Origin of the sequence: Paenibacillus sp. A3, assembly GCF_001399685.1 — a bacterium.
Lineage (GTDB): Bacteria > Bacillota > Bacilli > Paenibacillales > NBRC-103111 > Paenibacillus_G.
Map to the genome: position 1 here is coordinate 1 of NZ_JTHN01000138.1, position 54,903 is coordinate 54,903.

48 protein-coding genes and 3 pseudogenes are annotated in these 54,903 nt (G+C 45.0%); 43 read left to right on the top strand and 8 right to left on the bottom strand.

The features are described from left to right. The first annotated feature begins 51 nt into the window (after positions 1 to 51). The 10 genes from QJ48_RS20800 to QJ48_RS20850 all read left to right on the top strand — a co-directional run bounded on the left by QJ48_RS20800 (position 52) and on the right by QJ48_RS20850 (position 10,970). Positions 52 to 1,323 carry an ATP-binding protein gene (locus tag QJ48_RS20800; RefSeq protein WP_054975426.1) on the top strand — a complete coding sequence of 424 codons (1,272 nt, stop codon included), beginning with the start codon at positions 52 to 54 and terminating at the stop codon, positions 1,321 to 1,323. A gap of 136 nt (positions 1,324 to 1,459) precedes the next feature. After that, positions 1,460 to 3,514: a serine hydrolase gene (locus QJ48_RS20805; protein ID WP_054975427.1), complete on the top strand. Its 2,055-nt coding sequence runs from the start codon at positions 1,460 to 1,462 to the stop codon at positions 3,512 to 3,514. Positions 3,515 to 3,824: 310 nt separating this feature from the next. Further along, positions 3,825 to 4,985: an ABC transporter substrate-binding protein gene (locus QJ48_RS20810; protein ID WP_157261702.1), complete on the top strand. Its 1,161-nt coding sequence runs from the start codon at positions 3,825 to 3,827 to the stop codon at positions 4,983 to 4,985. A gap of 38 nt (positions 4,986 to 5,023) precedes the next feature. Next, positions 5,024 to 5,899, top strand: a complete 876-nt coding sequence (locus QJ48_RS20815; protein WP_054975429.1) for a branched-chain amino acid ABC transporter permease — start codon at positions 5,024 to 5,026, stop codon at positions 5,897 to 5,899. A gap of 11 nt (positions 5,900 to 5,910) precedes the next feature. After that, positions 5,911 to 6,861, top strand: a complete 951-nt coding sequence (locus QJ48_RS20820) for a branched-chain amino acid ABC transporter permease (protein WP_054975430.1) — start codon at positions 5,911 to 5,913, stop codon at positions 6,859 to 6,861. Continuing rightward, positions 6,851 to 7,654 carry an ABC transporter ATP-binding protein gene (locus QJ48_RS20825; protein WP_054975431.1) on the top strand — a complete coding sequence of 268 codons (804 nt, stop codon included), beginning with the start codon at positions 6,851 to 6,853 and terminating at the stop codon, positions 7,652 to 7,654. Before QJ48_RS20820 ends, QJ48_RS20825 begins: the two co-directional genes overlap by 11 nt. Further along, positions 7,632 to 8,336, top strand: coding sequence for an ABC transporter ATP-binding protein (locus QJ48_RS20830; RefSeq protein WP_054975432.1), 705 nt, complete (start codon positions 7,632 to 7,634; stop codon positions 8,334 to 8,336). The genes QJ48_RS20825 and QJ48_RS20830 overlap by 23 nt, the downstream gene beginning before the upstream one ends. A gap of 166 nt (positions 8,337 to 8,502) precedes the next feature. Then, positions 8,503 to 9,036 carry a hypothetical protein gene (locus tag QJ48_RS20835; RefSeq protein ID WP_054975469.1) on the top strand — a complete coding sequence of 178 codons (534 nt, stop codon included), beginning with the start codon at positions 8,503 to 8,505 and terminating at the stop codon, positions 9,034 to 9,036. Between the two features lie 328 nt (positions 9,037 to 9,364). Then, positions 9,365 to 10,186 (top strand): SDR family oxidoreductase, encoded by an 822-nt coding sequence (locus QJ48_RS20845; protein ID WP_054975434.1) that lies wholly within the window; start codon positions 9,365 to 9,367, stop codon positions 10,184 to 10,186. A gap of 202 nt (positions 10,187 to 10,388) precedes the next feature. Next, positions 10,389 to 10,970, top strand: coding sequence for a TetR/AcrR family transcriptional regulator (locus QJ48_RS20850; protein WP_054975435.1), 582 nt, complete (start codon positions 10,389 to 10,391; stop codon positions 10,968 to 10,970). 108 nt (positions 10,971 to 11,078) lie between these two features. Here QJ48_RS20850 and QJ48_RS20855 read toward each other — a convergent pair whose 3' ends face one another. After that, positions 11,079 to 11,762, bottom strand: a complete 684-nt coding sequence (locus tag QJ48_RS20855; protein WP_054975436.1) for a DUF4386 domain-containing protein — start codon at positions 11,760 to 11,762, stop codon at positions 11,079 to 11,081. An 829-nt stretch (positions 11,763 to 12,591) separates the two neighbouring features. Here QJ48_RS20855 and QJ48_RS20865 point away from each other — a divergent pair. Beyond that, on the top strand, positions 12,592 to 13,359 hold the full coding sequence (locus QJ48_RS20865; RefSeq protein WP_054975438.1) for a sugar phosphate isomerase/epimerase: 768 nt from the start codon (positions 12,592 to 12,594) through the stop codon (positions 13,357 to 13,359). Positions 13,360 to 13,529: 170 nt separating this feature from the next. Here QJ48_RS20865 and QJ48_RS20870 read toward each other — a convergent pair whose 3' ends face one another. Continuing rightward, on the bottom strand, positions 13,530 to 14,207 hold the full coding sequence (locus QJ48_RS20870) for a Crp/Fnr family transcriptional regulator (RefSeq protein WP_157261703.1): 678 nt from the start codon (positions 14,205 to 14,207) through the stop codon (positions 13,530 to 13,532). 318 nt (positions 14,208 to 14,525) lie between these two features. On the opposite strand from QJ48_RS20870, the gene QJ48_RS20875 reads away from it, so the two are divergent. The 13 genes from QJ48_RS20875 to QJ48_RS20935 all read left to right on the top strand — a co-directional run bounded on the left by QJ48_RS20875 (position 14,526) and on the right by QJ48_RS20935 (position 29,779). Beyond that, entirely contained in the window at positions 14,526 to 14,978 is a 453-nt protein-coding gene (locus tag QJ48_RS20875) for a GAF domain-containing protein (RefSeq protein ID WP_054975440.1), read from the top strand. A gap of 109 nt (positions 14,979 to 15,087) precedes the next feature. Continuing rightward, positions 15,088 to 15,744, top strand: a complete 657-nt coding sequence (locus QJ48_RS20880) for a response regulator transcription factor (protein ID WP_054975441.1) — start codon at positions 15,088 to 15,090, stop codon at positions 15,742 to 15,744. Positions 15,745 to 15,787: 43 nt separating this feature from the next. Further along, a complete protein-coding gene (locus QJ48_RS20885) occupies positions 15,788 to 16,852 on the top strand; it encodes a PAS domain-containing sensor histidine kinase (RefSeq protein WP_193394474.1) in 1,065 nt (354 codons plus the stop codon). A gap of 195 nt (positions 16,853 to 17,047) precedes the next feature. After that, positions 17,048 to 17,275 (top strand): cbb3-type cytochrome c oxidase subunit I, encoded by a 228-nt coding sequence (locus QJ48_RS39220; protein WP_272948142.1) that lies wholly within the window; start codon positions 17,048 to 17,050, stop codon positions 17,273 to 17,275. Between the two features lie 53 nt (positions 17,276 to 17,328). Further along, complete coding sequence (locus tag QJ48_RS39225; protein WP_054975444.1) at positions 17,329 to 17,796, top strand: cbb3-type cytochrome c oxidase subunit I; 468 nt, start codon at positions 17,329 to 17,331, stop codon at positions 17,794 to 17,796. Positions 17,797 to 18,289: 493 nt separating this feature from the next. Further along, entirely contained in the window at positions 18,290 to 19,372 is a 1,083-nt protein-coding gene (locus QJ48_RS20900; RefSeq protein WP_054975445.1) for a SurA N-terminal domain-containing protein, read from the top strand. A gap of 90 nt (positions 19,373 to 19,462) precedes the next feature. Then, complete coding sequence (locus QJ48_RS20905) at positions 19,463 to 21,544, top strand: right-handed parallel beta-helix repeat-containing protein (protein ID WP_054975446.1); 2,082 nt, start codon at positions 19,463 to 19,465, stop codon at positions 21,542 to 21,544. Between the two features lie 122 nt (positions 21,545 to 21,666). Continuing rightward, on the top strand, positions 21,667 to 23,406 hold the full coding sequence (locus tag QJ48_RS20910; RefSeq protein ID WP_054975447.1) for a sensor histidine kinase: 1,740 nt from the start codon (positions 21,667 to 21,669) through the stop codon (positions 23,404 to 23,406). Between the two features lie 12 nt (positions 23,407 to 23,418). Continuing rightward, positions 23,419 to 24,756 carry a response regulator gene (locus tag QJ48_RS20915; protein ID WP_054975448.1) on the top strand — a complete coding sequence of 446 codons (1,338 nt, stop codon included), beginning with the start codon at positions 23,419 to 23,421 and terminating at the stop codon, positions 24,754 to 24,756. Between the two features lie 124 nt (positions 24,757 to 24,880). After that, positions 24,881 to 26,614 carry an extracellular solute-binding protein gene (locus tag QJ48_RS20920; RefSeq protein ID WP_054975449.1) on the top strand — a complete coding sequence of 578 codons (1,734 nt, stop codon included), beginning with the start codon at positions 24,881 to 24,883 and terminating at the stop codon, positions 26,612 to 26,614. A gap of 80 nt (positions 26,615 to 26,694) precedes the next feature. Further along, positions 26,695 to 27,585, top strand: coding sequence for a sugar ABC transporter permease (locus QJ48_RS20925; protein WP_054975450.1), 891 nt, complete (start codon positions 26,695 to 26,697; stop codon positions 27,583 to 27,585). 15 nt (positions 27,586 to 27,600) lie between these two features. Beyond that, entirely contained in the window at positions 27,601 to 28,488 is an 888-nt protein-coding gene (locus QJ48_RS20930; RefSeq protein ID WP_082420610.1) for a carbohydrate ABC transporter permease, read from the top strand. 31 nt (positions 28,489 to 28,519) lie between these two features. Beyond that, the gene (locus QJ48_RS20935; RefSeq protein ID WP_054975471.1) at positions 28,520 to 29,779 is read left to right on the top strand and encodes a Gfo/Idh/MocA family protein; all 1,260 of its coding nucleotides are present in this window, start codon (positions 28,520 to 28,522) and stop codon (positions 29,777 to 29,779) included. Between the two features lie 330 nt (positions 29,780 to 30,109). Here QJ48_RS20935 and QJ48_RS20940 read toward each other — a convergent pair whose 3' ends face one another. From QJ48_RS20940 to QJ48_RS38855, 3 genes and pseudogenes are all read right to left on the bottom strand, one after another. After that, positions 30,110 to 30,667, bottom strand: a complete 558-nt coding sequence (locus QJ48_RS20940; protein ID WP_054975451.1) for a GNAT family N-acetyltransferase — start codon at positions 30,665 to 30,667, stop codon at positions 30,110 to 30,112. Positions 30,668 to 31,069: 402 nt separating this feature from the next. Continuing rightward, positions 31,070 to 31,648: a hypothetical protein gene (locus QJ48_RS20945; protein ID WP_237762993.1), complete on the bottom strand. Its 579-nt coding sequence runs from the start codon at positions 31,646 to 31,648 to the stop codon at positions 31,070 to 31,072. Positions 31,649 to 31,789: 141 nt separating this feature from the next. Next, a pseudogene (locus QJ48_RS38855) lies at positions 31,790 to 31,936 on the bottom strand (recombinase family protein); the annotation flags it as partial. Between the two features lie 343 nt (positions 31,937 to 32,279). Between QJ48_RS38855 and QJ48_RS20950 the strand changes: the two are divergent. The 10 genes and pseudogenes from QJ48_RS20950 to QJ48_RS20995 all read left to right on the top strand — a co-directional run bounded on the left by QJ48_RS20950 (position 32,280) and on the right by QJ48_RS20995 (position 43,550). Then, on the top strand, positions 32,280 to 34,289 hold the full coding sequence (locus tag QJ48_RS20950) for a M6 family metalloprotease domain-containing protein (protein ID WP_054975452.1): 2,010 nt from the start codon (positions 32,280 to 32,282) through the stop codon (positions 34,287 to 34,289). A gap of 554 nt (positions 34,290 to 34,843) precedes the next feature. Then, positions 34,844 to 34,909, top strand: a pseudogene (locus tag QJ48_RS38860) (AraC family transcriptional regulator); the annotation flags it as partial. Between the two features lie 239 nt (positions 34,910 to 35,148). Continuing rightward, positions 35,149 to 36,393, top strand: coding sequence for an MFS transporter (locus QJ48_RS20960; RefSeq protein ID WP_054975454.1), 1,245 nt, complete (start codon positions 35,149 to 35,151; stop codon positions 36,391 to 36,393). Positions 36,394 to 36,407: 14 nt separating this feature from the next. Continuing rightward, positions 36,408 to 37,676 (top strand): ATP-grasp domain-containing protein, encoded by a 1,269-nt coding sequence (locus tag QJ48_RS20965; protein ID WP_054975455.1) that lies wholly within the window; start codon positions 36,408 to 36,410, stop codon positions 37,674 to 37,676. A 360-nt stretch (positions 37,677 to 38,036) separates the two neighbouring features. Beyond that, the gene (locus QJ48_RS20970; RefSeq protein ID WP_054975456.1) at positions 38,037 to 38,693 is read left to right on the top strand and encodes a response regulator transcription factor; all 657 of its coding nucleotides are present in this window, start codon (positions 38,037 to 38,039) and stop codon (positions 38,691 to 38,693) included. 4 nt (positions 38,694 to 38,697) lie between these two features. Further along, complete coding sequence (locus tag QJ48_RS20975; RefSeq protein ID WP_054975457.1) at positions 38,698 to 40,137, top strand: cell wall metabolism sensor histidine kinase WalK; 1,440 nt, start codon at positions 38,698 to 38,700, stop codon at positions 40,135 to 40,137. Beyond that, positions 40,134 to 40,907: a hypothetical protein gene (locus QJ48_RS20980; RefSeq protein ID WP_054975458.1), complete on the top strand. Its 774-nt coding sequence runs from the start codon at positions 40,134 to 40,136 to the stop codon at positions 40,905 to 40,907. The genes QJ48_RS20975 and QJ48_RS20980 overlap by 4 nt, the downstream gene beginning before the upstream one ends. A 186-nt stretch (positions 40,908 to 41,093) precedes the next feature. Then, entirely contained in the window at positions 41,094 to 42,572 is a 1,479-nt protein-coding gene (locus tag QJ48_RS20985; protein WP_237762994.1) for an ABC transporter substrate-binding protein, read from the top strand. Further along, positions 42,565 to 43,020: pseudogene (locus tag QJ48_RS20990) on the top strand (carbohydrate ABC transporter permease); the annotation flags it as partial. The gene QJ48_RS20985 and the pseudogene QJ48_RS20990, both read left to right, overlap by 8 nt. Next, positions 43,011 to 43,550 carry a hypothetical protein gene (locus QJ48_RS20995; protein WP_237762996.1) on the top strand — a complete coding sequence of 180 codons (540 nt, stop codon included), beginning with the start codon at positions 43,011 to 43,013 and terminating at the stop codon, positions 43,548 to 43,550. The pseudogene QJ48_RS20990 and the gene QJ48_RS20995, both read left to right, overlap by 10 nt. Positions 43,551 to 43,657: 107 nt before the next feature. On the opposite strand, the gene QJ48_RS21000 is transcribed toward QJ48_RS20995, so the two are convergent. Then, on the bottom strand, positions 43,658 to 45,070 hold the full coding sequence (locus QJ48_RS21000; RefSeq protein ID WP_054975460.1) for a stalk domain-containing protein: 1,413 nt from the start codon (positions 45,068 to 45,070) through the stop codon (positions 43,658 to 43,660). Positions 45,071 to 45,174: 104 nt separating this feature from the next. On the opposite strand from QJ48_RS21000, the gene QJ48_RS21005 reads away from it, so the two are divergent. The 8 genes from QJ48_RS21005 (at position 45,175) to QJ48_RS21035 (ending at position 52,390) form a co-directional block, all read left to right on the top strand. After that, positions 45,175 to 45,924 (top strand): response regulator transcription factor, encoded by a 750-nt coding sequence (locus QJ48_RS21005; RefSeq protein ID WP_054975461.1) that lies wholly within the window; start codon positions 45,175 to 45,177, stop codon positions 45,922 to 45,924. Between the two features lie 3 nt (positions 45,925 to 45,927). Then, positions 45,928 to 46,989, top strand: coding sequence for a cell wall metabolism sensor histidine kinase WalK (locus QJ48_RS21010; protein WP_054975462.1), 1,062 nt, complete (start codon positions 45,928 to 45,930; stop codon positions 46,987 to 46,989). Between the two features lie 833 nt (positions 46,990 to 47,822). Next, positions 47,823 to 48,650, top strand: coding sequence for an AraC family transcriptional regulator (locus QJ48_RS21015; RefSeq protein ID WP_054975463.1), 828 nt, complete (start codon positions 47,823 to 47,825; stop codon positions 48,648 to 48,650). A gap of 86 nt (positions 48,651 to 48,736) precedes the next feature. After that, a complete protein-coding gene (locus tag QJ48_RS21020) occupies positions 48,737 to 49,720 on the top strand; it encodes an ABC transporter substrate-binding protein (protein WP_054975464.1) in 984 nt (327 codons plus the stop codon). Between the two features lie 12 nt (positions 49,721 to 49,732). Continuing rightward, on the top strand, positions 49,733 to 50,080 hold the full coding sequence (locus tag QJ48_RS21025; RefSeq protein WP_054975465.1) for a cupin domain-containing protein: 348 nt from the start codon (positions 49,733 to 49,735) through the stop codon (positions 50,078 to 50,080). Between the two features lie 705 nt (positions 50,081 to 50,785). Continuing rightward, positions 50,786 to 50,920, top strand: a complete 135-nt coding sequence (locus QJ48_RS39230; protein ID WP_272948141.1) for a hypothetical protein — start codon at positions 50,786 to 50,788, stop codon at positions 50,918 to 50,920. Positions 50,921 to 50,931: 11 nt separating this feature from the next. Next, the gene (locus tag QJ48_RS21030) at positions 50,932 to 51,888 is read left to right on the top strand and encodes a sigma-70 family RNA polymerase sigma factor (RefSeq protein ID WP_054975466.1); all 957 of its coding nucleotides are present in this window, start codon (positions 50,932 to 50,934) and stop codon (positions 51,886 to 51,888) included. 76 nt (positions 51,889 to 51,964) lie between these two features. Next, positions 51,965 to 52,390 carry an SRPBCC family protein gene (locus QJ48_RS21035; protein ID WP_054975467.1) on the top strand — a complete coding sequence of 142 codons (426 nt, stop codon included), beginning with the start codon at positions 51,965 to 51,967 and terminating at the stop codon, positions 52,388 to 52,390. A gap of 79 nt (positions 52,391 to 52,469) precedes the next feature. Here the strand turns inward: QJ48_RS21035 and QJ48_RS21040 are convergent, their stop codons facing one another. Both QJ48_RS21040 and QJ48_RS21045 read right to left on the bottom strand, forming a co-directional pair. After that, complete coding sequence (locus QJ48_RS21040) at positions 52,470 to 52,886, bottom strand: VOC family protein (RefSeq protein WP_007729208.1); 417 nt, start codon at positions 52,884 to 52,886, stop codon at positions 52,470 to 52,472. 593 nt (positions 52,887 to 53,479) lie between these two features. After that, positions 53,480 to 53,953 (bottom strand): transposase, encoded by a 474-nt coding sequence (locus QJ48_RS21045; protein WP_237762995.1) that lies wholly within the window; start codon positions 53,951 to 53,953, stop codon positions 53,480 to 53,482. Between the two features lie 785 nt (positions 53,954 to 54,738). Here QJ48_RS21045 and QJ48_RS36095 point away from each other — a divergent pair. Next, positions 54,739 to 54,903 (top strand): helix-turn-helix domain-containing protein (locus tag QJ48_RS36095; protein ID WP_082420611.1); only part of this gene is annotated, 165 nt, incomplete at its 3' end.

Below are 54,903 nucleotides of genomic sequence, written 5' to 3' on the forward strand. Positions count from 1 at the left end.
AAGAGGTTAAAGATGTTTACACCAAATTTATGATTAGGAAGTTCGATTAATATGTTTCTAAATCATTTACCTATTATCCTTAGCATTGTTCTTCTGATGGGTGCTCAAGTTAATTTTTTCTTCAATTCGGTTTTTGATAAATCAGCTAAAAAACATAACCGATTCCTTTACTTTATTATCTTTGGGTTGCTCGATTACCTATACCTGGTTATTCCCGTCTCTCCTATTATATCTTTGATTCTACCCTTGCTTTTTGTATTTAGTATTGCGCAATCTTATACTGTAGATTATAAAACCAAGTTCACTTTTTCTATACTTTACTGTGTTTTAATGTCTCTCGCTAATTTTTCATCCCTTTATATTTTTTATGCCCTAGATTCAGTTGACTTTAACTTTGCCCCTGTAAATGAACAAGATCAAATCGCCAACACCAAAGCTCTTTTACTGGGTTGCATGATCATGTTTGCTATCATTCAGATCGTACGACTAGTTACAAAACGTAGAAGTTTCTCTTTGCATTCTCGTTACTACTTATTATTTTTGGTTATTCCTATCGTAAGTTTCTACCAACTGAGCATTCTAACTTATAAGGACGTCTATTCTTTCATTACCGTCATTGGATTTCTTCTCTTAAACGTTACGATCGTCTATATTTTTGATAATATCATTGATAAATTTCAATTCATGCATGAGAATGCTCAGCTGCAACATCAGATGGACTATCAGGATGCGAATTACGAAAAAGTCGTTCACAGCTTCAAATCCATTAAAAGAATCATTCACGATACGAATCAACAGTTTTTGTATATTGAAGAGTGTATTAAGCGAAATGAGTTAGCAGCAGCCATGGAACATATTAAGACTACATTAAATAAAGTCGAAGGAGCCTATCATCGGGTGAATACGGGGAATCTGGTTATAGATGCCCTTGTCACAAATACGCTTAATATCGGACAAGCCAACGGGATAAGAATAGATACTAAGCTCAACTTATGTTCACAAGAAGTCCAGATTGACCGTTATGACTTATGTGTTGTCATTGGAAATATGCTAGATAACGCAATAGAAGCTTCTAAAAAGTTGAAAATCGCAGAAGATAGGTACATTCTTATCAAAATACATTCTACCGAGTCTACCCTACTCATTCACATCTTGAATCATATGGAAAATGAAGCTGCTTACTTACACAGTCAAAAACCAAACCCGGAATTTCATGGTATTGGATTAACAAACATAGCTAGAATCTGCGACAAGTACGGTGGTCATATGACCATTGAAACCAAAAATAAAGTATTTAATAATATGGTCCTACTGCCATTCTAAACGAACAATCCTTAGACAACATGTTGTTTAGGGATTGTTTTTTTCGTTTCAGGGCGATTTTTAATATAACAGCCTTCTTCCTTGTATGATGAATTCAGTAAGTAACATCTAGAATGAATACGAGGAGGAAGTAATAATGAAGAGAATGGTTTCTGCATTAATGACCGCTACACTTATTGCAATACCGATCACCCCAGCTTTTGCTCTAACGAATCATGATACTGTAAAAGAAAAGGCACAGGAGTTGGCTTCGAAGATCGTGTCCGATTATGATGTAAGTGGATTGCAGTATGCAATTATGGATCATGGATCCATTGTTTTATCCGATAGCGCTGGTGTATACGATAAAGCGACCAAGAGTCCGATAACCAAAGACACGATGTTTGGAATAGGCTCGGTAAGTAAAACGTATGTGTCTGCTGCAACGATGATGCTAGCTGATGCTAATAAAATTGATATTGATAAACCGCTAACTACGTATATCAAGGACTTTAAAATGGCAGATGAACGATACAAAAAGATTACGCCACGCATGTTAATGAATCATTCTTCAGGCCTTTACGGTAGTCACTATCCGAATAGTTTTTTGTTTAATGATAATGATACGAGAAATAAAGATGAATTATTGGTAAAATTGCAATCAGAAAAATTAAAGTCAAACCCCGGCGAATCTTCGGTCTATTGTAATGATGGTTTTCAGCTGCTTGAAATCTTGATTGAACGAGTGAGCGGTTTAAGTTATAGCGAATTTCTTGAAACCTATTTTAGCAAGCCTCTTCATTTAACCTCTACCAAAACACCACGTGATTCATTTGATAGAGACAGGCTCATAAAAACTTATTTTCCTGGGATAGATCAGGCTTTGCCCGTTGAGAATGCCAATCTCATTGGGTCAGGAGGCCTCTACTCCACGGCCGAAGAAGTAGTTAAGTTCGCTGAAGTATTAATTGGGAATCGAACGGATATTTTATCTGAGAAGTCAGCAAAGGCTATGCAAAGTCATGAGTATAGAAAGGGAGCATGGGTTACTGAAGAGACAAACACCATTAATTATGGTCTTAGTTGGGATGCCGTCCGTTTAGCTCCGTTTAGTGATTACGGAATAACCGCATTATTTAAAGGTGGAGATACGTTTATGTATCACGCTGCTTTGACTACCCTACCCGAACATGATATTTCTATAGCTGTGCTCTCGTCGGGAGGTAATGGTGTTTACACTAGTACGTTTGCATCTAATATTTTATTGGAATATACAAGAGCCAAAGGCATCATTAAAGAGATCCTGCCTGAAAAAACATTTGAAGCTCCAGTGAAAGTGGACATGCCATCCGATTTGCTTGCTTACTCTGGATTATACGGTACCGTAGGTAACACGGTAAATCTGGAGATAAAGAACGGAGAGATTGATTTACCCACTCTAGCATTTGGATCGCTCCCGCCTCAAAAATATGTATATACAGGCAATGGACAATTTAAAAATAACGATGGGAGTGCAACCATAAGCTTTGAACAACCGAAGAATGGAAAAACCTACTTAAAACTTGACGCGTATACAAATACTCCAGGATTAGGTCAAACGGTTTTGGTAAATTATGAATATCAAAAGTTAGATTCCAATCCTCTAAATCAGTCAACTAAAACGGTATGGGAACATAGGAATGGAAAAAACTACTACCCTTTGGATGAAAAGATAACTTCAATGAGGTATCTGCTCAAAGCACTTGAGGTTAAAAATATATCCGTTGACATCAACCATGGATACGCATCCGGCACTAAAATTGTTGATATGAATAAAGCAGTAAATGTAGTTGATATTCCTATTACGAACGGAAGAGATGCTTTTGATCTGAATTTCTATAACGTGGACGGTACAGAGCATTTAATGATCGATGGACAATCCTATATTAGTGAAGATGCTATTCAACCCATTTACGAAGGGAACTCCTCGATTTGCATCATACCATCCACTGGTCGGGCTGTATGGTATAAGATTAATGAGAAATCAGCCAATCGAGTCATGACCGTTGAGACTCCGGCAAGCGGGGGATTTGCCGTTTATGACGCGAAGGGAATGGCTGTGAACTTTTCAAAGGCAAGCAACAATCATTCGGTAGTACTACCTGAAGGCGGTATGATCGTTTTTGGTGGTAATAAGGGGGATGTCTTTAAAATTAATTTGAAGAATAAATAGATTTGTAGCATAAAAGTCCGCTAACCAGCGGGCTTTTTGATTTGTGGAAGTTCTTATCCAATGTTTGAGCCAATTAGCGCTTAGATGGAGGAAGGGGATATTGTGAGCGGGAGAACGAGGGCGGCTTAGGGACGTGAAATAAATCATTGGATGTAGTACTAGTTGTTCGCGCTGAATAATAGTATTAAGAACAACTGCATGTTTTTACACATGCGCTTGCACCAATAGGGAATGGAACGCCAAGAGGAGGGCATTTATGAAACAGCAACGTATGGGAAAAGGAACTAGGAAAAAAACGTTGCATCTGCTAATGGGGTTCGCGTTAACGGGACTCGTAGCGGGATGCGGAGGGACGCAAGGAGAGACGGGAAAGCCGGGTGATGCGGTAGTCGGGGACGTTATTAAAATCGGAGCCAACCTAGAGCTTTCCGGTCCGGTAGCTTCATACGGTCAGTCGATTGCCGAGGGTATCGATCTGGCTGTCGAAAACTTGAACAAAAGCGGCGGCATTAACGGTAAAAAATTGGCAGTCATCAAAGTGGACAATAAGTCGGATGCGGCTGAAGCAACCAATGCGGCGATCAAATTGACCAGCCAAGATAAGGTGGCAGCTATTATCGGCGCAGCCACTAGCGGCAATACGGTCGCGCAGACGCAAGTCGCAACCAATAACAAAACCGTGCTTCTGACGCCTACAGGCACTAGTCTGAATATCACTGCGAAAGCGGACGGGAGCGTCAACGATTATATGTTCCGGACCTGCTTTATCGATCCGTTTCAAGGTCGCGTTGCCGCTAACTTTGCGGCCGGCGAACTGAAGGTGAAGTCGGCGGCGATCTTTGCAGACAGCGCCAGTGAGTATGCGAAGGGGCTGGCGGCTTCTTTCAAAGAAACGTTCACGAAGGCCGGAGGGACGATCGTTGCCCAAGAAGCGTATGTCGCAAAGGACACCGATTTCCGCGCGACATTGACTCGCATTAAATCGCTGAACCCGGATTCGATCTTTATCCCCGGCTATTATGAAGAAGTAGGCTTGATCGTGAAGCAAGCGCGCGAATTGGGAATTACCATACCGCTTATCGGAGCTGACGGATGGGATTCTCCCAAATTAGTGGATTTGGCTGGCGCCGCTGCTTTGAATAATACGTATATCGCCAATCATTATTCGTCCGAAGACCCGGATAAGACGATTCAGGATTTTGTCCAAGCGTTCAAAGGCAAGTACAGCGGCAAATCTCCGGACGGGTTTAGCGCCTTGGGCTACGATTCGGTCTATTTGTTGGCGGACGGCATCAAGCGCGCGGGTTCGACCGACGGAAGCAAAATTAAGGACGCTTTAGCGCAAACGAAAGATTTGCTGTTGGTTACCGGCAAAATTACGGTCGATAAGCAGCACAATCCGATCAAGACGGCAACTGTGTTGGAATATAAAGATGGGAAGCAAACGTTTAGAACTAAAGTGAATCCATAAAACAAATTCGAGTCTGAGCGGTTCGGAGGTTGAGTGTGATGGACTGGGCACAGCAAATTGTCAACGGCATTTCGCTCGGGAGTATTTATGCGTTAATTGCGCTGGGCTACACGATGGTTTATGGCATTATCAAACTGATTAATTTCGCGCATGGCGATGTCTTCATGATTGGTGCGTTTGTTGGCTTCTATGCAATTAAGGGATGGGGCGTGGGCATCGTCCCCGCTTTGCTGCTCTCGATGGTGGTGTGCGCAATTCTTGGCGTGGTGATTGAAATGGTCGCCTACAAGCGGCTGCGGAACGCAACGAGAATCGCTGCGTTGATTACGGCAATCGGCGTATCGCTTTTTATTGAATACGGCACGCTTTATCTTCGTGGCGCCCAGCCTGAAGCTTACCCGAGCGCATTCCCGAATCAGTTTTTTACTATTTTTGGCGCTTCGATCAGCAGCCAATCGCTGTATATTTTGCTGATTTCTATCGTCTTAATGATCGTCTTGCAATGGGTGGTGTATCGGACCCGAATTGGCAAGGCGATGCGCGCCGTATCTCATGACGCGGAAGCAGCACGTTTGATGGGCGTCCATGTAGACCGGACGATATCGGCTACTTTCGCCATCGGTTCTGCACTGGCAGGAGCAGCAGGCGTTATCTTCGGGATGTACTATACGAAAATAGAACCGTTGATGGGCGTCGTCCCCGGACTCAAAGCTTTCGTTGCCGCTGTTCTGGGCGGCATCGGCATTATTCCCGGTGCCGTCATCGGCGGCCTCGTGCTGGGAACGGTAGAAACTTTTGTAAGCGCTTTGGGCTATTCTCCGTGGAGGGATGCCGCAGCCTTTATCATTCTTATTTTAATCCTGATTTTCAGACCGTCTGGCGTGCTGGGGAAAAATATGCGAGAGAAAGTTTAGGTGACGCAGAGATGAAAAATAAGGCAGCATTTTGGTTATTTCTCATTCTATCTGCAGTCACTTATGGCAGCGTTCAATTGCTGATCAGCATGGAATGGTTAACCTCTTTTTATACGAATGCCTTGATTTTTATTGCAATCAATATGATCTTAGCCGTCAGCCTGCATCTGGTCATTGGGATAACGGGGCAGTTTTCTATCGGCCATGCCGGGTTTTTAGCTGTTGGCGCCTATGTCGCTGCTATGGCGACCATGAAATTTCATCTTCCGTTTCCTATCGCATTGCTAGCCGGAGGAGCCGTGGCTGCATGTTCAGGCTTGCTGGTCGGCATACCGAGCTTGCGCCTGAAGGGCGATTATTTGGCGATTGCCACGCTGGGCTTCGGCGAGATTATTCGGGTCGTATTTATTAACATGGAATATGTCGGGGGCGCGGCCGGCATGCAGGTGGCGCATTTGACAACCTGGACAACGACGTTTTTATGTCTCTTTATTACGGTGCTGGTCATTATGAACTTTACGAATTCAACACATGGACGGGCATGCATATCGATCCGTGAAAATGAAATTGCCGCCGATGCTATGGGGATCAACACCACGTACTACAAAGTGGTCGCCTTTACGATCGGTTCTTTTTTCGCGGGAATTGCCGGCGGGCTGTATGCCCATAACTTTTATATGATTCAACCGACAAATTTCGGGTTTTTGAAGTCGTTTGACATCTTAATCTTTGTCGTTCTGGGGGGGCTGGGCAGTTTGTCGGGCGCCGTCTTGGCGGCGATATTGCTGACCATTGTGTCTACCTTCCTGCAAGGCTATCCGGAAACGCGAATGATGATTTACAGCGTCATCCTGATCGTTGTCATGCTGTATCGGCCGCAAGGATTGATGGGGACCACGGAAATAACCTCATACTTGCGCAAGTGGACGGCGATGAAACGGAGGGATGCGTATGGAAAATAACCCATTGCTCCACGTTCGCGGTGTCGGTATGCAATTTGGCGGGTTAAAAGCCGTTTCCGGTCTTCATATGGAAATCCGCAAAGGCGAGTTGGTAGGGCTTATCGGACCGAATGGGGCCGGAAAAACGACCAGTTTTAATTTGTTGACCGGTGTGTACGTACCGACAGAAGGAGAAATCTTACTTGAAGGAAAGCGACTGAACGGTCTTGCTCCTTATCAAATTACCCGCATGGGCATTAGCCGGACTTTCCAAAATATTCGCCTTTTTAATGAGATTTCCGTATTGGACAACGTGAAAATCGCCTACCATTCCTTGGCCAAGCATTCGATGGTGAGCTCTATTTTGCGGCTTCCGTCCCATTTTGCCGGTGAGAAAGAAATGGAAGAGAAGGCGATTCAGTTTCTGCGGATGTTCCAATTGGAAACTTGCATGCATGAAACGGCCAAGAACTTGCCTTACGGACAACAGCGCCGTCTGGAAATCGTCAGGGCGTTGGCCACCGGGCCCAAGTTGCTCTTGCTGGACGAACCTGCGGCAGGCATGAATCAACAAGAGACGCGCCAGCTCATGGAATTGATCGCGTTTATCCGCCATGAACTGGATTTGACGATTTTGTTGATTGAGCACGATATGAAGCTGGTCATGGGCATCTGCGAGCGGATTTACGTACTGGATCACGGACAGCTTATTGCGCAAGGAACGCCGGAGGACATCCGCAACCATGTCAAGGTGATCGAGGCCTACTTGGGAGAGGAGGTAGCAAGTAACCATGTTGAACGTGGAGCAAATTGATGTGTACTACGGGCATATTCAAGCTCTGAAAGGGGTCACGCTGGATGTTCGTCATGGAGAAATTGTTACCTTGATTGGAGCCAACGGGGCAGGCAAAAGTACGCTTCTGAAAACGATTTCCGGTCTGCTAAAGCCTAACCGGGGTTCCATCCATTATACCGGCCTTTCGATGAACGGGAAAACGGCGCAAGATATTGTCAAAGCGGGAATTTCCCATGTACCGGAAGGCCGCCGTGTGTTTGCGAATATGTCCGTGCTGGAAAATTTGGAATTGGGCGCCTACGTCAGAAGAGATACCATTGGTATTCGGCATGATTTGCAAAAAGTATTCGAACTCTTCCCGCGTCTGCATGAGCGTCGCAAGCAGCTAGCCGGGACGCTGTCCGGCGGTGAACAGCAAATGTTAGCTATGGGACGGGCGCTGATGGCGCGCCCCAAGCTCCTGCTGCTTGACGAGCCATCCATGGGGCTTGCGCCGCTGCTTGTGAAAACGATTTTTGCCATAATCGAAGAAATCAATCGCAACGGCACGACTGTTCTGCTGGTGGAACAAAACGCCAATCTGGCGTTATCCATCGCCACCCGCGTTTATGTCATTGAAACAGGCAGCGTCGTCCATTCCGGCACGCCGGAGGAGTTAGCCGCCAGCGAGCAGGTGAAGATGGCTTATCTTGGCAGTTAGCTGTTGCTGTCGTTGGAGGATAGCCCGTATGCCCCAAGCCGCATGAACATACGCTGAACAATACCGCAAGTAACGGCAAGTTTTTTTTGTGGCGTGTATTATGATACAGTAATTGTAGGGCTCGTAAGGGCGTTCATTTCATAGTTTTTGGTGAAATGTGGACTTCATAAAGGGTGAAAAGAGGGTTAGAAACTATATTGTAAATTTTAAAAATGTGTCCACGGTTGGTTTAGAGACTTCACCTGTAGCAGAAGCGCTTGCTGGTTTACGTGCCAATGAAGCCCGTTACTTTATGAACAAGTACAAGCACGAATTTACGGTTGTACCAGCTAATGAAAGTCAGGAAACCCTTGATTATGTGAACCGAATTTTGAAAGAGCGTGATATTGAGTTTGCGGCCAAACCTTTAGAAACATCGCGTTTTCAAGTTGAAAATATTGAATTTGCTTACGTCTTTTATAGGGATGGTCTTGGGGTCAATGTCATGTATACGATTGATGACCCTAAGAAGCGGGCCGTTGGTTTTAAGCTTTCTGAGGGGATGGAGGTACCACAGGAATTAGAAGGGAAGTTTAAGTTTGCTAGGCAGAAGTCTGCATTAGCTGGAACAATTCGGGGCTCGTTTTTTGTATCAAAGGAGAATATTAAGGTAAGGAAAATCGCAATTGGAGGAATCGCGCTGCGAGGGACGGTAGCCTAGTTGCGCTAACGGGCACGCTAATTAAACAAAGCGAGATCAAAAGAAAGGGCCATCCCGCAAAAGGATGGCCCTAAAACTTGCCGTTACAGACAGCGCGGTGAACCGTATCATAATTAACGGCAAGTTTTTTTATGGCAAGTACAGAAGCCAATACAAAATGCTTAACCAGGCGACTTGGGCAGAAATGCCTGAAAATGTCGCATTTTTGCCCGGTTTGAAGTTCCGTTTGACAGATAGATTGCACATCAATATAATTAGAATGAACGTTCGATCTAGTCATGTTTTTTTAAAATAGATTGAACGTTCAATATAAACTGGAGGTTTTAGCATGAGTAAATCAGTCTTTATTACAGGAACAAGTTCAGGATTGGGAAAACGAACGGCGATACGTTTTGCTCAAATGGGCTGGAACGTAGCGGCCACCATGCGTACGCCCGAGAAAGAAACGGAACTTACGGCTTATGACAATATTAAAATTTTCAAACTGGACGTCACAAAAGTGGAGCAGGTTCAAACTGCCGTTGATCAAGCCATTGCCGCTTTCGGGAAGATTGACGTCGTCGTCAATAATGCCGGTATGGGCACTTACGGTGCGTTGGAATTAGCCAAGGAGGAAGCAATTGATTGGCAGTTCGCTGTTAATACTCGGGGGCCGATCAATGTCATTCGAAAATTTTTACCGCATTACAGAGCCAATGGCGGAGGCATGTTTATCAATGTCAGCTCCTTCATGGGGATCACGACAGCGGTGCCGCTCGGATCGCTTTACAACATGTCCAAGTTTGCTTTGGAAGGGTTGACGGAAGGACTTTATTATGAACTGAAGCCGTTGAATATCGAGCTTAGATTGATCGAGCAGGGCGGCTCTTCAGGGAATAATTTTAGGGAAAGTATTATTTGGAACAGAGATGAAAACATTAAAGATTACGATGATCTGATGACGAAAGTGCAAAATTTAATGAATACCTCTGATAGCAGCGGACTCTTGGATGAGCCTCAGATAATCGTTGATGCCATTACCGCTTTGGCAACGGGTGAAAGCAAGAAATTCCGTACCGTCATCGGAGCAGCTGGCAACAATCTGATGGCTCTTAGAAACTCCGTGCCGATCGAAGAATATTTGGAGACAATCGCAAAGAATTATATGTAACGATATTTAAATGAAGGCAGATATCGATTCATTAACCGTTCCTGCCGCTTGTACTCATTCAGTTCGCGCTCTGAAACGGATCTTATTGACGTACGAACGACCCGGCCCTCTTTAGTTGACAAATTCAATATCAATGCCTAAAATTACGAATGAACATTCGTTTTATGGGACGAAGTATCATTTTTATTGGAGGCAAGCAACGGTGTTCGACAAATATCATAAAGTCCAGAAGGCGGTTCTGGAGACTACATTGTCCCTCATTATCGAGAAGGAGCTTCAGGCGACTTCCATGTCATTGATTGCCAAAGAAGCAGGTGTTTCAACAGGAAACATCTATCACTATTTCGATAGCAAAGAATCGATTATTAATGAACTTTACAAAGCGATCGTCCAGTTTAATGGAGAAAAAGTGCTTGATGGCTTTTACTCCGACGAACCTATACGAGTCCGCATAGAGCGCGCGTGGGAGAATTTGATTCGATTATCCCTTGAATATCCGCAAGGATTTCGGTTTATTGAACAATATTCTTTCTCACCGTACATTTACGACGACATTAAAAAAGAGGCGTATGATGGCGGATGGTGCGGCCCTTTGGAAAAGCTGTATGCGCAGGCGATTCAGGAGAAGTTGTTTATTGAAATGGATCCGTCGCTCATGGCTCAAATGCATTACGGCTCTTTCGTATACGTAATAAAAGGATATCTGCATCACAAATTTACGATATCGGACGAAGAAATCAAACGTATTATCGAAGCCACATGGAATAGCGTCAGTGCTCGCTAGAGAAGGTATTTGATCCGTAAAGAGATTGATGAAGAAGACAATTAAACACGAAGAATGTCGGGTGAGAAGAAGATTATCTCATTTCCCGACTGTGTGCCGAGTGATTATTCATAAATTGTGGTAATGACTAGAATCCTGTCCCGCCCGGTTGATCAGCCATATAGCCAAAACCAATTGTTGAAAGGCTATTAGAATGTTCAACATCATGTAGGTTGCATCCAGACCGATGAAGCGAATCATAAATAAAAAGCTTGCCAATAAGGACAATGTAGACCCAATAAGACCCGAAACTGATAACCAACGTGGAACTAATTTAGTTTGGTAAAATATGCAGTTAAACAAGAACATAGCCAAAACAAATGACAGTGTCGTTGCCACATGGTTCACCAAATCACGTCCTTCCCGTAACAACCCACCCAGGACCTGAAAATACGATACATTCAGAGTTCCAACTTTTGCAAATTCGTGGCTTAATGTCAATAGCAAAAGAAGAATGATTACACCAATAATAATGAATACACCCGCAATGATGCCGAAAGCAACAGATCCAAGAGCTAAACCTTTATTATGCTTACTTAAAATCGGATACATCAAAATAGGAATACCAACATATGCAACAACCATTAACAACTGGAAAAACGCTCCTATTAGTACCTGATTTTCATTTGTAGAAGCATTGACAAGGTAATCTGCTCCATCTATAACAGGAACAACACTAAATATGCCTGTAACCAACCCGGCTAGTAATAATACCCCAGTAATTACTGCAGACCTTCTACTCTTCCTCAACATAATTAACCTCCTTATACTACCTACGCCTTCCTCGGCATTTTTTATCGTGTATAAAGTGTAGAGGGTGAAGATGATTACCTTCCAGCAAAAACTGGCTGCATATCAGGAGCTGGGATTCAAAAATAATTTCAAACAGGAGGGCTCGCGGCTTTAAGTATGAAGCAGACAAAAGAAATGCCGCGATGTTTTTTTAATCATAAAAAACGGAGGAGGGATACTAATAACAAAAATATTGCGAAAGACCAAACAGTGAGAAGCTGCAGCAAACTAATTTATATAAGGTTTTTGATATGTGGCAGCTTGAACGAAACGGAAAAGGAAAAGAGAGCTGCAGAGCATATGTTCAACTTAGGGAAACATTATAAAATGTATGCATCGATTTGTGAAAAGATCACTTATAAACACACTTTTTTTGTCGACAAGAATATGTACTGATTCCAACCCGCGTAAATCGCGGGTTTTTCATTTTATCGGCACAAATTCTTGCCAAAAGCCAATACCTATTAACCGATTAACACTCTTATTCATTAAGAACGCCCGCTTCACTATAGGCTGGGCAATTTGATTATATTTGACGTGCTCTTATTTTTATGAGTTTTCGAGAGATCGTTTTAATCGCCCAACATCAACATATAGTATATGTTGTCGAAGTATGTTGTCAAACGTTGAAATTCGCCCTAAAATAGGGTACAGTAGGAACGGGAACATATATTCGCTATTGTAGAAAGGGGGACTTCAATGAAAATAGAGTTTTTTGTGTATTTATTTGGGATGAAATCTACGAATTATATAAAAACTATGACGGAAAAAGCAAGAAAGGAAGAGGCTTATGATTACCATTTATGATTGGTTTGGCTATGAATTGCCGATTAAAGAACGTTATCAATTAATAAAAGAAGCCGGTTTTGATGGCGTTTTATTATGGTGGAGTGAAGACTTTAATCGGAACGATTACCGCAACGGGCCACAAATTGCGCGAGAAGCGGGTCTTTTTATAGAAAATATCCACGCGCCTATCAAAAACCAAAACAGCCTCTGGCTTGACAATCTGGACGGTGAAGCCTTAACCGATTGTTATTTGCAATGTGTTGCAGATTGCGCTGATTTTGAGATTCCAACAATGGTGGTGCACCTGCCCGACGAAGACAATCCATATAACGCATTGGGACTGGATAGAATCAAGCGAATCACTGAAAGAGCTGAACAGCTTGGTGTAAATGTTTCACTGGAAAATTTATGGAATCTCACCAACTTGGCACATGTGCTTGAGCAAGTCGATTCCCTGCGTATCGGATTCTGTTATGACTGCGGACATCACTACAACTACTATCCAGGCGATGATTTATTATCCATGTACGGTTCCCGGCTGATGGCACTACATTTACATGATAATAACGGAAGTTATGCCCAACACGGGTTACCCTTTGACGGCACGATTGATTGGTCTACAACCATGAAAAAAATTGCGGAAACGAATTATTCAGGAGCGATTGCAATAGAGGCCATGAATTGGGATTATGAGGATTTATCGGCTAAAGCGTTTTTACATAAAGCGTTTGAGCGAGCAAAAAAGCTGGAACCATTAAAATCTCCATAAGTGAGAATTTTCGGTTGACAAGAACATAGTCCCATAACAAGTCGAGAGTAAATCGCGGCTTTCGTATAAATAGGTCAGCCAGAAAGTTCTGGTTGGCCTATTTATTTGGGCAATTTACCGGTGGTTTCCGACCTGTGATTATAATTTCGCAAATGGCCCTGAGTTTGGCGTTAAACCCGGCAGATTTCCTTCGGACAATTTTCGCAGCTGCATACATTCTTCAAATAGTCCAAATCCTTGATAACAACATAACCGTTGTCGATTGCTACGGCGTTCTCCTTGCGCATATCGCTTAACATACGGTTGACGCTTTCTCTTGTTGCACCGATCATTTCCGCCATTTCCGTATTATTGAGCTTCTTCGAAATTTTGATTTGCCGGTCTCCGCAAGGCTTTCCGTAGGAATTGCTGAGCCGGATCAGCAAGGAACACAGCGCGCCGGGTTTGCCGAATAACATCAGATCGCGGAATTTCGTTTGCGTCATCCGTTGCGTTGCGGCCATCCATTTCATAAAGTCGATCGCCAGATCCCCGTGCTGCCACAGCAGCACCTCGAGGTCCTTCCGTTGGATGACGCCGAACTCGCTGTCCTCCAGCACTTCCGCATCAAAGCTTTGTACTGCATTATAAAACGGATCGATCTGGCCGAACAAGTCTCCGGTATGATGCATATATAATGTTATTTTGCTTCCGCTATTCGAAGTTTTGGTGAGTTTTACGCAGCCTTTTTTCACAAAATAAAGCTTATCGGCGGTATCACCTTCCCAATATAAATAAGATCCGGCTTCCGCGCGTTTCGGGTACATGATGCCCTCTAACAACTCGAGATTTTCTTTCGAAAAGAACATTTCCGTCCATCCGGTTGTATCGCCTTCCGTTTGGCATTCCGTTTTGTATTCTAATTTGTTAATAGCCATTTTAGCCAGCCCCTCTCAACCATCTTATGAGAATATTCTACCCCTAACAATGTAAGAAAGGGATCGGGGAACTTCCTGAATATTCGACTCTAAAACCCTGATTATCGAGTGACCTAAATCACAGGATCGGGCGATTTCTCCCTGATGAACAATTCAGGGATTTCCCTGACTTACATATTGAATAAAAACCGTTACAATGGAGCATAGACGATACCGATAAGCGTTGGCGATAGGAAGGGGGGCTGTAGGATGCCCGAAATCATTGGAATCGCCGCCGAACAATTACACAGGCTTCGATTGGATACGCATAGCGATTTTGTCGCAGTGGCTTTGCCAGACTCAGATCAGAGAATTCGCTTTCATTATGCAGACGGCAATGATAATGATCGGTATCGACATATGATAGTGAGATCCGGACGCGGAGTTGCCGGCGTAGCTATCCTTCTGGACCGAATGTCCCGGTTGGAGAAGGGGCATCCGCAGTTCGAAAAGCTTCGATTGGAATGTCCGGTCATGTTAGCCGAGAAACTGTACGCCGCCGTCGCCATTCCAGTTATTTTACCGTTAAATGGCAGAGGCGTGCTCCTCACCGGAAGCCGTTCGTTTCGAACTTACACCGATCACGAGACAGAGCTGATGTTGATGACGACGGAAGCCATTTCCGAATGGTTCCGAATCAACGAAATTACCGAAAAAAAATGAATTCCATTGATGGAATTTATTTTTTTTTGTTATGATAAAGATAAGCGTGAAAACGTCATTGTGAGTTCATTGCGGATCGTTTCGATTCGCTTAAAGGTAGGGGGACGGGATGATCAAGCTTCTAATCGTTGATGACCACGCGGTAGTTCGATCCGGGCTGCTGCTACTGCTGGATGGAAAACAAGGCATCGAAGTCGTTGGGGAAGCCGCCGATGGGGACGAAGGAATTTGCAAGGCAGTGGAGATAAAGCCGAATGTCGTACTGATGGACCTGAGTATGCCGAATGGAAAAGACGGTCTTACCGCGACGACGGAATTAAAGAAAGTATTGCCGGAAACGGCGATTTTGATTCTCACCATGCACGATGACGAAGAATATTTATTCCGTTCTATTCATGCGGGAGCTTCCGGATATATCCTGAAAAGTGCTCCTCACGAAGAACTGCTATGGGCAATCAAGTCGGTCGCTTCCGGCAATGCGTATTTATATCCTACTGCAACGAAGAAGCTGATGGGCGAATATTTGGAGCGGATTAAAAATGGTGAAAACGGGGATACTTACGAAACGCTATCCGAACGTGAAAAAGAAATTTTATCCCTGGTGGCTAAAGGGTATAGCAATAAGGAAATTGCCGAGCAGTTAATCCTCAGCGTCAAAACCGTAGAGACCCATAAAGCCAAAGTCATGGAGAAGCTCGGGCTCAAAACAAGACCGGAGCTGGTCAAGTATGCTATGAAAAAGGGGCTGCTTAACTTTGAATCCTAAGGATGGCAGAAAAACTGCGGAAGTGATCGGTCAGCATGTAAGCATGCTTCTTTCACAACTTGAGGAGCATATCCATGACCCAGAGGTTCTCAACGGGCTGCAGCAATCGCTTAAGCAATTAGCAGATCTTAAATTCGCTTTAGACGAATCGTCGATCGTAGCCGTAACGAATCACAAAGGGGCGATCCAGTATGTGAACGACAAATTTTGTGAAATATCCAAATACGATAGAGACGAATTGATCGGCAAAGACCATCGGATTATTAACTCCGGCTATCACGATAAAGCATTCATGCGCAATCTATGGAATACGATTATGGCCGGAAAGGTATGGCACGGTGAAATCAAAAATAAAGCCAGTGACGGTACTTATTATTGGGTGAATACAACCATTGTACCGCTTGTAAACGAGAATGGAAAACCATATCAATATTTGGCAATCCGTAACGAGGTCACTCGATTGAAAAAAGTCGAGGAAGAGCTGCAGCTCATGATGAAGAAGGTTATGAACATTCAAGAGGAAGAACGCAAAAGGTTCTCGCGCGAATTGCACGACGGCATCGGTCAAAGCTTATTCTCTCTGCTGATACAACTGGACCGATTGATTGGAGAGAATCCACCCCCGGGCTTAGCAGACGTTCGCAGAAGCGTTGCGGGGATTATTGAGGATGTAAGGGGATTGGCATGGGAAATGCGTCCTTCCGTGTTGGACGATTTAGGCGTTGCACCTGCTATCCGTACGTATATTGAGAACTATACGGAGCATTATGGAATACAGGTTCATCTGCAAAGCAATTTACGCCGACGTCTTCATGCGCAAGTGGAAACGACCATTTATAGGATAATACAAGAGGCATTAACCAATATCGCCAAATATGCGGCTGTTTCTGTGGCAGAGGTAGTAATTAATGATCAGGTCGCAACCATTGAACTACGAGTTGAGGATCGGGGAATGGGCTTCATACGGGATCGCAGCGCCAAAGGTGTTGGTCTGTTCAGTATGGAAGAGCGCGCCAAAGCTGTCGGCGGACAACTGACGGTTCATTCCGAAACAGGTAAAGGAACGACAATTGCATGTATTGTGCCAGTGGATAAGATGAACGGCTAAAGGAATAATGAGATTTAAGCGCTGACCGGGAATGCTCGGCAGCGCTTTTTTTAATTGCTTGCCCGAGACGTTTCGTAAAGTGATTTTCCTCTGACCTGAAACTTCCACGTGATCCAGGTATGGAGTACAATCCCATGTACGCGGCCCTTGCCCTTCTCGTTCGATGGCAACCCATTCGCGTTTCTGTTTACCCGTATGGGACTTTTGCAGGCACGAACCGCAACGGCATCCGTTTTGTTCTCCACGATCATCTTCCTTTCGGGTGGCATCATCGGCACGTTCCACCACCTTTACTTTAGCGGGACGCCCGTTGGGGTCATGGCATTTGGTGCTACATTCAGCGCACTAGAAGTCGTACCGCTTGTCCTGATCGGTTTCGAAGCATACGAAAACCTTACGTTAAGTCGATCGAAACCGGGGTAAAAGGGTACAAATGGCCGATTTACTACTTTGTCGCCGTCGCCTTTTGGAATCTGGTGGGGGCCGGTCTGTTCGGCTTCCTCATTAATCCGCCGATCGCTTTGTATTATATGCAAGGACTGAACACAACTCCTGTTCATGGGCACGCGGCATTGTTCGGGGTTTATGGCATGCTCGGTATCAGTTTGATGCTGTTTTGCCTAAAAGGGTTGACCAATTACAGGATATGGAAAACACACCTGCTTTTGTTTTCATTCTGGGCGATAAATATCGGATTGGCCCTGATGCTGCTCATCAGTTTGTTGCCTATCGGATTGATTCAAACTTGGGCGAGCGTCGAACACGGGTATTGGTACGCCAGATCCACCGAGTTTTTACAGCAAAGGCCGATTCAGACTTTCCACTGGCTTCGGATTGTCGGCGATACGATCTTTGCAGTGGGGATCGTCGCACTCGGGTGGTTTATCCTCGGACTGAAAACAGGTTGGTCGTTGGAAAAAGATTATCACCATTATAAGCATTGAAAAGTTAGTCTCAACAAAGGTTGAAGCGGCGGATATAGCATGAGGCGATTGAATTGGTAAAGACGAATCGCCCGGTTATATTCGCCTTGGCAACAAAAAATCGGGGAGGGGAGTGTGTGTGTGCGGGAATAAGAGCAAAACCGCCCAATATGCATCTGTTTTCTTTGACGTTCTATTTTTCGCCGCGGCAATTGTCATGAGACAGAACATAATCCCATTACTGGCCGCGTAAATCGCGGCTTTTTTATGTTATGAGTCAAGTTCTTGTCAAAATCCCAATGCCAAGAACTTGACTCATTCCCGATGGAGTTCTGTGAACTGATTGAAGCCGAAGCACCGCATCGAGAAACCAGAACCTAATTTCATTTCCGGAATCGCAAAAGTAAAAAAATTAGAAGTCAGTGTAAAGGAATCGAAATTGTTAAGTGCACAAGATCAGCTTACAATTTGTATTAAAGGGATGAAAGCGTTTTAACGAGGAGGCCGGGTCTTGATGTTCAAAGAACGCATTTTGCATTCGAATCATAGACGAATCCTTATCATTTTTAGTTTGTTGACCGTCATGGTAACAGCGGCGTTTTCGGGCGGTGCTTGGTGGAAAGGGAACGAGGAGGATGTGATCGCTACGGTCAATGGCAGTCCGATTCACGTGGAAGAATTCCAACGAGCGATTCGTTTGAACAAATCGGCGATCATGAACTATTTTCGCGATCAGCATCATGCGGATCAGTCCGAGACGTTCTGGACAACTTCATTCGATGGCGAGATTCCTATTGAGATGCTGAAGAAGAAGGCATTGGATGATTGTGTGCGTTTGAAGGTTCGACTGCTACAGGCAAAGGATCTAGGGATCCTGCAAGACATTAGTTACCCGGGGTTTCTCCGGCAATTGCAGCAAGAGAATCACCGAAGAGCGGAAGCGATCAAGAACCGTCAGGTCGTATACGGACCTGAACGATATGACGAGGATACGTATCTGGAGTATCTGTTGACGAATTCAACCCTTGCTGTGAAGCAGCACTTGCAGCAAAATGCTTTGAAGCAGGGCGAGTCATCGCTGAGATTGTTCTATGAAGAGCATAAAGATCAGCGATACAGGACGCGGGGCTATGTCACGGTGCAACGAATTTCACGCACGATCCTGGACTCTAATCATCAAATCGATCCCGCACTCGAACAGAAAGTAAAAAGGCTATTTGAAGAGGCGCATGCCAGGCTGTTATCTGGTGCGTCATTTGAAGACGTTGCCGCAGCCTATGCTGCGCCAGGTACGGAACTGGAATTGACCATTGATCTGGGCGACGAACGACGGAATGCAAGAAGCCCGGTAGCCCAGACTGCAGCCAAGCTCTCTGTTCAAGAGATTAGTCAGATTATTGAAGATAACGGCAGTCTCCATCTCTTAAAATGCATCGAGAAGGTAGAACCTGACTCGGCTTATCTGGCCTATGAGCAGGTGAAGAATCAAGTGCTTCAGGATTATGTCAACGGTGAATATGAGACAAAGATTCGTGAGATGACGGCCTCAGCGCAAGTTTTGAGGCACGACAAGCTATATCAGTCCTTTCAAATGTAATTTTGAAGCGCTTCAATTTGTTGTAACCGCTTTAATGTCTTGCTGTTGAGGCGTTGCATACATAATGAAAGGCGAAGGGATGATCATTTTATGTACAGAAGAACTGTGCAACGCGCCATTTGTTTGGCGATTGCGGCCGCTATGCTTCTCAGTCTGGCAATAACCGTTCCTCGGGACGCCAAGGCTGCGGGGGGAGTAACCTATTACGTGGATAACGTAAATGGGAATGACGCTTCGAATGGAACAAGCGCCGGGACAGCTTGGAAGACATTAACGAAAGTGAACGCGACGACGTTTGCCCCGGGTGACAAGATTTTATTCAAGGCAGGAGGAGCTTGGCAAGGACAATTATGGCCAAAAGGTTCGGGGGTGAACGGGAGTCCCATTGTTATCGACCAATACGGGACGGGGAATAAACCGCTCATTGCGGGAGTTACGAGCGAGCTGCAGACGGTTTTTTTGAAAAATCAGGAGTACTGGGAAATCAACAACTTGGAGATTACTAATCCTTCTACACTGCCTTTCTCCAGGGACTGGAAAGGGGCCCGGGGTGAGCGGCGTGGCGTCTATATTTTGAATGAAGAGAGCGGCATCTTAAATCATATTTACATTAAAAATTTGAATATTCATGATGTTGATGGGGTGTATACGACCCGGGCCGGCGGGATCATTTTCGATTCTGTGGGCTCCTATGTGCCAAGTGCGTTTAATGATGTGCTGATCGATGGCAATACATTAACGGATGTGGATGCGTATGGGATTTATATCGGTTCGAACTGTACAATTCGGTATGGCATGGGCGATCTTTGGGAGTGGGTTCCTAAGCCTTACGGGTCTTGGACGCCAACGACGAATTTGAAAATCTCGAATAATACGATTGTTCGGCCTGCGACGGGCGGGATTGCATGGAATGTGACGGATGGCGCGATTGTCGAGCGAAATACGGTTCAAGAAGCCACGTTTTTGGCAACAAATGCTTCGATCTGGTGGGCCTATGCGGATAATAACGTGGTTCAATACAATGAATCTTTTGGAAGCCACAACGGGGAAATGGATGGCGAGGGGTTTGATGTGGATGCGGGAAACATAGGCTCCTTGGTTCAGTATAATTACAGTCATGACAATGCAGGCGGCTTTATGTTATTCGTCAATGATACGTATTATACGACGAATACGATCGTTCGCTACAATATCAGTCAGAACGACAAGAATCATTTGTTCCGGTACAGCGGTTCTATTGATACGGTCTATAATTATAACAACACGGTGTACGTCGGAGCGGCATCGGGTAATCCCGTGATGAGCGATTATTTCACGAAATCTTCAGGCGCACCGAAAAATATTAAGAATTACAACAACGTCTACTATAGCGTGGGAGATCGGGGATGGAATCTGACTGGGCAAACTTTCGACTCGAATGCGTATTACGGCGGCAGAACGTTAGTGAACTCGGATGCGCATCGCATAACTGCGGAACCGAAATTCATGAATCCGGGCAGTGGCGGCGTCGGTATGAATACGTTGGACGGCTACAAACTCCAGCCCAACTCACCGCTTATTGGGGCAGGCGTTCCTCTGGCGGACAACGGCGGAAGGGACTATTTCGGTAATGCCTTATATAACGGAGACCCGGATATCGGCGCCTACGAGTATCAAGGTGCGGTACCGCCGGCTACGGGCAAAACGCCAATTGTATTCACACCCGCGCCCATTACCCCAATGCCGGAACAACCGAAGCCGGCACCGGGAAATTTGGCGCCGCTTGCAACTGCGAGTGCATCCATCGCCACTTTGTCCACCAGCTCTATTAAAAGCCTGACGGATAGCTCCTATGACAAGGCTTGGTCGAGTGTGGATAAAGGCGTGACATTCCCGAATTATATTACGCTTGATTTTGGTTCCAGATCGGTAACAGCGAGCAAGCTGAAAGTGGTAACCAGGTTTGGAACGGGGCAAGGCGTTACGAAGTTCGATCTTGAAGCTTATAACGGGACGGCTTGGGTGCCGGTGAAGACAGGTATTCAATGGACATGGGCGTATAGCGATACGACGAATGAGACACAGACCCTTACTTTTGACTCTACAACGGCGAAGCAGTTCCGTTTGAAGATTAATGGGGCAAATTTGAAATGGGGCAATTTCGCGATTAACGAGTTGGAGCTGTACAGGTAAAGAAAAAAGCCGATCATCCTATGGATGGCCGGCTTTTCCAACATTGAACAAAAGATTCGGGGATGATAAATTGTTGTAAACGATGAATGCTATTATGGATAAGAAAGCGGGCCGAAACCATAATGAAACTTCAGTCAACAGGAACGAAGGGTTGGTTTGTATATCAGAAGGTTGTAGTTGTCTTCATTGCATTCATGATCCCACTCGTTGCGATGAACATTTGGGTGAATTACAAAGAGATGTCCTTCACGAAGAAGACGATCACGGATTCGGCTGTAGCCGGAGCTTCTTTTTATGCCAATCAGCTCGATAAGGAACTATATTTTATTCGGAGCCAGCAACTGCAATTTGTCAATGATAAGGATCTTCAGAAGCTTAGCTTTCAAGGGAGCACACTCGATGAGTATGCCTTGTTTGAATTAATTAATCAGACGAAAGACCGGTTGTCCGCGATTCAATACTCGAGTGAACTCATCGTCGATGCCGGCGTTTATGTCAAAGAAATTGGCAAGACTATCTCAAGTATAGGCGGTATCTCGGACACACCGAATTATGAATCAGAATTCATTGTCCCATTAGCCGGGCTGACGCCGAAACCGTCTTTCTATCAAAAAGATGGCCGACTCTTCTTTATTGAGAGCGAGAACAACTCGGGGATCATCTCTTATATCGATATTTCGACGTCTCGCTTGCAGGAGGCCCTTCGCCAGATTACCACGCTCTATCAAGAATCGGAAGTATTTTTGGGGAGCAAAACACTCGGCCATGTATTATCGACGGCGAAGGATCAGAACGTCATCATTCCCTTGCTTGCACAACTGGAGGAAGGAAATAAGGGGAATGCAAATCCTTCCAGAGTGATCGATATCGCTGGAGTAAGTTATTTTGTAATGACGTGTCCAGTCGGTTCTTTGAATCTGTCGCTGGTCATGTATGTGGATCATAACGAAATTACGCGCCCGCTCAGGCAGTACAGCTTTTGGTTCTACGCATTATTCGTGATTGCCATCGTGGTGCTGCTGCTCTATTCTTACTCGCTTAATTTTATGATCCACAGACCTTTGTCCAAGCTCACCAAGGCGTTCCAGATGATGGAGACCGATAATCTGAATCTCGTCATCGAGTCGAAGACGAGGGATGAGTTTCATTATTTATTTCACAGCTTTAATCGCATGGCGTTCCGTTTGAAGCGTTCGATTGAGGAGAATTATGAGCACAAGATTGCGATTCAGCAATCGGAATTGAAACAACTGCAATCGCAGATCAATCCTCATTTTCTATATAACAGCTTTTTTAACATTTATATGATGTGCAAGGTGGGAGATTCAGACGGAGCTGCGGAGCTATCGCAAAAGCTTGGCAGTTATTATCAATATATAACGAGGAATGGGTCCGACGAGATGCCCTTGTACAAAGAGTATCAGCATGCCTTGGATTATTGTGAAATTCAGTGCATCCGCTTCTCGAATCGAATCCGATACGAACATGAGGAGATACCGGATTATGCGAAGACGGTTACGGTGCCGCGATTGATCATACAGCCGATTGTTGAAAATGTCTTCGAACATGCCTTCGAAGACGGCACGATGAACGGCATTCTGTCTATGACGGCCGATTATCAGGAAGGGGTCGTACGGATTAAGGTCGAAGATAACGGCCGCCTCCTGACGGACGAGACGCTGCAAAGTTTGCAAGAGCAGTTGCGTGATGAATCCGGACAACAAGAGAAGACGGGGCTCATGAATGTGAATAATCGATTGCAGTTGAAGTATGGGGCAGGCAGCGGGCTTTTCGTCTCTCGCAGCCAACATGGTGGATTGCGTGCCGAACTGATGATCCGAACCCAAAATGAACGAAAGTGAGGGCCTGTTGCCATGTATCGATTGTTAATTGTAGATGACGAGCCGGTGATCGCGAACGGACTGGTTCAGCTTTTACAGGACCGCCAAGAATTTGAATTGGATATCTGCAAGGCGTATTCTGCGGATGAGGCGCTTGAGATTGCGCAGCGAACGAAGTTGGATATTCTCGTGAGCGATATTCGGATGCCGAAGAAGAATGGGTTACAGTTAGTCGATGAGATCGCCTATTACTGGCCTTCGTGCCGGATGATTTTCTTAACCGGATATAGTGAGTTTAACTACGTGTATGAAGCCATTCGCAAGAATGTCGATAGTTATATCTTGAAGAGCGAAGGGGTCGAACCGATCTTCGAAGCGGTAAGAGGGGCCATTGTCAAACTGGAGGAAGAGCACCGGAGTCGGCTTCAACAGGAAAAGGCGCAATTGCATCTGCGGATCGTTGAATCCTTGTTGAAGAAAGAACTGCTGGAATCGGTGCTGCGAGGTGAAGAATTACCTGCTTTACTGAGAGAAGAGCGCTATGCGGATTTGGATTTCGCCATTGCTTTGGACCGTCCCTCCTTTATTCTCATTGGATATGCCGATCAGCAGGAAGGGATCACGATGAAGCTGCTGGAGGCGGCAGGTTCGATATTTGGCAAGCTGCTGCCCCCTTCGATCGGATGCGAATACACCTTATATGACGGACACCTTATCGTATGGTTCCTGCAACCGAATGCCGAATTAGTAGACCGGCTAAGGGATGAAGCGGATGCTGCAGAGAACGGGCACCGTGTTGTAGCCTATTTGCGAGGGGTGCTGGAACGGGTTCAGAATGAGTGCGAAGAGATACTGGACGTATCGATGTCATTTGGCATTTCGGGGAATATCATGAACCGCTGGGACCAGACCCGCGAGCAAGTAGAAATGATCCGCTCTCTAATCCGTCGAAGAGTTCAGCTTGGTCAGAGAATGGTCATTGTTGATTACGAGCGTACAACGGATAAATCGAGTATACAGATTAAGCTGGCAGGGATTCAGCAGGATGCTTTCAAAAAGGGACTCCTGGATCAGATTCATCGTTATATTGAAGAGCATCTCGCAGGAGACTTGTCGCTGACGGCGATCGCAGAGGAAGTGCATCTTAACCCTTCCTACTTGTCTCGTTACTATAAGCAAATTTCAGGGCACAACCTGATTGAATATATAAAATCCTTTAAGCTTGAATCTGCGATTGCGATGATGTCAGATCCCCATTTGAAGCTAAATGAAATTGCGCTTCGCGTAGGGTTCGACTCTCCGTCTTACTTCGCTACCTTCTTTAAAAAGATGACCGGAAAATCTCCGCAGGAATACCGTAACCTGCAATAGGTCAATAAAGTGAAGGCAATGTAAAGGATTCGAAATTGTAAACGGTTTCTGGCCGGGCTTACAATATAAATAGGCAAAGCGACCTGCATGGATAGTACTTTTTACTAGGGGGAAAGTTTCCAATATGAAGCATTATACATTTAGAAAAACGAGAATGATTTTGCTGCTTGCTGCCAGCGTATCGATGGTGTCGGCGTGCTCTAGCCAAGGGGGAGACAAGTCAGTGAGTTCTGCGACTCCTGTGGCATCCGGAGGTTCCGCCGTCACTGCGGCGCCAGAACCGCTAGGCAAATATGCGGAGCCTGTCGTTGTTACGGAAGTGCTTGGATTCAGCACGCCCGAAGACCCTAGAACCACGAAGGGGATTACGCCTGATCAGAACAGTTATCTCAAAGACCTCAAGGATATGTTGAATATCGATGTGAAATATAAATGGACGGTGCCGAAAGATCAATATGAACAAAAGTTCTCGCTTGCGTTGGCATCGGGAGATTTGCCGGACATTATGGAGCTTAGTCCGAAGGATTATGAGAAGCTTCGGAAGCAAGATATGCTGGCGGATTTAACCGCAGCGTATGATAAATACGCCTCGCCGGATCTGAAGAAATATATGGAGTCCGATGGCGGGTTTGCGATGAAAACGGTAACCAGAGACGGCAAGCTGATGGCCATTCCAGATTTTACGGATCCGGCGCTTGGCACACAGTTGCTGTGGATTCGGAAAGATTGGCTCGATAACTTGAACCTTCAAGTGCCGAAGACGATCGATGAGCTGGAAAAGGTTGCGACCGCTTTTGTGAATGACGATCCGGATCGGAACGGGAAGAAGGATACCTACGGCATCGCGCTGGAGAAGAAGCCTTTCTTCTGGGGATTTGATTTGCGCGGGTTCTTCAATGCCTATGGCGCTTATCCTTCGGTAGGAGACAATATTAACGCATGGATTAAAGACAGCAGCGGCAAGCTTGTTCCCGGGTTGATTCAGCCTGAGATGAAGCCTGCGCTGGCGAAGCTCCAATCCTGGTATAAGAACGGTATTCTGGACAAAGAGTTTGCGCTCAAAGACGAGAATAAAGTGGTAGAGGACATCACGGCCGGTAAAGTAGGGATCTCCTATGGGGAATGGTGGTATCCAAACTGGCCGCTCAATCTCAGTGTGGATAAAGACCCGAAAGCGAATTGGATCGCCGTTCAAATTCCTACGCTGGATGGACAGCCAGGGAAATCCATTGTTCCAAAACTGCGCAGCGAGAAAGTCTACGCCGTCAATAAAAAGTTGAAGAACCCCGAAGCAATCGTGAAAATGTTGAATTTCTACTTGGAAATGGGCAAGCCTCAATATATGGATAAGAATAAACCGGAGAATGGGTACGTCTACAATTGGTTCATGCCAAGAATATCAAATCCGGCTCAAATTGAAACCATTTACACGGAAGTAAACAAAGCGCTGGCGGCCAAACAAACAAAAATTACGGTGAATAGTCCGGATTATAAAACGATACAGGATGTCCTGAAAGCGACATTGGATTTGCAGGCGAATGATACCCAAACGGCATCGCGGGGCGTGAACTGGGGACTGTACTTTAGTCGTGCGGCGGAAGATGGCGGCTGGGGCCTGACGCGCAAGATTCGTGAGAAGGGCCAGTTTGTGGTGAATGAATTCTACGGAACACCGACCCCTACCATGGTTGAGAAAGGCGGTCAGCTTGATAAGCTGATGCTGGAGTCTTTTAACAAAATCATTCTTGGCGCACCTGTTGACGATTTCGATAAATTCGTAGCGAGCTGGAAAACGCTTGGCGGCGATAAAATAACTGAAGAAGTGAATGCATGGTACAACGAGCAAGCTGTGAAATAAATGAACGTATAGTGACGAGGGGAGCGGGAGCCAGCGACTCCTCTCGTTTTGTACCAATGTGTAAGGAGGTTCGTCCAACCATGAGAACTTTTCGCAAAGAGTATCCGCTGCATATCATGCTGATTCCAGGAGTGATTCTGACACTTATTTATTCGTATGGTCCAATGGCCGGACTCGTCATGGCTTTTCAAAATTTTGAGCCGCTGTCAGGCTTTTTTAAATCGGAGTGGGTGGGGTGGGGCAATTTTACGTATGTGTTTCATTTGCCGGATTTCAAACAAGTCTTCTGGAACACGATCCTGATCTCTATCTTCAAAATCGCGCTGTTCCTGCTTGTCCCGCTTATTCTCGCTTTATTGCTCAATGAGGTGACGAAGCGATGGTTCTCGCGGCTTGTGCAATCGACCATTTTCCTGCCATTCTTCTTGTCGTGGACGGTTCTTGGAGGGATTGTGATTGAAATCTTCTCATTGAATGGACCGGTAAATAGCTTATTATCCTTTTTGGGACTTAAGGAAATCATGTTTATGCTGGATAACGGCTGGTTCCGCGGCATCATCATCGGTTCGGATGTCTGGAAAAGCATGGGCTACAATATGATCGTTATGTTGGCCGCAATCACGGGAATTAACGGCACTTTGTATGAAGCTGCGGAAGTGGACGGCGCGGGCCGGTGGAAGCAGATGCTGCATATCACTTTGCCCGGTATGCTGCCGATGCTGATTTTGCTGGGCGTCCTGAGTCTGGGGAATATTCTCAACGCAGGCTTTGAGCAAATCCTGATCATGTACAATCCGACGGTGTATGAAGGCGCGGACATTATCGACACGTTCGTCTACCGGCTCGGCTTGTTCAGTCAGCAATTCGGCCCCGCTGCGGCAGTCGGTCTATTTAAGTCCGTCATTTCCCTGGGTCTGGTCTCTATCGCCTACTATGCTGCGTACAAATATAACAATTATCGAATCTTCTAAGGAGGGAGTGACGTGATCCATAAATCTTCGGCAAGCAGACAGATGTTTGTGTTGTTGAACACGATCTTTTTGACCTTGATTACCGTACTGGCCATTATTCCATTTGTTCATTTGCTGGCCATCTCGCTTAGCTCCAATACAGCCGCAATGGCCGGCGAAGTGAAGCTGTGGCCTGTTGGCTTCTCCCTGGATGCTTATATTTATCTGGGGGAAAAGGTAGAGTTCCTGCGCTCCTTGTGGGTTTCTCTGAAGCGGGTCGTTCTCGGCACAGCCGTCAATATGTTTCTTATCTTTATTACAGCATTCCCTTTAGCCAAGTCTAATGACAAGTTCAAGTACAGAACGGTCTATGTTTGGTTTTTTGCGGTTACCATGTTCTTCAGCGGCGGCTTGATTCCAACCTACATGATTGTGAAAAATACCGGATTAATCGATTCGATCTGGGCGTTGATCTTGCCTGGCGCATTGAATGTGTGGAACATGGTGCTCATGCTCAACTTTTTCCGGGCCATCCCCAAAGAGTTGGACGAGGCGGCCACCATCGATGGGGCGGGTCATTGGCGGGTCCTTTGGCAAGTCTATTTACCCGTATCGCTTCCGTCGATCGCGACAATCGGTTTGTTCACGGTTATCGGTCACTGGAATGTCTGGTTCGACGGCATCTTGTATATGAATTCACCCGAACATTATCCGCTGCAGACGTACTTGTCTACGCTCATAACGGCTATCAACTCACAGATGAGTTCAATGTCGCTTGACCAGTTGAAGGCTTTGGAGAATTTAAGCGAGAAAACGCTCCGGACCGCGCAGATATTCATGGGGGCGCTGCCAATTATGCTCGTCTATCCGTTCCTGCAGAAATATTTCGTCAAAGGGATGACCGTAGGCAGCGTGAAGGAATGAACGATCAGCATACAGGGAGATGGAAATCATGATGAAGCAAGTAACTGTGGTATTGGTTGGGGCGGGACTTCGGGGCGTGAATTATTCGGAATATGCGAAGCAGTATCCGGATGAGATGCAAATCGTCGCCGTAGCAGAGCCGAACAGGGAGCGGAGAGAGCATTTCCAAGCGAGACATGGGCTTCCTGACGACAAGTGCTTTACCCATTGGGACGAACTCTTTGCACAGCCGAAGATGGCGGATGCGGTCTTCATCTGCACCCAGGATCAGCAGCATTTTGAACCGACGATGAAAGCGCTGGATGCGGGGTATCATGTGCTGCTGGAGAAGCCGATGTCCCCTGATGCGAAGGAATGCGTGGCGATGGGAGCGCGAGCTGCGCAGCTTGACTGTGTGTTCTCGATATGCCATGTTCTGAGGTTTACGAATTTCTTCGCTACGATCAAGGAATTGCTGGAAGGAGGGGCCATTGGCCAATTGATGTCGATCACGCACAATGAGAACGTCGGATACTGGCATCAAGCCCACAGCTTCGTTCGGGGCAACTGGCGCAGGAAGGACGAATCGAGCCCGATGATCTTGGCGAAGTCCTGCCATGACCTTGATATCCTGCTCTGGCTGGCCGGATCGGATTGCGTAAGCATTTCGTCATTCGGCTCCTTGTCCCACTTTACTTCTGCACAAGCGCCGGAGGGAGCGCCCCTTCGCTGCCTGGACGGCTGCCCCGTCGCAGAAGAATGCCTTTACTACGCACCGAAACAGTATTTGACCGAAAATACGGACTGGCCAACTTCGGCGATCAGCGATGATTGGAGCTATGAAGGTCGAATCAAGGCGCTGCAGGAAGGACCGTATGGCCGATGCGTCTACCATTGCGACAACGATGTCGTCGACCATCAAGTGGTGAATATGGCATTCGCGAACGGCGTTATTGCAGCTTTCCATATGAGTGCCTTTACGAAGGAAATTAGCCGGACGATCAAGCTGATGGGAACGACGGGCGAGATTCGCGGCGCGATGGAGAAGAACGAGATCGAAATTCTCCGTTTCGGCAGCGACAAGGCGGAGCGAATCGATTTGGCCGATGCGGGCGGACATATCGGACACGGCGGCGGAGATTACGGCTTGGTCCGGGATTTCCTCCGGCTCTTGCGCGAAGGAGGCGGCAGCAAAGGGCTGACATCAGCGCATCGTTCCGTGCAAAGCCATATGATGGCGTTCGCGGCGGAACAAGCCCGAGTGGAACAGAGTGTGGTTCGTATGCAGGATTTTGTTGAGCGCTTGTTATAATCGACTGTAACCCGTAAGATGGATACTTAAAAAAAGTGCCACTTACGGGTTTTTGTGCTTTAATCATACTATCCAGGGGTACCGCCAGCAAAACGCAGATTTACAACGTTAAGGACTTCTGGACAAAAAAAAAACGCCGGTTTTCACCACGTTAAGGGTGTAACCGGCTTTATGCTATCCTTGGTTCAGCGGACGCGATGATTCTAAGGTGGTTACTCCTTTGGAATCGAAGCGACCGTATAGCCAGCGGTATCCACTGGCACAAGCGGCTCGCCAAGGCCGACGGCCGATCGGTGGCCTAGGCGAGCCGTCGCGCTGTCGGGCATGAGCTCATTCGGCCGGCGTGCCCGGATACCATACACCGAGCCACTGTTCGGCGCCGTAGTCCTCGAACCGCTCCACCTCGGTGAACCCCAGCTTCGCCGCGACGCGCATCGAGGCCTCGTTGGCGGTCTGGGTGGAGAGCACCACCGGCTCGCCGGGATGCGCGTCGGCGAACCAGTCGAGCACCGCTGCGCACGCCTCGGTGGCGTACCCGCGTCCCCACGCCTGCGGCAGGAACATGTAGCCGAGTCCGGGCTCCCCGCCCTCTGGACGGATGTGACCCTTACGCTCCGGGTCGCGCCGATCGAGCGTGATCATGCCGATCGTTGTTCCGTTGAGCTCGACCACGAAGAAGCCGAAGCGCTGCCCGGGCACCTCGGGCAGCGCGCGCTCGAGCTCGTCACGCGGTCTGGAGCCGCCGACGTAGGTGCCCACCTCTGGTGAGGCGAACAGGTCGATCAGCGCCGCACGGTCCCGGGCCTCGGACTGGCGGAGCACGAGCCGCTCGGTCATGATCGGGGCAGGTGGCCAGGCGACGGGGCGCACTGTGATTTCATCCGACATAGTGTAATCTCCCTTCTCTATTTAATTCTGTTTGTCAATATTGGGTTACCGCCGACAAAACGTGGAAAACGTACGCTATGCAATTCGTTGCATAAAAAGCGAGCTCTCCCTTTCTCTACAAGGGGATCGCTTTTCGTAAATCACAGCTGAGCAAAGTTCAACTAACGTCCCCGTTAGTTGAACATTCAGTTGTAAAGCATAAGCTCGCAATGTATTCGGGCTAAATCCTTGGATTCGTTTGTCTGCCTCATAATGATTCCAAAGTTCACTTAAAATCATAGTAAAACCTCCTATTAGAGCAATTAATTCTAGTTTGCTACTAATAAGAGGTTTTAGACTGGGTCTATTCAACTAGAGTTTCCCGTTAGTGGACCAAGCTCTTAGACCCTCAGAAAGGGGGAGTTATTTTTGTAAGCTCCATGAATGAATGACTGTATAGTTCTTTTTTAATTGGCTATACCTTATGACATTCTTATTCTTCAGTTCATTAAATAACTGATAGTAATCCTGCTCCAAGGTTTCCCAATCACTATATTTTCCATTTCCGTCCAATTGGCCGGTTAGAGAGCTTGAATTCGTTTCGTTAAATAGGGTTCCATTGGACGTTTGCCAATCGGGAATTTTATCTTTCCACTCCGCATATATAGAACCTCTCCACTTGTCCCCTAAAGCTGACACCAATAAGTTTTTATTAACTTGATTAGCTCCCCTGAACATTTCTAGACTAGGATGATTATTATCAATGAAGAAATTACCGCAATTGGAACACTGATAAACCGTTTTAAAAAGTGTGCTTATTAATGATCGGATTCTCATTGCAGCTTCTTCTTTATCTGTAGATGACGGTCCCGATTTCTCAATAGCATCGTCAATCTCGTCCAGGAGATCAAACTGATCTTGGTCTGACAGTAAATATCCCTTATAGGATAAATAATCAGTCGTATCGTGTATTCTTTGTCCACACTCACATCTAAAATTCATTCGTTCACCTCAGGCCGACTGCCACTTATATTAGGGCTGCTAATTACAACGTATACTTCAATATAAATACTACCACATATTGGGGTTATCCTGCCAGTTAGTTTAATACCTGCCGCCAATCTAAAACTTTATTTTCCGGTCTACAACAATATCTGCATTTAACTCTCGGGTAATATACTTCCATTCCTGAATGATACCGTCGTAATCCCGACCTAATCGGTCTAGTGCATCAAGATATAGTTCTGGATTTTGATCCTTGGCTGAAACGCGAGCGTACCCTAGTTTCAAAAACGTCAACTCCTTCCTGTATTTTTTATGTCAAAAAGTATATCAGTTAATTGAAATATTGCGAAATCAAAAAATATCTTTATGACATACAGAATGCTACCTGTATTCCAACGTTTCAAAAAGCATGCTTTTTGACAGAACTTCACATGTGATCTTCCTCAATTCCGTTTTATTAGTTAATTTTACAAAAAATTCATTTATCAAAAAACTTTGCACGTTGTTAAAAATTTACCGTAATGTAATTAAGAGTATTTCGCATACCATTGAAAAGTGGGGCGATCTTCATGAATCTATAGAGGAAACCATTCCCACATGTTAACAACTTCTAAAAGGAGGAAGGTTTATGCAAAGAAGTTTTAAATTCCTGTTCACGTCCCTTTTTTCTTTGATTTGTGTTTTGTACTTTCAAACGAACGGTTTTGCCGCACCAGCATACGATGGGGTTGTTAAAATGGAGCAACCGTCAGGCGAATCGTTTGAGGCTACGGTGCATGGAGATGAATGGTTCCATTGGGTAAGCACAAAGGATGGCGACGTAATTTTACGAGATCAGGAAGGGTATTGGAATTACGCTGAACTTACAGCAGACGATCTGAAATCGACAGGGAAAAAATACAAAATTGATAAGAAGCCTACGAAAGCGGTAAGTGAAAAAACTTTGATCAAATGGGAAAAGGAATACAACCCTCAAGCAAAGAAAAAACAGGAACTCATACGCAAGTTACAAGAAGAATCTTCATCTGACCGTTCAGAACCGAAAGAATTTACGGGATCACTGGATAATATTGACGGAACTGTTACTCCAGTTTCTGGAACCAAAAAATTACTTGTTTTGTTAATCGGGTTTACAGGTGTAGATATCGCATATAGCGACAACGATTGGAGCAACCGATTCTTTTCTACAAATCAAAAGTCAGTAAGGGATTACTATAATGAAGTGAGTAATGGAAAAGTACAGCTCACTCCAGCATCCGAATCATATGGTACGCAAAATGATGGGGTGGTTAAAGTAAAATTAGATTACGCTCATCCGGATTATTCGGGAAAACATACTTTTACAGTGATAACAGATGCACTGGCTAAAGCTGATCCCGCGGTGAGTTTTGCTAGTTTTGATACCAATAATGATAAAGTCATCGACTCCAAAGATGGTTTCTACCTTGTAACTGTGTTTGCTGGTAATGAAGAAGCTGCTGGTGCTCCACCATCTCCAAACATTTGGGCACATCAGTCGTATGCTCCTAATACAAATCATGATGGTGTTACCGTATCAGGATTGTATACGGCGCAGGGTGAAATACAATATGGACATATGGCAACGATTGGTATGATTTGCCACGAATTTGGCCATTCTTTAGGACTTCCAGATCTATATGGAGCTAATAATCATGTGGATCGTCTAAGTATAATGGGTAATGGAGCTTGGACTAGTCTTCCAGGGGAACATTTTGGAGCTACACCCGTTCATATGGATGCCTGGTCAAAAGTAAAATTAGGGTTTGTAACACCAACTGTCGTAAATGCAACCAACAATTTTACTCTAAATGCCATCCCAAATAACTATAATGTATTAAAGATTCCTTTAAAGGATAATACGTATTTTTTAGTTGAGAATCGACAAAAAGTCGGATATGATGCTAGCTTGCCAACAAATTCTGGTGGCATGGCGGTTTGGCATATTGATGAATCCATGAGTAATAGCACTAATGATCCTCATCCTTTCATGGATATAGAGCAATCCGTCAGTGAATACCAAGACCCGTTTTATTACACGAATAACAATCATGCTGCTTCCTTTGGTCCAAACACCAATCCGAACAGTAATACCTACGCTGGAGTAAATTCGGGAGTAACGATCACGACGACAAGCACAAGTAATTCCGCCATGAATGTGGCAGCTACAGTTACAGCAGGAGAAGCTAGTTGGATCCCGCAAACAAATTGGACGCTAAAATATGTAGACAGCTATCGATTGTACCATGAAGCTACGAAAGCCTTTGATGGAAACATAAACACGTATTGGCACACGGATTGGAATCCGGATGTTCCATTGCCGCACGAGATTCAAATTGACTTGGGTGCAACCTATAGCATTTCCAAATTACGCTACCTGCCAAGACAAGATGGTCAAGTGAATGGAACGATCAAGAACTATGAGTTCTACGTCAGTAATGATGGAGTGAATTGGGGAACAGCTGTAGCTACAGGTGCCTTTACAAATGATACCAATTTGAAAGAGGTCAGCTTTGTAGCCAAGACAGGTCGCTATATTAGACTGCGTGCCTTAAGCGAGGTAAACAATAACCAATGGACCAGCGCGGCTGAACTCAATGTATTTGGAGTGGCGCAGTAATGTATTTGTGAGGGTAGCTATTGAAACCCCAAAAGGTTATCATCTGCTGAGAGTTTCGTTCGGCATTTGATAACCTTTTTATTCTATACCAGCCAAATCGTACCTTAAGCATTATTTGCTTTAAGAATCGCCAGTCCGCACCGGCTATTTTTGTGTTCAATGCGTTGATTCTGTTTGCAAGATTGTTATGCTTCATCTAGAGCGTCCTCCTCATTTAGGGGCAATGAATGTGGCCTACATTCGAGACCCAGCATACAGGAGGCGCTTTTTCATTTCAAACCGCAAAATGGAAAACAATACGTTTTACTAGTTATATCACCTATAAAATATGGAGTATTCCATTCAGTGTTGTTAATATGCTTTGTCATGAAATTCCTCCTGTTTTGCCATGCATAGCTCTAATATATTTTTATCATAATTGCTTTTATTTGATTTTGTAATCTTGCTCTTATATTCCCAAATCCGTACAAATGATGAATTTTGGTTTATACTAGTTTTCCGTGGAGGTGACTACATGAGAAAAACAAAATAAGCCAACAGAAACAGACGAAGTCAATTTTACTGATGAGAGATGGCGGGCTATCGTACAAAATGATGCATCATACAATGACAAATTCTATTAAGCAGTAAAAACAACAAAGATTTCAGAGCATTACACAGATATGTCTGAAAAAAACAAATATAAAATTTACAGTTATTGGATAAAAACCTTAGAATTATATAAAGAATTCAAGTTAGTATATGAAGTTTAATGCTTTCTATTGACGATTATTTTATGGGGACGGCAGTGGTGGTAAACGAACACACAAGATGGGCTAACTTGGTAATTTATTAATCTGAATTAATGGAGAGGGGTATTATGAAAAATAAAAAAAATTTTAATTTTTACAAGCTTTGGCTAGGACAGTCTGTAAGTTTGTTAGGTACCCAGTTTACCGTAGTAGCTTTGCCTCTTTTTGCATTAGAGGTGCTAAAAACAAGTGAGGCGAATGCTGCCTTGCTTCGTGGGATTATATTCATACCCTACCTAATTTTCGGATTAGTAGCCGGTGCTTTGATAGACATCCTTCATAGAAAAAAGGTTTTGCTAATTTGTAGTATATGTCAAGGCGTTTTATTTTTATCAGTATTCATACTGGCTGTAACAAATAAAATAACGTTCCCTTTATTGGTGTTTCTCATGTTTTTAAATGGAATATTTACCACGTTTTACAACATTGCAATTCCTTCTTTTTTACCGGAAATATTAACAGATAAAGACAACTTAAAAAAAGGAAATGCGGGGCTAGCTCTTTCGGAGTCTCTTGCTATAGTAATTGGTCCTATGCTAGCAGGAATCGTTATTACTCTAGTTGGATTAACAGGCCTATTCACTGTTGACGCAGTAACGTATTTTGTTTGTTTTGTGTGTGTATTATTTATTTCAAGGTTTAAACCGCATACAGAGGGCTCTTTAAAAAACGTAAATATAAAATCCATATATAAAAACATATATGAAGGTTTGATATATTTTAAAAACCACCCTGTATTGGAACCAATTGTAAGCTGTGGCGCTGTTTACGGTTTTTTTAAATACATACTAAATAGCATTTTAGTAATATTCCTTTATAAGGTAATGGGTCTATCTGAACTTGAAATAGGCTTTGTTGTAGGTTCGGCAGCGGTAGGATTTTTAATAGGCAATACGATACTCGTAAAAAAAAGTCAACAAATTAATAATACAAAAATGCTTATTTATAGCGCTACTGTATCAGTTATGGGTCTGTCCTTTATACCCATAATGGGATATTTGGGAACCGTTTACGGTATAGTGGCTGTAAGTATCATACATGGTATGGGAGAAGGTGTATTTGCCCCTTACGCTGCAACCATACGACAACTTGCCTCACCAAGTCACATGCTAGGCAGAGTAAATGCTGTACAGCGTACGCTTAATTGGGGAGCTTGGGCATTAGGAAGTTTTGCTAGTGCATTTTTAGTTTCTATATTTGGGCTTCAAACTACGTTATTTATAGGGGGCTTCGGAACAACATTGTGTTTAATCGTGTTGTTAAGGCGAGGCGTATTAAAAGGAACCAACATTGAATATACGAGTTCAATTTAGAGGAGATGATTATGATGTATAAGGTATTAAATGGAACTGACATAGAAAATACACCACACGTTTTATTTATAGGGGGATGGACAAAGCCTATACAAGATGCTTTAGACAGGGGGTATACTGTTTCGTATATAGGGTCTTACACTAAACACATATATTTCGATAGAACGATCTTAGAAAAGTGTTTCTATAAAAAAGAAATAGACACAACAAACATACCCGTGTGTGTATACTATGCTGAAGAATTGTACAAAGAGAAACCGTTTGATGTGGTTGTATCTTTCAACGAAGTAGCCTTAGATACGGCATGCATAATTGCAAAGATTTTTAACGTTAAAGGATCTTCTTACAACGCTAATATGATAACCCGCAATAAAGACATGATGCGTGAAATTCTAGCAGGCAAAGACTTTTCGATAGATTCGATCGTTTGCAACAACATAAAAGACATTGATGAATTTTTGAACAAAAAAGGTAGTATTGTAATGAAGCCCCCGATTGGCGCAGGTGGTAAAGGAGTATCTAAGCTAGACATGGGGGATGACGTAGAGGAATTTATTAAAGATAATGGTATTCAATTACCTATTTTAGTGGAAGAGTACATTGAAGGTGACGTAGTTTATACGGTCGAAGCCGTTTCTTATAACAAAAAGCATTCTATACTGGCTATATCAGCTGAAATATTTAAAGAAGATACGTTTATAATAAACTATACTATGATGCCGGCACCTATAGATGAATCTCAAAAAAAATTAATCATTGAGAAAGTAATGCTATTTTTGGACGACGTGCAACTGGAAGACGGCATTACTCATACAGAGGTAAAGATAGACAAACAAAATAAGCCAATAATCATAGAGTCTCAAGTCAGGATAGGAGGAGGTAATATTTGGAAAATGGTAGAACTAACAACCGCCATATCTCAATTTGGATACTATTATGATGCGTTAGCTACTAAGACTATAGATGAATTTAGATGTGTACCTTCAAAATGTCAAGCTATGTCTTTAAGCTTGATTCCAAAACCAGGTTGCTTAAAAGAAATCAAGTATAAAGGGTTAGCTAACATATCCGAGGTCGTATTAATTGATCTATTAGTAAAAGAGGGCGACACCATACCAACTATTGTAGAGAGTACTGGGCGCAAAGGATATATATTATTTACGGCTAATGATATAAAACATATGTACGAAGTTGCAGATAAAATATGTGACAATATAACGTTTGTTTATCAGGATTTGTCAGAATGGAAACCTTCTTTTAAAAAAATATTTAAAAAGGATTAATATACCAAAAAGACCGACCTAAGCTCGTGCCTAAAAAAGACGAAGACTATGGATAGGTAACACGTTATCAAAAGTAATTTCATAATTTGCTGATCAAAAGCCCACACCAAGTAGTCAGGTGTGGGCTTTACTTGATAAACTCGTATGGTAACCGAATTGAGGACGCTAGCGATGTAGATTGATCCGAATATCAAGGCGTATTGCTTATGTTATGAAAATAAGTTTTTTTAAAAAGGAGATGTGAATAAGAAAGTCGCGATCCGGTAACGGTTTGCCTCCGTCTCGCAGTTGCACTTGCTGTCGTAATCTGTTTTTCTTTATTATAGAACATAAGAACTGCTCGCAAGGAGTGCTCAGGTCATGTCACAAAAAATTTTGATTGTCGAAGACGATATTCATATCTCAAAAATTATCAAAATGAACCTCAATCTGGTAAATTATGAGACGACCGAGGCTTACGACGGCTTGGAAGCACTGGAGGCGCTGAAGCGGGCGCCGTTCGACCTCATTTTGTTGGATGTGATGATCCCGCATATGGACGGATTCGAATTGATGGAGAAAATTCGGCCCTACCGCATTCCGGTCATTTTCCTGACGGCGAAAAATTCGGTATACGACAAGGTCAATGGGTTAAAGCTCGGAGCGGACGACTACATAGTCAAGCCTTTCGAAGCGATTGAACTGCTGGCCCGGATCGAAACCGTATTGCGAAGATACGGCAAAGAAGAGCGGCTGATGACGTTTCAAACGATTCAAGTGGATTTGGACAAAAGGGAAGTCATCAAACAGGGGATACCCGTCGAGCTAACGCCGAAGGAATACGACTTGCTCATCGTTCTGCTGAAAAACAAAAATATTGCCCTCTCCAGAGAACAGTTCATCGAAAAAGTATGGGGCTACGACTATTATGGCGAGACGAGAACAGTCGATATGCATATCAAATCGCTTCGCAAGAAATTGGATCTCCAAGATCATATCAAGACGATTTACAAAATGGGCTACCGGCTGGAGGACTAGGTGGATGAAGTTTTGGCAGAAAATTTATGTCTTCACGATCCTCGCATTTCTCCTCATCTTTCATGCAGCATCCATCATGGTCATTGAGCGGAGCCATAACAAGATGCTCGGGCAAGAAATCAACAACGCGATAAGTCAAAATATGAGTATCCATACGAGCGTCGAAGCGATTGTACCGATTTTGCGCATCTATGACTCCATTGATTACGAGAAATCGGTACTGACGAGAATTGCCAATGAATTTATACATAAAAACAGCGATCAACGGGTGTACCTGGATATCAGGGACGAAACGAACCGGCCGGTGTTTAGCAATTTGGATTTTTCGATGCCTGCTCAGCGTAACGAGCTGGACAAGCTGGACGCGAATGAAATTCGCTATATTTTGCGGGACATTGACCAGCGCACGATTCTCTTCACTTCGAACCTGGCGAATATCAATCATAAACCTTACATGTTTACTTACATGGTAGACGTGACTCCCGTATATCAGAATCGGGTGGATCAATATTATTTTTTCTTTAAGGTGGATTTGGCGGCCTGCTTCCTGTTTATGTTGATTATGTTTTTCGTGAGCAGAGGATTGACACGTTCCATAGACCGGCTGAACAAGACGGCGCAGGTCATCGCTCAAGGTGGCTTTTCGGAAAGGGTTCACTTAAAGTCCAGAGACGAAATCGGCGTATTAGCCGACAACTTTAATGAAATGGCGGCAGTCCTGGAGGATAAAATTTCGGATCTTGAACGGCTCAATCAGCAAAAGCAAAGATTCATCGATAATTTTACTCATGAGTTAAAAACGCCTTTAACTTCCATTATCGGCTATGCCAATTTTTTGAGGACGACCAAGTACAACGAGGAGCTGTTCCTTGACGGCTTGAACGTCATTTATTCTGAAGGAAAACGATTGGAATCGTTATCGCTGAAGCTTATGGATTTGATTATGCTTCAAGAGGGATGCTTCGAAATGGAGCCGCATGAGTTCGGAGCCATTGTTGCCGAAATTCGGCCGGCGCTGGAGATCATGGCGAAGGAGAAGCGGGTTCGTATCGTCACGGACTGCGAGGGAGGGAGCTTGCTTGTCGATCCTGATCTGATAAAGGTGCTGATCTTCAATCTCGTAGACAATGCGATCAAAGCTTCAGCCGAAAACCAGACCGTTGAGCTGCATACTTTCTGGCGCGGCAGCCATTATATTGTTCAAATCGCCGATCAAGGCATCGGGATTGCTGAAGAGCATCGGGATAAAATCTTCGAGCCCTTCTATATGGCCGATAAAGCAAGAACGAGAAGCAGTAACGGAGCGGGCCTTGGCCTCTCGATTTGCCAAAGTGTCGCCAGATTGCACCATGCCAACATTCATATTGCAGGCAATGAAAATCAGGGAACGATCGTTGAAGTCGACTTTGCTCCGATCCAATCGAAAGGCGGGGAACATCCGTGAAGAAATGGATTGCGGCGTTTATGTGCTTGGCATTCCTCGTCCTGTTGACTGGTTGTGAAGGCTGGTTTAAAGCTATCCCCAAGGATAAAGTGATGGTCAAACAAATCATGAAAGAGAACCCGGGCATCGAACCGGAATATGAAGGCGTGCTTTCTCAAGAAACGGCGAAGACGCTCAGTCTAAAGGCGATCAATAAATACTACGAAATGAATGTAACAATGGATGAGCTTCGATTCGAATCGATGTACGTAGACCAGAACAAGCTGAATGATCTGCTGAACAGCCCGCAGCCGAAAGATGCAGTTTACTACGGCGACCAAGCCTTGCTGGATCGAATCCCAAAAGGGCTATCTTCCTTGCTCGATCAAATCCCAAGAGGCCTGTATTATGTAACCCTGACACAATCCGTGGAGCCCAATGAGGTTTATGATGTGGTACTGAATGCAAAAGACGGCGATATCGTCAAAATTTCGAGGTCAGGCGGCAAACAAAGTCGCGCGCAGGAGATTGTGAGAGATAATAAGGTCTTCGATATTGCGAATCGATTCATTGAGGAAAAAGGAAGTTACCCGCTGTCCGAGTTGACGCTGAATCAAGACATGACGCGGTGGGGGATGGATGGTGAAGTAAAAGTATTCTATACGAGCAAGGATAACCAAACGTTAAAATACAGTGTTACGGTAAGCTTTCATATGAACGAAGTCAGCGGTTTCAGTAAAGATATTATGGCGCTGCTGAGCTATATCGAGCGTAAAAAACCTTATCCGTGATTTCCATGCCGATTGCATATAGCGATCGGTTTTTTGTTGTTTTTCGGGGTATTTTCCTGTGGATTACGGGGGCTCCCCCGAAAGTATAGGAATAAGCTTCGAAGCATTCTCATCACTTTTGGGGAAATGATTTTACAACTTCTATACAAGTCCATCTAACTTCTCATATATCGGCTCATTATACTGATGGAGAACCGCGAGCGCGGTGAATACCATAGTGTAATTGAGAGGAAGTGCCCGATGAAGAAGTCTTTGATCATCCTGACAACCGTTTGCTCCATGGTCGCCGTTTCGGCCTGCAGCAATGCCGGTAGCGGCAGCGGAAACGGCAATAGAGCCAGTGGAAGCGACGGCAGTACAACCACGTTGCCGCCCCCATCCACTACGGAGAAAAAAAAGATTGTGTTCTCTACCGGTTCTTCACACGATTATTATAAGCTGGCAAAGCAGCTATATGAAGCCAAGCATCCTAACATTACGATTGAGCTGCAATCTTACGATGGCGAGTCGGAACAAGATTCGGAGAAATACGTCAAAACGACGAATACGGCCATGCTATCCGGCAAAGGTCCCGATCTTATCGATTTGGATCAATTGCCTTTAGCCGATTACATCACCAAAGGTTTATTAACCGATATGTCCAAAATCATCGACAAGGACCCCGAATTTAAAAAAGAGGACTATTTCAATAACGTGCTGGATGGGATTAAGGCCAACGGTGGAATTTACGGGATGCCGCTATATTTTTTCGTTTATGGTTTAATGGGCAACCAGACTTTCATCGAGAAGAGCGGAGTTACATTCGATGATATGAAGTGGACCTGGGCCGATTTCTCCGAAACCGCCAAACAGTTGACCAATAATGCGGATAAAAAATATTATCGATATGCCTTAGGCGGAATTACGCCCGAGCGCATGTTGTCTAATTTTGTTAATGACCAATATGCTTCCTATGTGGACCAAGTCAATGGGAAAGCCAATTTTGATACAAGCAACTTTATTCAGATGATGAAGCAAGTGAAATCCTTGTACGACAATAAAATTATTAGTTCAACTGAATTTTCCCTCATTTTCAAATCGGTTCAAATCAATTCAGCGGCAGATTACATACGCGCATTAAGGGAAAGCGAGTTCTTGCTCCCCGAGCTTGCATACAAGTCGAAGCTCTACTTGAGTCCGGTTCCGAAAGGGGGGAAATCCGGAGCCACGTTCAGGACGTATATGATGATCGGTATCAACAACAAGTCGTCTGTTAAACCGGAAGCTTGGGATTTCGTCAAGTTTATGGTATCCGAAGAAATGCAATCTCAAGCGAAAAGCGCCGGATTCTCCATTAATAAGGCTGCCTATAAAAAGAACGTCAAGGAGCTGCTGAAAACGGGGAAGGTAGAATCCATTCAAGAACTCGGCCGTATGAAAGACCAAGTATTCGAGATTACCCAAAAGGATATTGACGATTTGGAGAAGTTCGTGGACGGAGCCAACTATCATGTTTTGGAGAAGTTCGTGTTCGGAACCATCATTGGTGTTTATAAGCCTCGGAGCACTAACAAAATCGATCAAATTGTGCAGGAAGAATCCATTGCTTATTTCAGCGGGCAGAAAACCCCGGAAGCTGTGGCCAAGCTGATTCAAAATCGGGTAACCACGGTACTGAATGAATAAGATGAGGTTTTGGAGGTACGAACGCAATGAAATGGCCGTGGCTGCGCTCTTCCTGTCGCCAAGCTTGATTGGCTTCGCCATTTTCTATATTATTCCATTCGCCATGGGATTTCTTTATTCTTTCCAGGATCGTACGGTGGATGGCTCCTTTGTTGGATTGCACAATTACGAGGCGCTGCTGGCGAGCGCCTCATTCCGCAAAGCGGCAGCAAACACATTTCTGTTTACCGGGTTATGCGTACCGCTAATCATTGCTTTATCTTTATTTTTTGCCCATCTGTTGAACCAACGGCTGTTTATCCGGAATTGGCTGCAAACCGCTTTTGTATTGCCCCTGGTTGTACCTGTTGCATCCATTGTGATGATATGGCAAATCGTATTCGACTGGAACGGAACGTTAAATGAATGGCTGGAAAGCTTGCATTGGGGACGGATTGATTGGATGAAATCGGACTCATTTCCAACGGAAGCCTCGGATTTGAGTTTGATTTCCTTGCGCCGGCTCATATGGCAGCTTCGCTGCAATCGAGCGAGAGCTTGAAAGTGCGGGTGGAGGGAAGCCAGGCTCTTCAAGTTGAAGGACGAATTGAACAAATTCAGAATGCGGTTTCCAGCTATCAGGCCGGCGGATCGAATGGGACAAGCGCGGACGTTTCCATGAAACGTGTTCAGGTTACGTTGAATAATGAGAATTTAAAAGGCGGCGAGAAGGCTCAAGTCGAGTTGACGAAAGTGACGGACGATGCGATCCTCGTACCCAAAAAAGCGATCCGCGATGACGGCGGCGAAAAGTATGTGTTTGGAATCGAGGTAAAAAACGGCCCGCTCGGCAACGCATTTTACATTCGGAAACTGCCCGTTACTGTTATCGATTCCAATGAATCCGTATCGGCCGTAACCGAAGGATTATTCGAACAGCAAAAAATCGTCACCGAAAGCAGCGAACCGCTTCAGGCAGGCGATAAAATTCGATTATGACAAAACTATACTGATGCTAATATGCTAAGGAAAGAACAGGTTGAAATATCACCTGTTCTTTCTGATGGTGAATGGATCCATAAATTGTTCGGCTTCGTTTTATATCATTAATTAACCGGCGTAATATTTACTGTTCTGCTTGAATTATCCCACTTTACGCTGGCTCCCATGACTTTCGAAAAAAAGCTTAACGGAACAAAGGTGCGTTCCCCACTTTTTTCAACCGGACCATCGAGTTGGATCTGTTGATCGCCTGCCAATGCGGTTTTACCTCCTACGTTAACTGAATAGACTTTGCCGTTGTAGTTGATTTGAGTGGTTTGAAAATCATTGTTCCATTCCACTGTTGCACCCAAAGCCTCTGAAACGAAACGTACAGGAACATAAATGATGTCGGCTTTGGATTTATAATAAGGATACTCTTCACTTTGAATCGGATTGCCTTTAACATTGACCTTGACATCATAATAAGTATCATCTTTATCGCTTACAGTATCGAGAATCATACCGGCCTTCACATCCACTCGAGAAACGGAGAGATCGCGATTAAGGACATAAGCAAAGTTTCCATCCTTGCTGAAGCTGATCGCTTGCCGGGGCTCTGAAAATCCTTTAATGGTCCCGATGATGCTGTTGTCGGAGGTGCTGATTATATTAATGGTATTATCCAACTTGTTGCTGGCAAAAAGGACCTTTCCATCAGGAGAAAGGGATGCGCCGTAAGGATCGCGCCCAACCTTTACCTCGCCAATGATTTTGCCTTGCGAGATGTCCACTATGGCAATACTATTACGCCCGCTGTTTGCCGCATACATGGTAGAGCCATCGGCGGATATTGAAATCGCTCGAATCATCGAGAATCCGGAGATCTCATGGACGATTGCATTGGTTTTGACATCCACAACCGATACCTTGTCTCCCTTGAAGTTAGTAACAAACACATAACGACCGTCAGGAGATACTTTTATCCCTTGACGAGGTTGGGAGAATCCCGGAATGACAGCGGTCGTCTTATGCTGCCCGAGATCCACAACCGTTACTGTACTTCTGGCTTCATTGTTGACATACATGGTATTTCCGTCCGGGGTGACAGCAGTTCCAAATGCGCCTTGACCTACTGCAACTTCATCCTTCAATACCAGGTCTTCCGTGTTGTAAAATCGCAGGGTGCCCAGTGTGCTATCCGAAACGACAAACTGCGAACCGCCGTTAATGAAAATAATGTTTCTTGGTGTGACAAAGCCGCTGATCTCCTTACGCAAAGTTCCTTTGGCAAGATCATAGACTCGAATCCATGGCTGACGACTATCCGAGACAACCGCAGTTTGCTCGTCGGGACTTACGGCCAACGAGTTATTGGTAATCTCGCCGTCAAAGGGGCGGATTGCCGCAACGGTGTTGTTTCCCGCAGCCGGGATCGAAGCCGGATTGTTATCAGCAGCAAAAATAATCGCCGGTTGAATAGCGGAAAGTACCATTCCGGCAAAAAGTACAGGTTTTATCATTTTGTTTACCATCATTCACTCATCGCCTCTCTGAAAAAGTTTTTTAGCCAACGTAAGACGGGGCTCTTGACCAATGTAACGGAGAATTGTAAAGATCATATAAAGAACACGAAAGCATCATGTATGATAAAATGATAGCCGTGGAGGTGAACGTTCCGATGGACAAGCTGCAGCTTGAAGGTCCTATTCTGATTGCGGACGATGATGCTTCGCTCGTCTCGTTTTTGCAGGAATACTTTGAGGCACTGAACTGCCGAGTGCTTGCCGCGAGCGACGGGCAGCGAGCAGTTGAACTGGTGAAAACTGAGGCTCCATCTTTCATCATTCTGGATATTATGATGCCTTGCATGGACGGCACTACGGCATGCTGGGAAATACGCAAAATCAGCAGCGCGCCTATAGTCATGCTTACGGCCAAAATTGAGGAAGAGGACAAAATCCGGGGTTTCGAACGCGGAGCCGACGATTACTTGTGCAAACCGTTCAGCCCGAGAGAACTCGTCGCCCGGATGCAGGCAATTCTACGCCGGATGCGTACGTCGGAGCGGAAAGCGTCGGGGCTCATTTTGAACAATAACGCGAATTTGTCATACGATTCCGAAAGCCATCGGTTTTATTGGAAGAAAGCGCCCCTGCAATTCACGTACCAGGAAGCGCAAATCGTCATCACCTTGCTCAAAATGCAAGGAAAAGTTTGTACACGCGAGCATTTGCTGAACGTGCTGTATCCGCTGGGCGATAAAGATGTTGTCGACCGCATCGTGGATGTGCATATCGGCAATATCCGGCAAAAAATCCGTGATACCGATCCCGGATTCGATCTCATTGAAACCGTCCGGAGCATCGGCTACCGGTTAAAGGAAGGATAAACGGTGAAAATCAAACTCATTTACAAGCTCCTGGCGCTTAACGCGCTAGTCTTAATTTTGCTGGCAGCCGGAATCAGCATCGGATTTAGTCAGTACACGCTTCAACTGATAGAAGAAAACCGCTTGATGGTGTACCAAAATTTCCTCATGTTCCAATCGGCTACGGGGCGTTATTTTCTATATACCAGTCTAGTCATCGTCCCCCTCTCCATTGGGATTAACTGGATGTTCACCCGTTCGATCGTCCGCCCCTTGTCCGGGATGCGGAAGCTGACTGAGCGAGTCGCGAGCGGGGATTATACCGTGCGGGCAGAGATTCGATCGAACGACGAAATCGGCGATTTGGCTCGTTCATTCAACCAAATGGGCAAGCAGCTCGAGAGGATCGAACAGCTCCGGCGAAGCCTTGTGGCGGACGTAGCCCACGAGCTCAGAAATCCGCTTTCCACGGTACGCGGCTATATGGAAGCGATGAGAGACGGCGTCCTCTCCGCAAAGCCCGAAACGCTCGATAAATGTTACCACGAGGTGGAGCGGCTCGTTTTTCTGGTGGAGGACATTCACCGCCTGGCTGTGGCGGAGAGCGATTTGAAAGCGGCCATTCCCTCAAATCCGGTCGATCTCCGGTCCGTTGCCCAAGAAGCCGCTTCAAGGTATAAGCCGAAATGGGAGGAAAAAGCAATTGTTTTTCAAGAGGATGTACCGTCCTCCCCGGTCTGCGTCATGATCGACAAAGTTCACGCCGTACGCGTATTTGAGAATCTGTTCGACAACGCGATGCGCTATACGCCGAATGGTCATTCGGTTCGTTTATCGATGCAAGCGAACGCTAAAATGCTCCGCGTGGAGGTTACGAATACTGGAGCAGAGATTGCTCCCGAGCATCTGACGCTTTTATTCGAACGATTTTACCGGGTTGATCCTTCACGCTCGCGCGCGTACGGTGGTGCGGGCATTGGGCTTACGATCGTGCGCGACATCGTGGAACGGGCAGGCGGACGCGTTTGGGCAACGAGCGGGAATGGTTCCGTGACGATACATGCGGAACTGCCGGTTGAATCATGATCATTAATCCCCTTTCATCAAAAGGGGGGCACTCTTATAAGAAATCAGGTTGTGGTGCAAAAACTTCCTCTGTGGTATTATTGGCTGAACTGAAAATGTGGGATGGGTCCATCAGTTCGGGCCTGAAATAGATAAACGAATTCGACCCTACTTGAAAATAACAAACGATTCTTATCGATCCGGAAGAATTGGCTGTTTACCAATACGCCTCGCGGCGCAAAAGCCAGTGCGATCATTTACAGCCGGGGCGGAAGCGAACGAACTGCCGTTTACGGATCGCTCGGACATTCCGTCATGGGCAGAGGAAACGGTCGGGCCCGCGATGGCAGCAAGCTGGTGTTCTTAATGTGATGAAGAGCCAATGAGCGGCGCTGATCTTGATTTTCCCGGATTTGCTTACGTTATGGATTGCGGCCATTAGCGACACGGGAGCCGCGCTCATCGTCATTTTGAATAGCATGCGATTACTTCAAAGTTAATTTTAAATAACTAAACAGACTAAAACACCGTGAACGACGTTGGTGTTTTTTTGTTGTCCATCGTGAATCGCATCGAGCTGTTTTTTTATACTTAAACTTAAGTCGGGAGAGGCATTTTTATAGCCCACACATCTTGACAATGATAATCGTTATCAATAGTCTGAAATAGACGAGAGTCCTCTTGCCAATTTCCTCATTCCAGCGGCAGATTATTGATTACACAGCCAAGTTAAAGGAGGAGATTAGGACAATGGCTTGTTGAATCGTAATACTGCTTGTGGTCAAGAGCTGCACAGGGTGCATAACGATCAATCTCAGGTTAACTGGCATTACTAATGAAATGAGGTACGAAATATGAAAATCGACGTGAATCAGTTAGCGGAGCATTTTGCATACATTCCTTTTCAAGTAGAAGGAGTATATAGATATGCTAAAGATCCAGGTGTGCCTTATGCTGACTATACAGATTCTTTTCCTGGATTTGTGTTTCCACTTACAGGGAAGATCCAATTTCAATTTAATGGCACGCCCTATATCTTTTCGCCGGGAAAAGTTGTGCACGGGGGTGCAAATATGAAACTAGATCAAAAAACGTTCGGCAGAACCGACTGGGAATATATTCTTGTGTTGTACCGGATATGTGACTCGAAACTGGAAGAGTCAAGCTTTTCTCATCAGCATTTTGAACTATTAACCGGACAATCTCCTCGTCTTATCGAATTAATTACGCGTCTTTGGCATGTGTATAATCAGCGGGGAGGCATTTCGAAGTTTCAGACCGAAATGCTATTTCGCGATGTACTGAATGAAACCTTATTATGTGTTGCTAACAGGCAAAATAGCTGTGAATCCCATACTTTATTCGAGCGGGTATGTAATTATATTCATGAATACTATTATCAAAGCCTTACAGTGGCATCGCTTGCAGAACAATATAACGTTAACCGAAATCGACTTTCTTATGTATTTAGAATACATGCAGGTATGGGGCCGGCAGAATATTTATTAAAATATCGTATTAGCATGGCGCAAGAAATGCTATTTACAAGTAAAGCGCCTGTACAACAAATTGCGCAAACGGTTGGCATTGCTGACCCCTTTTATTTTAGTAGAGCGTTCAAGAAACAATCGGGTATTTCTCCAACTGAATATCGAGAGAAGTTCATCAATAATCCATGCTAATTTCAACAGGCATCCATTCTAATCTAAAAATGACTTCACTATACTAATGGCAGGCCGAAGAAAACAATAGGTTGGAGGAATAGGGTATGCGAAAGATGAAAGGCCTGCTAATCTCAATGCTATTATTAGCAGGCATACTGGCAGGTTGCAATGAAGCGCCTGCTAAAAACAAAGGATCAACTACAAATGGCGCATCTGCTTCAGCAGTCAATGCAAATTCAACTGCTTGGCCAAGAACATTTAAGGATGCCATAGGCAAAGACATTGTTATCAAGAAAAAAACCGGAAAAATAGCCGGACTATGGTATTTTTATCCTGAAATATTAGCTGCATTAGGTGAGCCGCTGGCTGCTTCTACTGAAAAGGAGTATCTATCTACTTTAGCTTATTTAAAAGGGAAGATGGATTCAACTGAAGAATTAGGAGAAAAAACGTCTCCGAATATTGAAAAAATTTTATCAGTTCAGCCTGATATTATTTTAGCGACAGAATATCATGAAAAATTTCGTGAATCAATGGAAAAGATTGCGCCAGTCATTACGTTAAACTCCAAGAGCATCTATGACAATTGGCAATATGGACTCCGCACAGTAGCCGAGATTATTGGAAAAGAAGACGAAGCGGAAAAAGTAATTGCTAACATGATGAAAGAAATCGCAACGGGGCGCGAAGCATTAAAGTCGATGCAAGGAGAGTCAGTAGCGCTTATATTGTCTTGGGATGGAAAAACCTTTAATGTTCTAGATGAAGGCAATCCTGTCTATACGCTTGCGTTTGATAAGGAAAAGGGACTGGGGCTTAAACCAGATCATACATTTAAAGGGGATAATAATAAATTTACTACGTTTGAAGTCATTTCCACTATCCAAGCAGACCATATTTTCCTTATAGGCGACATTACGAAAAAGGATAAATTAATGAATGAATTAAATCAAAGTAATGTATGGAATGCTATGAATGCCGTAAAGAAAGGCAATGTCCATTTAATGGATAGTTCCGCTATTACCGGCGGCCCATTAGCTATCCAATACGCTTTGCAAAATATAACAGGTTCCTTGTCGAAAAAATAGGGAGGGATTACTATCTATTACCAAGCTATTAATCTGAATGAGAAGCTATCTAAATTCAACGATCAATGGTCTCCTAAAGTCATTGGACAAATAAATGACCATCAATTTAAGCTCGTTAAGATTGCCGGGGAGTATGAATGGCACGTTCATGAAGAGACAGATAAGGTATTTATGACGATCGAAGGGGAAATGATCATTGATTTTCGTGATGGTCAGGTGAAAATTTCCAAGGGTGAGATGTTTATCGTCCCGAGGGGAGTCGAGATGAAGCCTTCTGCTGAAAAGGAATGCCATATCATGTTGGTGGAGCCTAGAAGCGTAGTAAACACTGGCGGTACTGAGTCCGAATTAGCGACTTGAAATATAAAGGAAGTGTAGCGCCTCTGAGACATTGAGTTTCAGGGGCGTTAGTCCGTGGTATTAAAAAGCACGATGAAAGCCGCCAAGTGTACGGTGAATTAAATTAGGTTGCATAACATACTATTGAACTAAAAGCGGTTGCATAACATGCAGTAGGTATTGTAAGATAATACCAAGCAGCTGTTTAGTAGAGGTGTTTTAATGAATTATCAGCAAGCACTAAAGTATTTATACGAGATAATAAAGTTTTCTTAGTGCTTCATAGCTCAAACTAAAAACTACATGCTAGTAGGAAATCATAGTATAGATGTTGAACTATAATTTGTGCAGTGACCTCTAGGGAAGCCAACGTCATAGGCATGGAGCCGGCTAATTAATATACCTGGACTTCTATTATAGATTTGGGGCACTCCATTTAATGGCATTTTACCCTAATATTCAAACCAAACTTGCCGTGACCAGGCAAGTTTTATTTTTTATTTAAGAACCTTATAGGAGGAAAAATAGACCATTTTGTCGAAACAAAGAACCTTATAGAAGAAAATGCAGTAACCCTTGAAATAATTGGGGCATATCATGACCTCTTTGTATAATGTGGGTTCTACTGCACTATCGTTAAATCCTGACATGCTACATTGGGCCCTTAGGAGCTCTAAAGAAAACTTGGATAGATAGTGCTTAACTGCAACAATCTTTGGAGGATTTATGAACAATCAAATTTCCATTGAATTTGAAAAGCACAAATCAGAAATTAATAAATGGTATCAATTTTATGTGGGTTTAGATATCGGTGCAGATTTTCATGTTGCTGCTTGTATTCCCCTTCGGGGAGATCGTTAAGGGAGGCCGCGATGAACGAGACCGCATTTGACGAACCATTATTTGCAAGCTTGAAGCCGGGCTTAACCTCGTTCTGTTACCGAATGCTAGGCTCCATGGACGATGCGGACGATGCCGTTCAGGAGACGAGTATTCGGGTCTGGCAGAGCTGGAGCACGTTCAGACAGGATTCCTCGTTCAAAACTTGGGTCTATCGGATTGCCTCCAACCTGTGCTTGGACAAGCTGAGACAATCCAAACGCCGCGCGCTTCCCGTTGACCTGTTCGACCCGGCCGTCGCCATCGTCGAGCCGCGCGACACGCTGCCGGACTCTGCCTGGATCTGGCCGTCTCCCGACTTTGGGGGCAATCCGGAGGATCGGCTCGTTCGCAGAGATACCCTTCAACTGTGCTTCATCGCTCTCCTGCAGACCTTGCCTCCGCGGCAGCGCGCGGTACTCATTTTGAAGGATGTATTTGAATGGTCTTCCAAGCAGATTGCGGAAACGTTGGCGATGTCGCCGGCAGCGGTGAACAGCGCCTTGCAAAGAGCCCGAGAGACGATGGACCGGGCGCAGCTTCGCTCGGATGAGCTCAGCAGCATGGACGTTCAACCGGAGCAGCAGCTGCTGTCCCGGTATGTGGAGGCCTTCGAGCAATTCGATATTGCTGCGCTCGTCGCGTTGTTCCACGAGGAAGGCTGCATGTCGATGCCGCCCTTCGAGATGTGGATCCGCGGCAAGGAAGATTTGTCCGCCTTCTATTCGCTTACTCGCTGGCATTGCGAAGGTTCGCGATTTGTGCCCATTACGGTGAATGGCGGTTATCCGGCGTTGGCCCAGTATATGCCGGGCAAAGAGGGCTCTGGCCTGGTACCCTGGGGCATCCACGTCATCGAAACCAAAGAAAATCAAATCCTGCACGTTCAAAACTTCATTCATACGCCATTATTTTCGCGATTTGGGCTGCCTGAGCGAATTGACCAATGAATTTCGTCATTGGCTTACGTCTATATCAATGAGAATAACCAAACGACGAATATCATGAGAGAGGTGTCTATTTAAAATGGAAACGAGTCAACCGACGAAAGTAACCGTACAAGCCGTCATTCAAGCCCCTGTCGAGAAGGTATGGCGCTATTGGACCGAGCCGGATCACATCACGAAGTGGAATCAAGCGTCCGAGGACTGGCATGCGCCGAGAGCCGAAAACGATCTGCGGGTCGGCGGCAAGTTTCTGACACGGATGGAAGCGAAGGATGGCAGCATGGGCTTTGATTTTGGCGGCGTCTACGATGACGTGAATCGGCATGAGGCGATCGGCTACACCATGGAAGACGGAAGAAGAGTGGATATTGCTTTCGTCGATCAAGGGAATGAGACGAAGGTCATTGAAATGTTCGACGCGGAAAGCTCCAATCCCGTCGAGTTCCAGCAAGCAGGCTGGCAAGCGATCATGGACAATTTCAAAGCCTATACCGAACAAAACTAATCATCGCGAAGAAGACGCCGGGGGAGATGCCCGGCGTCTTTCTTTTTGAACCCTAGTACGATCGTGCTCTCCGTTAGCCTTAACCTTGTGCCGCATCCATGTTCATGTAGTTAATGGCCCACAGATGGCCGTCCAAGTCCACGAAGCCCCAATGATACATGAACCCATGATCTTCAGGTTCAGCGTGCAATTTCCCGCCCAAGGAGACCGCGGTATTCACGATTTCATCGACCTTTTCCCGGCTCTCGAAGGCCAATGCGATCGTCATCTGCGCATACTTGCTCGTATCGACGGATTCCTTCTCCGTGAGCGTATTAAAGAATGCTTGATTAATCAGCATGACCTGCAGGTTGTCGCCGATCACAATGGCCACCGAATTCTCGTTCTCGGGGAATTGCGGGTTGAGCTCGAATCCGAGTCCGGTGAAGAACGCTTTCGATTGTTCTACGTTTTTTACAGGCAGGTTGAAGCTCGTGAATGCGGACGTTAATGCCATTTTCAAAACACCTCTTCGTCAAATTAGTTTGTGTTCATTTATGCCTTCGTTTATATAGACGACAGCCGATCCGGGAATTCATCGGTCTCATGGATTCGGAAGCGTAAATTTTGAAAAATAACTTGGTATTGAGTTCGGATACCCGCCATTCCCGTAAGGTTGCTTATTCTTATTGTGCAGGAATAAAGATTGAACCTCTCTAAAAAGGAATTCGTCTGAATATATGACAATTAAAGGGTGGGTATCGAGGTACGTTTTGCTTATCTACAGTTCGTCGAGGGTCCGAGTCTCTAGGAACGCCAGACAAGCATGATCACGAAGGGCGTTCCATCCCGCCCATCCGCGGTAATATTTACGATTCGGCGGGACAGCAGATCGCATATTCGATCTCAACTCAGTTGTCTTCAAATAATAAAGTTTTAGCCTAGATAATAATGTTATAGACTGGAATAATAAAGTTATAGACTGACGATATCGCTCAACTACCCTGAAAATCAATACACGGAGTAGCTAAAAATGGCAATACGAAACTAAGCGCGGCTAGCGTGTTTTTTTAAAGCGGCGCCTTCATTCTATATAGGGGTGGATGGACGTCATGAAGCAGCGGGGTTGGATATTGTAACGGTAAAGCCCAGGTTTTCTAGTCTTCGTACAGATTGTTTGACGATCATCTCTTGCTGCCTCGTTTCAAAATAATTGGCACCCAGATCACGGTAATTCTCGCCACGCGTCAGCAGATAATATGCGATCGTCATCATCGAATGTGCAACTGCGATGGCCGCACGTTGCCCTCCTTTGCGGGCTGCAATACGTCGGTATTGGGCACCAAGATAGTTGTCTGACCCTCGTATGGATTGGGCGGCTTCTGTGAGAGCTGCACGGAGATACTTGTTCCCCTTACGAGTCTTGGAAGGCTTGCGTTTACCGGCACTTTCGTTATGCCCAGGAACAAGTCCAATCCATGAGCAAAGGTGAGCTGCACTCGGAAATCGGGCACCTACATCCGTTCCGATTTCGGCAAGGATTTGTTCAGCGGTGCGACGAGCGATCCCCGGGATGGTGTCCATTCGGTCCAGTTGCTCCTGAAAAGGGTCGAGCCGTTTGGCTACCTCCGTAGGCTTCAGATGGCGCTGAAAACAAGTAGGGAAGCCAGAGCTACCTTATCCCGAATATCGGTGCTTATTTTTTCAACTGAAATCAGGAGTAGGAACGGGGATACAAAGTGGATTTGAGTCAACTCAATTTTAATGAATTTGGGGAAAAGAAAACATCGACGTGGTGCTGACTGGCCAGCAAACTACTTATTGGAATTTTTATCATTATTGTCTCGTATGGTGTATAGACCATGGCTACCAAAATTACATACTAAACCCTAAAAGAGGAAGTTCTAAAATGTTAATAAATGTATAAAAAGAAAATTATTCTTATGCCTGTGGATTTCCATCTTAAGCTATGAAAATGAAATTAGGGGAGGTGTCCAAATAAAGGAGGAGGCGGCTTGCCAAAATCGCCCAAAGGCCGAGATTCATATATTGGAGCCGGTCTTGTGTCGGACGCCACCATGCCTTATCGGTGATCATCAATACCGTGGACCGCAGCGATTGGGGTGCGTCCGTACGCAGGAACTCTGCCTCGGCGGTCAATTCAAAATAAGCCACTTGCTGAGTCTTACAACGAGATGGAGTCCTAGACCGGTTGGAGACGGTTGAAGGGAACCTGGTCCATACCTTTATCGTTAAGCTGAGAAGACTCCCTCTTCGATAAGGGGGAGATGAATCAGCATATCTTGTATACGAATGCGAACATATGTGCTATAATTGTCATAAAATCACCAAAAGAGGTAAATTCCTGCATGTTGCATCATAAAGCTTTTCGCTTTCGCATCTACCCTACGGAGGAGCAAACGACGCTGATCCACCAGATGTTTGGATGCGCTCGCTTTGTCTTTAACCACTTCCTTGCGAGGTGGAACGACACCTTCCAAGAAACAGGCAGAGGCTTGTCTTACCAGACCTGT

Bases quoted from the DNA above. Each gene is read 5' to 3' on its own strand.
- QJ48_RS20870 (WP_157261703.1), bottom strand. From the start codon at position 14,207: ATGTTCTTTTCGAAAGAAAATCTCGAGTTGTTAGAGGGCATCATGTAC.
- QJ48_RS20800 (WP_054975426.1), top strand. From the start codon at position 52: ATGTTTCTAAATCATTTACCTATTATCCTTAGCATTGTTCTTCTGATG.
- QJ48_RS20960 (WP_054975454.1), top strand. From the start codon at position 35,149: ATGAAAAATAAAAAAAATTTTAATTTTTACAAGCTTTGGCTAGGACAG.
- QJ48_RS20985 (WP_237762994.1), top strand. From the start codon at position 41,094: ATGGAGAACCGCGAGCGCGGTGAATACCATAGTGTAATTGAGAGGAAG.
- QJ48_RS20905 (WP_054975446.1), top strand. From the start codon at position 19,463: ATGTACAGAAGAACTGTGCAACGCGCCATTTGTTTGGCGATTGCGGCC.
- QJ48_RS20845 (WP_054975434.1), top strand. From the start codon at position 9,365: ATGAGTAAATCAGTCTTTATTACAGGAACAAGTTCAGGATTGGGAAAA.
- QJ48_RS21040 (WP_007729208.1), bottom strand. From the start codon at position 52,886: ATGGCATTAACGTCCGCATTCACGAGCTTCAACCTGCCTGTAAAAAAC.
- QJ48_RS20965 (WP_054975455.1), top strand. From the start codon at position 36,408: ATGTATAAGGTATTAAATGGAACTGACATAGAAAATACACCACACGTT.
- QJ48_RS20815 (WP_054975429.1), top strand. From the start codon at position 5,024: ATGGACTGGGCACAGCAAATTGTCAACGGCATTTCGCTCGGGAGTATT.
- QJ48_RS21030 (WP_054975466.1), top strand. From the start codon at position 50,932: ATGAACGAGACCGCATTTGACGAACCATTATTTGCAAGCTTGAAGCCG.
- QJ48_RS21045 (WP_237762995.1), bottom strand. From the start codon at position 53,953: ATGGACACCATCCCGGGGATCGCTCGTCGCACCGCTGAACAAATCCTT.
- QJ48_RS21000 (WP_054975460.1), bottom strand. From the start codon at position 45,070: ATGATGGTAAACAAAATGATAAAACCTGTACTTTTTGCCGGAATGGTA.
- QJ48_RS20865 (WP_054975438.1), top strand. From the start codon at position 12,592: ATGATTACCATTTATGATTGGTTTGGCTATGAATTGCCGATTAAAGAA.
- QJ48_RS21020 (WP_054975464.1), top strand. From the start codon at position 48,737: ATGCGAAAGATGAAAGGCCTGCTAATCTCAATGCTATTATTAGCAGGC.
- QJ48_RS20855 (WP_054975436.1), bottom strand. From the start codon at position 11,762: ATGTTGAGGAAGAGTAGAAGGTCTGCAGTAATTACTGGGGTATTATTA.
- QJ48_RS20805 (WP_054975427.1), top strand. From the start codon at position 1,460: ATGAAGAGAATGGTTTCTGCATTAATGACCGCTACACTTATTGCAATA.
- QJ48_RS20900 (WP_054975445.1), top strand. From the start codon at position 18,290: ATGTTCAAAGAACGCATTTTGCATTCGAATCATAGACGAATCCTTATC.
- QJ48_RS20825 (WP_054975431.1), top strand. From the start codon at position 6,851: ATGGAAAATAACCCATTGCTCCACGTTCGCGGTGTCGGTATGCAATTT.
- QJ48_RS20925 (WP_054975450.1), top strand. From the start codon at position 26,695: ATGAGAACTTTTCGCAAAGAGTATCCGCTGCATATCATGCTGATTCCA.
- QJ48_RS20970 (WP_054975456.1), top strand. From the start codon at position 38,037: ATGTCACAAAAAATTTTGATTGTCGAAGACGATATTCATATCTCAAAA.
- QJ48_RS21035 (WP_054975467.1), top strand. From the start codon at position 51,965: ATGGAAACGAGTCAACCGACGAAAGTAACCGTACAAGCCGTCATTCAA.
- QJ48_RS20915 (WP_054975448.1), top strand. From the start codon at position 23,419: ATGTATCGATTGTTAATTGTAGATGACGAGCCGGTGATCGCGAACGGA.
- QJ48_RS20910 (WP_054975447.1), top strand. From the start codon at position 21,667: ATGAAACTTCAGTCAACAGGAACGAAGGGTTGGTTTGTATATCAGAAG.
- QJ48_RS20975 (WP_054975457.1), top strand. From the start codon at position 38,698: ATGAAGTTTTGGCAGAAAATTTATGTCTTCACGATCCTCGCATTTCTC.
- QJ48_RS39230 (WP_272948141.1), top strand. From the start codon at position 50,786: ATGAACAATCAAATTTCCATTGAATTTGAAAAGCACAAATCAGAAATT.
- QJ48_RS20940 (WP_054975451.1), bottom strand. From the start codon at position 30,667: ATGTCGGATGAAATCACAGTGCGCCCCGTCGCCTGGCCACCTGCCCCG.
- QJ48_RS20885 (WP_193394474.1), top strand. From the start codon at position 15,788: ATGCTTCTTTCACAACTTGAGGAGCATATCCATGACCCAGAGGTTCTC.
- QJ48_RS20935 (WP_054975471.1), top strand. From the start codon at position 28,520: ATGAAGCAAGTAACTGTGGTATTGGTTGGGGCGGGACTTCGGGGCGTG.
- QJ48_RS20875 (WP_054975440.1), top strand. From the start codon at position 14,526: ATGCCCGAAATCATTGGAATCGCCGCCGAACAATTACACAGGCTTCGA.
- QJ48_RS39220 (WP_272948142.1), top strand. From the start codon at position 17,048: ATGGGACTTTTGCAGGCACGAACCGCAACGGCATCCGTTTTGTTCTCC.
- QJ48_RS20810 (WP_157261702.1), top strand. From the start codon at position 3,825: ATGGGGTTCGCGTTAACGGGACTCGTAGCGGGATGCGGAGGGACGCAA.
- QJ48_RS20945 (WP_237762993.1), bottom strand. From the start codon at position 31,648: ATGAATTTTAGATGTGAGTGTGGACAAAGAATACACGATACGACTGAT.
- QJ48_RS21005 (WP_054975461.1), top strand. From the start codon at position 45,175: ATGTATGATAAAATGATAGCCGTGGAGGTGAACGTTCCGATGGACAAG.
- QJ48_RS20880 (WP_054975441.1), top strand. From the start codon at position 15,088: ATGATCAAGCTTCTAATCGTTGATGACCACGCGGTAGTTCGATCCGGG.
- QJ48_RS20950 (WP_054975452.1), top strand. From the start codon at position 32,280: ATGCAAAGAAGTTTTAAATTCCTGTTCACGTCCCTTTTTTCTTTGATT.
- QJ48_RS20830 (WP_054975432.1), top strand. From the start codon at position 7,632: ATGTTGAACGTGGAGCAAATTGATGTGTACTACGGGCATATTCAAGCT.
- QJ48_RS20920 (WP_054975449.1), top strand. From the start codon at position 24,881: ATGAAGCATTATACATTTAGAAAAACGAGAATGATTTTGCTGCTTGCT.
- QJ48_RS20820 (WP_054975430.1), top strand. From the start codon at position 5,911: ATGAAAAATAAGGCAGCATTTTGGTTATTTCTCATTCTATCTGCAGTC.
- QJ48_RS21015 (WP_054975463.1), top strand. From the start codon at position 47,823: ATGAAAATCGACGTGAATCAGTTAGCGGAGCATTTTGCATACATTCCT.